Raw genomic sequence first — 54,871 nt, forward strand, 5'->3', positions numbered from 1 at the left:
GCCATTTTTCAGACCTTTGTTTTGCATGAGGAAGGAGGAAGACGTACGCCGATGGCAGAATCCGTGCTGGGAATGTTATGCCGACCTACGGTTACTTCGCGAAGGTCCTCCTCCGCGTTCAAGTGCTCCGCAATGTCTTCTGCAGTTTTCTTGGCGCGCGCTTCAGCGATAGTGTTACCGTCGTTCCTGACGATTTTTTTAGTTTCGCGTGAACTGGAAAGTCTTTCGGTTTTAGCGATTCGTCGTCGGCCCTAGCCCATCTTCCTTGTTTGCAAAGATAAATCGTGATTTTGGATTCGGTTTCAAAATCATCCTAAATTTCATGTAATTAGGACACCCGTTCTGACGAATTAGTGGATGGGCTTTGGAACCGACAGCCGATTCCTTGGCTTCATACTTAGTCCGGCACCTTTCGGACCTAGGCCACTGGGCTGACAATGTCCGTTCACAGGGGTGGAGCGGACGTCGCCAACGCGCGCACTAACTTCCGACAATGACCCTGAACGGCCAATCTCCTCGGGGCGCCAGGACGAAATTGAGGCCTTAGAGCGGGCAGGTTCCTCGAACCGCCAAGATGCCAAGACCCGCATCGAGGGCGAGCGGCATCGCGATCACCGTCGACGGCGCTACCCTAGTAAGCACAGCTGACCACAATCAACATCGCGTTGAGGTCCAGCACGCATCGGCCAAATGTGGCCTGGGAGGTTGGACCCAACAATTGCTGACTGAAGCAGTCCATGCGTGTATGCTGACGCACCCTACAGGGCCATGATGTACGTCGAACTCTGCGAGGGCCAATATGGCACAACTTCGCGAGTGGCTTGAGGCGCGAGGACTGGGGCGCTACGCGGACGCGCTACTGGCTCAGGACATCGAACTCGATATCCTGCCCGAACTGACAGATGCAGACCTGACGGCGGCCGGTCTGCCGGTTGGGGCTCGCAAGCGCCTGCTCCAGGCGATTGAGGGCAACCTCTCCGATGCGGCGATGCAGTCAATGGGGGCGCCGCCGATCGTTCCGACAACGGAGCCGGCAACTGAAGCGGAACGACGGCAACTGACCGTCCTTTTTTGCGACGTCGTCGGCTCGACCCACCTCGCTGAGACGTTAGATGCGGAAGATCTGCGAAATCTGCTGCTGTCATTTCAGAAAGTATGCGCAGAGGTGGTTCAGCGCCATGAAGGGCAAATCGGCCTTTTCATCGGGGATGGCGTGACCGCCTATTTCGGTTATCCGAGGGCCCACGAGGATTCCGCTCAGCGTGCAGTCCAGACGGGCCTCGATATCATGGCCGGATTGACGGAGCTTGGGCGAGAAGGTCTCGAAGCCCGCTGCGGTGTCAACACCGGCCCAGTCGTTGTCGGTGAACTGGGAGTTGGCGAGAAGCGCCTGTGTGACGGCATCGTTGGCGAAGCGCCAAATATTGCCGCACGTCTGCAAGGCTTGGCACTGCCGGGTAGCCTGGTCATGAGCGAGGCGACGCTGCGCCTCGTGGAGGGCCTCTTCGAGGTTGAGCCGCTCGGCCCGCAAATGCTCAAGGGCGTCAGCGCACCGATTGCAATCTATCGGGTGCTGCGCCCCAGCGCCGCCCCCAACCGCTTTGAGGCGAGAGGTGGACAATTCTTGACCCCACCGATCGGCCGCGAGACCGAACTCGGCTTTCTCACCAAGCGGTGGGAGAACGCGATGGAAGGCGAAGGCCAGGCCGTGCTGCTGCAGGGAGAGGCCGGCATCGGCAAATCCCGCTTGCTGCAGACGCTTCGCATGCAGCTCCGCGAAACGCCGCACGCCGAAATCGTCTTTTATGGCTCTCCACAACATCAGACCAGCGCGCTCTGGCCGGTGATCCAGCAATTGCATCGAGCGCTGGGCGTTGCCGGCGAAAAGGATGACGTCGCGCGGCGGGAGCGCCTCGGACACTTTCTCCTCGATCTCGGTTTGGACAGTGCCGATGTGGTCGGGCCGCTCGCCATGCTGCTGGGTCTTTCTGCGGATTCGGGGTCGGATGCCGGCCCGGCGGATCCTGGACAGGTTCGCCAAGCTGTCTTCGCCGCCCTGTCGCAGCTGACCTCTGCAGTGCAGCGGCGAAACCCAGTGCTCGTGGTCGTCGAGGATGCCCATTGGATTGATCCGTCGACAACAGAATATGTCGGTCAGATGCTCTCTGACATGGCGTCGCAACGACTTTTTGTTCTGCTGACCGCCCGACCGGAGTTTCGTGCGCCGTGGTCGAATTCGTCGCCGCTGGTGACCTTGCCACTCGCCAGGCTCAGCCGCCGCGAGACCGAAGCGATGATTCGTCGCGTCGCGGCCGATGATTTTCCGGCGGCCATGCTGGCGCAATTGGTCGCCAAGACCGACGGTGTGCCGCTATTCATCGAAGAGCTGACCAAATCGGTCGCCGAAAGTAGAAGTAACGTCGGCTTCGGCGGGGCCATCGAGATCCCTGCGACGTTGCAGGCCGCGCTTCATGCCCGTTTGGATCGTCTGGCGCCGATCCGGCACATCATTCAGGTGGCGGCGCTTTTGGGCCGGGTGTTCGATGCCGATCTTCTGATCGCGGTGAGCCAACGAGACGCTGCCGCGGTTAAACGGGCACTGCACGACCTGATCGAGGCTGAACTTATCTACCCGCGAAGAGATCCCCACTGCGAAAGCTATCAGTTCAAACACGCCTTGATCCAGGACGCGGCCATCGGCACCCTCCTTCGCAACCAACGGGCCCAATTGCACCGCCAGATCGCGGTTTCCCTGGTCGAGCTTCGTGCCGATGCGGTCGGGCGCAACCCGGAGCTCCTGGCGCACCATCTTCAGGAAGCCTGCGACTGGGGCGGCGCGCTCGATCACTGGCAAAAGGCGGGAGTGGCCGCCATGGCCAGGGCTGCCAGCCGTGAGGCGGTATCGCACTTTGCCAACGCAATTGACTGCAGCAAGAGGCTAGACGATGTGACCGGCGGCGCCGAGCGGATGACACGTCTCCACCTGGCGATGGCCAATGCCTTGACGCAGGCGGAAGGGTTTCGTTCCGAGCGCCTTAGTCAGGCGCTTGATGCTGCACGTCGTGCCGCCTCGGCCACTGCATTGGTCGAATTGCAGTGTGAAGCGGCGATATCGCTCTCTGGGTTTTTTTATGCCATCGGGCGTAATCGCGATTATCTGACGCTCGCCGATGAGCAACTGAAAAATCACGCCGATCTGCTACCTCCGGCCTGTGTGAGCGGCCTTTGGTCGTCAAAGGGGACTGCTCATTTCAACCGGGGAGAATGGCGTTTCGCGATCGACGCCCTGCGTAAGGCCCGAGATCTGATTGATCGAACTCATGCCAGCCGTCGTATTTTGCTAGGCGGCGCGGATCAATTGATCGCGACCCAGTCCTACTTTTTCCGATCACTGGTTGCGATGGGTTTCATTGATGAGGCTGTCGAAACGACAGAGTGCTTCGTTCAAACCATCGACCGCATGGAGAAGCCCTTCGACATCGCCTGGGGTCTTCTCGTGAAGTGCTATTTATACGCACTGCTCGGCCAAAACGATGTGCTACTGCGGGACTCTGCCAAGCTAATTGAGATCAGCGAACGCCATGGCTACACGACCCGGCTCAGCAATGGTCTTTCATGGCGGGGACTTGCGCGCTCGCGATTGGGTGAACTGGATGCCGGCATCGCCGATGCCCGCGAAGGAATCGTGCTTTGGCGTGGTCAGGGGATCGTATTTCATACCCCCGAGCGAATATGCTGGCTGTGTGATCTTCTGGTGCGGGCGGGCCGCCTCGACGAGGCATCTCAACTGCTGGATGAGACCGATGCCCTCGTTATCGATACTGACGAAGCAGCCGCCTTAGCTGAATGCATCCGCATTCGTGGCCAAATCGCCGCTTGCGGAAACGATCTGACCGGCGCTGTGCACCTCTTCGAGAAAGCGATTGCTATTTCCCAGCGGCAGGAAGCGCGATTATTCAAGCTCCGCGCCACCACACAACTTGCATCAGTTCTTGCACGTCAAGGGCGCGCCCAGGAGGGTGCGGCGCGCCTGCACACCATCATCGACGCATTCGACACCAAGCACGAAATCGTCGATCTTGCTGCCGCTCGAAAAGTGCTGGACACGTTGCGTCGATAGAGGAGGTTACGCCAATGAACAGGCGGTCGATTGAGATCAACGGCGCCGAGCTGACCTATCTCGAGGCGGGCGTAGGCCCTCCCGTAATCCTGATCAACGGGCTGCTAGGCGACTATCGTTCGTGGCGCCGACAAGTCGATGTGCTTCGCCCGAACTACCGGGTCCTTGCGCTCAGCCAGCGCTACTACTGGCCGAACAAATGGCCGGATGACGGCGCGGGATTCAGTGTCGCCACCCACGTCGCTGACCTTTCAACCCTGCTGCGCCAGCTTGACCTGCCGCCGGTTCATCTCATCGGCCATTCCTATGGCGGCGGGGTCTCCGCGCAATTCGCCAGCGAGCGCCCGGACCTTGTGCGCTCACTAGTGCTGGCGGAGCCAGCCGTCGCGACGATTGCGCTGGACGATCCTGCAGTGCCGGGATTGCTGGCCGAATTTGGCGAGAACACGAAGATAGTTTTCGAGGAATGGCAGAAAGGCAATCGGACCAAAGCCGTCGAGGAGCAACTCCTCTACGTGTTCGGCCACGAAATCCTCGACCGGATTCGGGGCGAGCATCTCGCCTTCATCAACGAGAATGCGGACGTAATCGGCGCAGCTTTCCGACCGCGTCCCCCGCCTCCACCGTTTGCGCTTGCGACCGCACGAAAGCTAACGATGCCGGTACTACTGATCGAGGGTGCCAACACCAAACCGATCTTTCGGATCACCTGCCAAAAGTTAGCGAGCTATCTCCCGGACGTGCAACAGGTCATCCTTCCCGACACCTCGCATGCCCTTTGTCTGGAGTCGCCCGGGCCCTTTAGCGAGGCCGCACTCCAATTCCTGAATAGCCATTGAGTCGAAACGCCAGGTACTCGCCCTCGTCACCCCGCCGTCGACCCTCGTTGGCGCCGACAGAATAGCACTGCAATGTCACAGTCTGGCACGAAACGAACTTGCCGGGGCGGCCCGACGACGTCCGATCCTGAAGGTCCAACGGACGTGCCGTGCAAGCAGGGACACTTCCGAGTTTGAAGCGAACGCCGCGACGCGGTAGCAGTGAACAAAGCCCGTCACCCCGCCGGCAATCTTAGTTTCTCTGTAATGCACCGCAGTCCTATGGGTAATGAAGGGAGCTTGGAGCGATGATTCCTTCGGAAAAATTGGCGCTCTTTGTCGACGGCCTGAACCTCCACCACACGGCGAAAGCCTTGGACTTCAGCATTGATTTCAAGAGGCTTCTCGCCGAGTTCAGGACGCGCGGCGTGCTGGTGCGTGCTTATTACTACACGATCATCGCTGAAGAGTTTCAAACGACCCGGCCCCTCATCGATTGGCTCGACTATAACGGTTTCACAGTGCGTACGAACTCGGTCAAAGAGTTCGATGATGGTCAGGGCCGGCGGAAATACAAGCGCAATATTGGAGTCGAACTCGCAGTCGATGCGGTCGAGATTGCGAAGCATGTAGACCACATATTGTTGTTTTCTGGGGACGGCGATTTTCGTCGCCTTGTGGAAGCAATCCAGCGCCTCGGTCCTCGCGTCACAGTCGTATCAAGCATGCGAACGAAACCTGCGATGGTTGCTGACGAATTGCGTCGGCAGGCGGATACGTTCCTCGAATTGGATGATCTCAAGGCTGCGATAGGGCGGACAAAGGAGGAGAGCAGAATGCGCAACCAGAGGGATGAGTTTTCGTAGGGAGGCATTCTCGACATGCCTCTACCGGCCGCTTGATGCACCAACCCACCTGGAACCCGACTATGCGCGCACGATTGTTCTTGAAAGTTGCGCGAGCAAGAGGTCTTCACAGGACTGCCGGTGCCGTTGCGGCTATCCTCTTTGTGTCTCGGTTTCGCAACACTCGATGTGTTTCGCAGCGGGAACTTCAATTTTGACTCCACACTCGTCGATACCGGGGGCAGTCTCTGGGATAACCGGGCCGGCGGATCGAGCATTTTTAAGCACTAATTTATTTGCGCCCGGCGGGTCGCAGCGCGCGAATGCCTGCGACCTTTATCTCTTGTTATCGCCGTGGAAGCATTCCGCGGTGGCCGACGACCATCCGCGCAAGAAACTGTAAACGCTGCATTCGCGAGCGGTTAGGACCCGCGGAACGGTACCAGTAAGTCGCAGAAAATGCCTGAACTGTGTCCTCAATCACATGAACAAGACGAGATCGTCTCTATAAGCCATTGAGGTGTTTGGTGGGGATCCCAGATGGACGATGATTTTTATAAGGAGCGAGCACGACAAATACGTGAACTCGCCACTCAAGCCGATCCATTCATTAAGCAACGCCTATTACGCCTTGCGGGCAATTACGACGCAATGATCACGCGGACCAAGCCAGCTGTTTTGTTCAACGGCGACGATCCAGCGCGCTGCGCCGAAAATCACAGTGTATCAGTAATACTGACCTTTGAACCGCATCAAAGTACGGCATGATTTTTGTGATATGCTTTTGAAGAGAAAGACCTTGAGCTGGCTGAAAGAGGTCTCTTATGTCCGTCGATAGCTGGACCGACGATCTCGCTTCTGTCGTTCGATATGCGCTGACGACGACGCGCGCGACAGCGATTTGCCCGTTCCATCTCAATGAAACAATCCGTGTCGGTGATGACGCTGCGGAAACCCATGCCTATGTTCGTGCCACTAAGGTCGTTAAAAGCGATGGCACAACATGGGAGCATGAAGCTCTAAACAAAGAAATTAGCCGGCAGCTCCACGAAGCAGCAGACGGGGTCTGCCCTGAGTGCGCAGCGCTCCAGCCCAGCTGCCGGCGGAGCGCTTCTTGACCTAATCCGTGCGCACCAATTTACCGACTTAGCTCGATGGCAAGCCCTCCAATGCCCACTTCACAACAAACAAAGGAGGATACCGATGAAGTACATGATCACCTGGAGCGAACGTTCGCAAGGATCGCCCATCGAGTACGAGAATGCCCAGAAGCGGATTCTGGAGGTCTTCACTCAATGGAAAGCGCCCGACAACTTCAAGATCGAGGTGTTCGTCATACGAGTGGGGGACTGGGGCGGGTATATGCTGCTGGATTGCGACAATCCGTTGGCGGTTCACAAGTTCTGCTCGATGCTGCCTGCCTTTGTATTCGAAGCGCGGCCAGTGGTTCCTGTCATGGACGCCGTCCGGGTCGAGCTTGAAGCAATTGCCTTTCGTGACGAGCTCAAAGGCAAGTAACAGCATCACACCGGAAGACTGCAGGATCGCGAGCGCTCCACTGCTCGCTCCACGTCGACGAAGCGGCCGAGCGAAGTCGCTACCAAATGTCGCCTATTGGCACATTTGAGACGTGCTGACCGTTCGCGACGATGTCCGTTTCTGGGGGAAGACTGGAAGTCCTCGCAGATCCGGTTGAACTTGCGATGATCGAAGCATCTAAGCCTTCTCAATAAGCCGTCCCAGGCGTGCGAGGCTCCGGGGCCGGCAATGCGGGATTGAAATCGCATCGGGTACCGCTACCGGTCCGACATCATGAAGGCCGGGACAGACAGCCTTGGATTGGAGGCGGCACATGACGAACATCGTGGACGAAGCCGAGGAGATCAGCGGCTGCGACAGCAATGACCCTCCGCGCGCCCGATCGCGTCAGGCACCTGCCGGAGATGTAGTTCATTTGCCAGCTTTCTTTCCAAAATTTCGGATGCCTTCCACGTTCTCTTCGATCCTCTTGCGAACCACGTCGAAGGCCTCTTTTTGAGATTGGGTGGTTATCTCGGCTAGTTCTCGCATGTTGGCCAAGGCCTTTTCAAAACCCTCTTTTGCGAGATCCGCGCGCGTTTTGGGGTCTTCCTGACCAGCATCGGCAACCACTTTCTTCATCGTTTCCTCAAGCATTCTGCTTGCCTCCGAACGAGGCGCTGCCAGCCCTCGAAAGCGATCCTATTCGCTTTGACGAGAGCTTCGATGTTCTTCCGTTCACGGTCCACAAGCGCCGTGAAGTCGACGCCCGGAAGTTGGAACTGGCTCATAAGTTTGGTGAAGTCAAAAACCGGCGTCTCGCCAGCTACGCCCTTTTCTCTCGGTTTCATGTCGTTGGAGACGGTGGCCGTTTTCATCGGCTTGCTGTCCTCGGACACGGTGGCCGTTTTCGTCGGTTTGCTGTCGTCGGAGACGGTGGCCGTCTTCATCGGCTTGCTGTCCTTGGACACGGTGCCCTTTTTCCTTGGCTTTCTCCTGGAGAGGGCAGCCGTTTTCGTCAGTTTGCTGTCCTTGGACATTCGGCGATCTCCTTTGACCGTTGGCACGAGCAGCAGCCGGGCGGTTCAACCCAGCCAGCAAGGGACAGCATCGTCAATCCTTGCTTGACATAGGTCAAAGCGGTCGCTCGCCTGCCGTCGAGAATGGTGCATGCCATTTAACCCGAGACGGGCGTTCAAAATCCAAGTTGCCGGGATCGCCACCGTCGTCCTCAGCGTGGCCGTGGTCGCCGTCGTTCTTTTTTCCCGTTGGGGCAATGGGGACACCGCCGAAGCACTGCCGTTAGTCCAACCCAGTTGACGGTCTCGTTTGCATGGCGAAATCGCTAGAGGGGGGCCTCCGGGGAGGCGGTATGTCGGTCTGAAATCGGTCAGGTGCTGCTACCGGTTATATCCACTCATGATTTCCCGTCGCTGGCCGAAGTCCTTGCTCTTTGCCAAAGCGGCCTCGGCCTCAGGACGGCCCACATCCCACAGCATAATTCAGATCAACGCTGCTGCTCGACAGCCGTCCAAGGAATTCGCCCAGTAGGTTGACGGCTGAGAAGCCGCGCTGGCGTGTGCGGTCGGCCACCGCGATCCCGACCCGGCTCTGCTGCCGTTCGGTGATCTGGAGCAATGTCACCAATGAAACGCTGTCTCGCTGCTTTCACAATCGCCGCCAGCCTGTTCGCACCAGTTGCGAACGCCAACGATGCCTTGGAAGCCAAGGTGCGGGCCTACGTTCCGGTCGTCTCCCTCGCCAAATTCTGTGACATCAGGATCAATGACGCCATCTTGCGTGAGCACCCCGCCATGCTCGCAGCGGTCAAATCCGACCCGAACGCCCAAAAACTCGCCTTCCGCCTCAATTACGAAACGCAGACGGCCTACATCAAGGCCCGCGACGCAGGTCAACGGCTCGCCTTCTGCAAGGACTTCATCGCAGCCAACAGTCAATACGGCAAGGCTCGCGTCACCGCCGTGGTCGATGAACACATGAGCGACGTCAGCAATGGTGTGCGGAACGCGATTGCCCACAACGTCTGCGGTGCGCCCCCCGCCAAGCTGTCCAAGGCCGACTGGAAATCGTACGCAGCCTTCAAACAGGTACTTCAGATCGAGCATAAGTTGGCCAAGGAAAACGCCGAGACGAATGGCTGGGACGTCGCCGCCGAAAGGGCGGCGGTCACGGAGCAGTTCTGCGCGGCGGTAAAAACCCGATCAGCATCATCGCCGCCAAGGTCCGAGCCGCACTGAGATCATCGCCGCACGGATCGAGTGGATGAAAACACTGGCAGATGCTCAACGACCTGCATGGAGCGCCGCTTGGCCTCAGCTTGGCGAGCCGCCGCTTCTCGATCAGCGGCAGATGGCGCAGGTCCGCCTCCACCCCCATAGGCGCACGATAAAGGCCCAGCAAGGCCATCGCCACTGCTCCTCGCGCTCGCGCTCATCCGCCCTTTGACACAATGCCCTCTATCCGATGGGCATGCGTGAGGGGCCTGACAGGCGACCTATCGGCATGACGAGCCATGACCGCAGCCGATCTCAGACCCTTCATAAACTATTAACTATATTGTTGTGTCCTGACGAAAGGGGTGGGTTGGGCGTTGTGTTGTGGAGTATCAGGCAATGAGTACTCACGCTCCAATTTCCTATTCGTCACGCCGTCGTCTCGCTCGGCGGCTGGTCGGCTCGACCATTAGTGTCGTAGAGCGGGACCTGATCTTAGAAACCCTCGCTCATACTCAAGGGAATAGAACCGTGTCGGCGCATCTGCTTGGCGTCTCAGTGCGGTCGCTTCGGAACAAGATTTCCGAGTATTCCGCAGAGGGTTTCTACATCCCTCGTCACGAAAGCCGTGGCAAGAGCGCGGAAACGATAGCTGCGAAGACGCATCCGCAAGATAAGGCAGCGGCCATGCCGGTTGCGCTCGCCAGAATGCGCGCGGTCGCGGCCTCGGATTGCGGCTCGTAGTTCGTTCGCATTTCGGTGGTGTGCGCTGATGTCAATAGATCGCCCCGTCTTGTCGGCAGGCACAGGTCGGTGAAGCCGGAGGACGCCGCCGCTTCATCCGAGGCCGTCAAGGAAAGGGTTGTTGAGTTGCGTTCGCGCGCGCGATCTTCTTTGTCGGCCCCGCGCGTGGCGATCCTGAGTGCATCGTGCGGCAATGGCCGTTGCAGCGCCTTGGCTTTATCACACGGTGCGCCCATCCAAACGTCGCGGCTCCTAATCGGTGAGCATCCCGTGTCGTTAACGGATCGTGAACCGGCTCAGAACACCATCGGCCCGTCCTTCTGGGGACATTAGTATTGCGTGAGCGAAGCAGAGGCCGTCACCGTCTTACCCCAGCTTCCGGTGACGGCTTGTTGCGCCGACTCCATTTCCACTACGACACACCGCCCCGTCGCCTGACGCCATCCGCACGCGCTTACCGTCACCGCGCGGCGCGGTCACTGGCGCGGTCAATTGTCGTTTGGCAGGCGTAAGTGGATCTCCGTGCTTGGAATAGTGCCCTGATCCAGGGTCATGACGGCTATGTCCACGACGTGCAGCGATCTGGGACGGTCATAGAAATATTTGAGATGCCAGACGGGTCCAAAGTCCGGTGTCACGATGAAATCGCCGGAGCTAAGCGCCCGCGTAATCAACTTGATCGCGTCGTGGTTTTTCAGCGGTGAATACAACAGGACCTCGATCAGCGCGGCCAGCGATAAGCCGTCGTTCAAACTGACCCGCGCGATGTCGTCGCCATAAACTTGCCGTAAGGCGTTGACAATCGCTGCGACGGTGTTTGGGTCGCGCATCCATGCCTCGTCGTTCGGCCTCCCTCCGGATACGATGGGCAGACCGATTTGTTCCGCATGACGTCCGGTCCCCTGCACGCCATCATGCCCTGACACACGCCTCGTTCGCCGCCGCTATATCGCCAGTGTGGCTGCTAATTTGCTCGACCGTGGCTGAGACCGGATATTGGTTACGAGGGATGGTGGTTTCCGGGGGGCGGTATGCCGGGATTGAAATTGGTCAGGTACCGGTACCGGTTACTGACCCACATTCTCGCGCTAGATCTTAGGCCTGCTAGTTTCCGAGCGACAGGCTGATCCGAGTGACGACCGAATCCCACTGACGGTCTTCCGCGGCTGGATAATTTATTAGGACGCAATTCATGTATTCGTTCACTCGGTTACAGCGGTTGTACCAGGTTCGCCCATTGCGAATGCTGGACACTGCAAAGAAACGTGGTGTCACTCGTTTGTACTGAATGTCAGCAGGAGGCCTCTGCTTTGCAAGAAAAGTGGCAGGCGAGTCGTTCTCAGGATTGGGAACTGACTGCAGAGTCAAATCTGCTCGGCGGTCGCTTGTGAAAAAGCGCCGCCCCGGGCCGCCCTCTGGCGCTCCCGCATCCTCGGTGAAAATACTCACCGGGATATCTACTTTAGCGCCGGTACTCGGGATAGCAAATTGCCGCCACTGCGTGCTGTCCGCAAAGGCTGCCATCGGGACGAGGCTGACAATCAATCCAATAATCCAGTTGCGCGCACCCATGCAGCATCTCATGTCAAGTTATTATCAAATCATCAACTTCTGCAGGTTTGTTCGGTTCCTGTATTGGGCTTTAGATGTCCGCCTCAGATTCAAGCGCGCTCGAGCGGAGGGGGTGGGGAGCCCCCGGGGGCGGTGATGCGGGATTGAATCGCATCAGGTACCGGTACCGGTTACTGCCGCAAGTTCCCGCGCTCGAGCATGCAGCCGATTCAGCCCGTCAGTCCTTGGAACGTTTCGACCATCCCAACATTGCCTGAGGGCCGCTGGGGGCTAGCGGAATGTGATGGCGCCGCGGTCGCTACGACACCTGAGGATCCCAGCATGAAACGAATCGTTGCGACCGGAATCGTTCTTCTTTCCCTTTGCTCCGTCGCTGAGGCACATCGTCTCTCCGGAGCCGCCACCTACTACGGCGGGAGCGACCGCCTGTGCGGACGTCGCACGGCTTCTGGAGCGCCATTCAACTGCGGCGCAATGACGGCTGCACACCGGACGCTGCCTTTCGGGACGGTACTGACGGTCCAGAGCGGTGGCCGGTCGATCCAGGTCACGGTGACCGATCGCGGCCCGTTCACCGGCGCGTTTCTTGATCTATCACCGGCAGCCGCAAACGCGCTCGGCTGCCGCTGTACCCATCGCAACGTGACCGCGACTGTCATGCAAATGGGATCGGGTGAGACCGGCGTCGCCGGCCGAGGCCGTCAACGCCCCGCCACTGCGGCAGCCATGCCGCTGTTCTTCCAGCCGACGAGTGCCTTTACAGACCCGTCGGGAACGTTCGGATCATCAATGGCCTTAGCTCCCGCTCCACGCTATCACCGTCGCCACGGTCGCCGCCATTAGGACCAAGCGGATTGACCCGTGTCAACATTGACAACAAATGGTTGAAGGAGATCGCTTGGGCCGCTGCTCGCTTGGCGCGGGAAGCAATTTGATCTTCGGGTGCACGGTAATACGGATTTCCCTGACGCCCTTGGTGCGACGACCCCGTACCCGGGCGCGGACCAAAGAGCTTGGGCTTAGCCTGTTCACGGCGTCCTCGAAATATTAATCGTTTGACGAATTACCTGACATTGTTTGTCGGAGGTAAGGAATGCGATGTCGGATGCGTCACGGCCGCTTCCTATCCGCACAATGCCTTCGATCGGTGCAAGCCGTGTGGGATCGATAAGCCACCAGCTATCCTCGATGTAAACTTCGAAGATGGCGTGAAAGCGGAACCCCCGCCGGTCTGGGAAGACGGCGGGGGTTATGCAGGAAAGATGGCACGAGGCTAAAGCTCGGAGTCTCTAGGTGTCGCGCCAAGGACCCGCGCATCGATCGAAACGCGGATGCTAAGTTTCAGCAAGGCGATTTGGTGAGCAAGCCGTACAGTATTTCAGCGTTGATGTGCTGGAACAAAAGACCCGTAAAGCTTTGCTTTCGATTGCACTGGCTAATAAGTCAGCACCATCAATCGCATAATCGCGGCGACGAGTACAACGAGCAACTTGAGTAGATTCGCCAGGCGTCGGGCGCGAACTTTTCAATCGCCCAAAAGCAGATCGCGCCGACGACCACGATAATCAAAATCCCGATCAAAAGTAGAAATCATGTGCCCTCGTTGCGCTGTCGGTTTTCATTTGCTCTTCACCTTCAGCCCCAACTCCACAAGCCTACGGATGGCTTCCGGGCGGGGGTCGTCGTCCTGCTTTTCCCTCCAATGGTCGATCGACCCATTTTGGGAGCGCCAATCCATTTCGCGCAACTCGGTTCCTGCGTTCACAAGTGTACAGACGTTTCTGTGATTTGAGGTCAACATGTTGACGCGGTAAGTCTGCTTCCCCGAGCTGGGGCCGTTTTTTATAAAGCACGTCAGCCAGTTCAGTCGCGGCCACATAGGAAGCAAGTTTCCTTGTGCGCGCGATTGAGCGCCTAGCCGAACGCGAGAACGAGCCAACCTGAGCACAACATCACAAGGGCGGTTACGATTAGCGCGAGGAATTAGATGCCGCAATCAAAGAACGTTGTTTGATCTAAAGACTCGGCGAATGTAACCGAGGCGGATGATCTTGAATGGCCCGACGTGCAATATGGTCGGCCATTTGTTTGCTATGCATAAGTATTCACGACTTACTTGCTGCGGCGCAAAGGCTCAATCCGACGCGATTGGCACTTTTTGGACTGGGTGCTATGTCCGCGTTGCAGTTCGTAATGCGTGGCAAAGCGGACACTCGCGGCCTATCCATCGAGATCCATAAGATACACAACGTTAGTGTCACTTGATGACTCGGTCGATTGCGTTGCTCGCCGATAAAGAGCTGCTTCTTCGGCGGTAGCCAACCTGACCTTCATCATGGCCGTGGCGTCGCACAACGGCGTCCCATGAGACGTGATTGTGCTTAACTTTGTGCGTAACCTGCCGTGTTCGCAAAGACGTTCCGCGTCCGCGTGCCTCTTAGCCTGCAACGCAAGCGTTGGCCTATCGTTGATCTCAATCGTGAATATCGAGATTGTGAAGCGGTGGTCCATTTTGATCTCCGGCATCCATTTATAGACCTACAGATCAATCCATCAGCAGATCATAGTCCCGGCGCAAAACAGTTTGGACGTGAACCGCGGCGCGCGCGGCGGTATTGGCATCTGCCGCGCCCGCTGCGAGCACACAGAGCGACCAGTTATTTTCAGCGTGACTTGCAATTCGATTGATCACTATTTCCTGGACGTTATGACAGCCGGGCTGCTTTCTCACTTCTAACAACGCTCGGCGCTGCAATTCCGCGGCATTGAAACGAGGACCTTGGGCATAGGTTGGCTCGGCTTTTGGGGACCGCTCGGCCTATACCTAACAGAACAAGAGCAATTCAGGTTCCGCTTGCGAGGGGCGTGACCCGGCGAGACATGATAGCAGGACGATCTTGCCGCCGAGCCCGCCGGCCTATCCTGGGAATGCCCGTTCTCCGGGTAGATCGGACCTCGGCATGGGCCGCGCCAAACCGACGCGAACCCAGAGCGGACATCCGGGTGGCTGACGGGGACCGGCCCGAAGGGCCCTGTTTGGGGTGGAGGAGCGCGATAGGCTTGCTCGTGAAGCGCCACTTGCAGAACGAGCCGTTTGCAAAAGAGGGCTGCTCCGCCCCGCCAGAAGGCCCTGACCAAAGCGACCTGCCGTACTCACTGCGTTAGTGTGTTGGGATCATCCTCGTCCGGCGCGCTCAACTCATCAATCAGCGTCAGGATATCGGCAGCGCGTTGCGTTAGCTCTCCCGCCTCCCGAAGGTCAGCCGTTGATTGAGCGTCTTTCAGCAGCGCTGCGACTAAGCGCAGCAAATAGTCGCGTCCGACAACCATGATGGCTCCCCCGAGCCGCCACGGCTCCGCATTCAGTCCAACGCGGCTATCATTCCGGACACAGCGGTTCTTGTGAGCTCACGCCAAACTTTTGCTGAACTCCGCCAAAAGCGACATCATCCCCGAGTAGGTTACCGCCAGTCCCATGCGACACGCGACACCGCGCATCGCATTTGTATACTGATCGTACACAAAAATTAGAACCGGGAATGCTTGGAGTGAAATAGTTGATAGGGTCCGGTCGCGCGGTCCCCGCGCTAGGTCGCGGCCTCAGGAGGACCCGGCCAACATGCGAGACTTATTGGCACGCTTTGGGCTGTGGGCTATTTTTCAGGGACAAGACCATGGGGGTTCTCCCGTGAAGGATTATCAGGCGTCCATCGAGAAGCTCCGCCGTGACGCGGCAGAGGCCGCGCTGATACGTGACCTAGCTACCGATATGACCAAACGCGAGATGTTCGACCGACTGCACCAGCATCTCAATCGACTAGCCGATGAGGTCGAACAAGCGATGAAAACCAGCAAACAATCGGGTTAGACGGGTCTGTGCCGTCAATGCCGCGCGGGCCTGAGAAGACAGAAGCCTTGAAAAAGGCAGGGTTACTGCGCAAGGCGGCGGATGCTCAAGGGATTTCGTTCGGCAAGCGTGGAAGGCCGCCGAAATAGACCAGCCGCGTCAAACCGGCCGGATGATCTTGAATGGCCCCGACGCGCAATAGCCTCGGGGCCATTTGTTTGGCTCCCGCGACCCTTATATTGCTAATGCCGCTAGTTACATTCGACTGCTGATCGCACTCTGGCGCGCAACTTTGCTGATCATCATGTCCAGCGCGTAGACAACAACAGAAATAGCGCCCGATTACCCCGATATTTGGCAGCTGGCTGGGTGCTCTCAAACCCGCCGATAATCGTGACCCCGTAGCGGTCACAGACCCGCCATTCCCACTTGGTCGAGCCCCGCTTGGTAACCAACACTTCCAACACGGCCGCGCCCCACGATCCCCCAGTTGCGTACCGTCAAGATACCAATGGGTTTTAAAGGTGTCGGTTCGCTTTGAGATTTTCAGCTGTAGTTTGATGAAAGCGATTGTTTGAAACAGCGTTTGAAATACAGCGTCTAGCGATGATTTTAGTTTGGGAGCCTTCTTCATGTGGCCGAGCGAGAGGGCAGCACGCGGCCGCCGCCTGAGGCAGCCTTCACTCACCTTGAGCAGGATTGACCACGCGGGGGCGACACAGTTGCGTGGTTTCTGGTGCGTAGATGCCCAAAATGCGAATGCGCTCACCGCGATTTCGAGTGTGTCGCCATCGATCACGCTCGCTGTCCGATCAAATCTCCTGCAATAAGCGGCGAGGCGACAATTGCTAGGTATAAGCCCAAAACGAGGTGCTTAAGACCTCGGTCTGAACTGCCGTGGAGCCGAGCTTGAAAATCCGGGCTTGATTCTAGTTTGTCTTCAACTCACTTCGCTTCCGCATGTAATAGCCCTGCCTCTGAACGGTGGACTTGATCTCGTCGCTGACGTTGGCGACCCGCCTCTTTCTCTTTTGCCATCTCCCCGACGTGTCACCGAGCGGCATCGACGATCCTTGCCTCACCACCAGCAGATCACGTTTATGGTTTAGGTACACGTCGAACATGGGCCACCTTTGATCCGAAACCAGAACCCTATCGTTTCGGATCAAACAGAAGGTTGCGTGATTGCAACAGCGTGAGCGGCATTTTGGTGATCTTCACCGCGCACCCAGCTACCGCGTTGATGATGGACGGTTCGCCGATGTTATCGTTGACCGCTGCGCCATCAGACGGCGAATCTACGCGGCGCGGTAGTCAAACGCCAAGGCGCAGCTCGGCAACAACGCTCGCCGGTCGCTATCGTTGATTCATCAATTAGAAACCATCTCAAATGATCGGAAAACTTTAATGAAACAAGTGGGCCCTCTCGGCGTAAGTTTGTCGGAGGGCGCAACTCATGACAAATCGCCAGTTGAGAGAGCAGGAAGTTCAGATCGAGCGTTATCAGTTTCTCTCGCGCGAGGTTACTGATCCGCTTGCCCTATGTTTGCTTCGGCTCATTGTCGAAGAACTTGAAGCCGACCAGCGGAGGGATCGCGACATCAGTCAGAGCTTCTGCGCACGCGAGCCGCTTTAATGCCGAATGTGAGCCGCTTCACGCCGTGCGGTTGTCACATCAATGCCCAAATTAGATGGCGCAATCAAAGAAAGTTGTTTGATCTGAAGGCTCGGCGGATGTAACCGAGGCGGACGATCTTGAATGGCCCGACGTGCAATATCGTCGGGCCATTTGTTTGCTTGCGGCGGCGCGGCACGAATCTCTTTAAGCGTAGCGCAACGCTACGCCGCCTTTCAGGATAGGTGAGTCCGCAATTGGCACTCAACGGACATCCCGGCCCGCCCGCTGGATGTCGACTTTGAGGGGTAAAGCGGAAGTCGGCCTCGACCGGTTCGACTTCCGAGTTTGACCCAATTCGGACATCCGGCAGGCTTTGCATTCTATGAATTATTATTGGCCCTCTCTATGATTGATCAACTCGGATCGCCTTGAACTGCTGGTTAGGGGAGATGGCCATGAAGCGCATTCTCGTACGACTAGTCCCATTGACCATTGTTGCGGCAACAATCGTTCCAGGTGCCGGCCACGCTCAAACCCCTCTCGCCTGCGAATCTTTGGCGGGGTTAAAGATCGACAACGTCAACTTGCTTTCGGCGACTAAAGTCACTCAGTCTACGGACCTGCCTTCACACTGCCGCGTACTGGGTGTCGTGCGCCCCGCGATTAATTTTGATATTCGCTTGCCCGCCCAGAACTGGAATGGGAAGTTCTTCATGGCAGGCTGTGGCGGCTTCTGCGGCACACTCGACAGCGACCGGGTCGGCTTCACCAATGCGATGAACTATGCGCTGCGGCGCAACTATGCCGTTTCAACGATGGATGCCGGTCACTGGGGTCTCTCAGTGCTGGACGGACGCTGGGCTTACAACAATCGTATTGCCGAGATCGACTGGGGCAGCCGCGCCGTTACAGAGACGGCGAAAGTTACAAAGGCGATTATCCGCGCCTTCTATGACGAACCGCAAAAGAAGTCCTATTTCGCCGGCTGCTCGACCGGCGGTCGAATGGCGGCGCTGGAAGCCCAACGCTATCCTGACGATTTTGACGGGATCATTAGCGGCGCTCCGGCGCTCGATTACACCGGCCTCGTTGCGACGCACTTTGCCTGGCTGGTGCAAGCCAACACAGGCCCCGACGGCAAGGATATTCTGACCAAAGCCAAGGTTCCGTTGATCCGTGACGCGGTCGCTAACCAGTGCGGCGATGCAACCGGTCTCGTCGTCGATCCTGCCGCATGCACCTTCAAACCCGCGAGTTCGATCTGCAAGGCAGGGCAGAACTCGGAATGCCTGAGCGCGGCCGAAGCGGCGGTCCTCGAGAAGTGGTACGCTGGCCCCAAGAACTCCCGAGGCGAGCAGTTGTACCCGGGCGGTCTGCCGAAGGGCTCGGAACCCTACTGGCCTTTGTGGGTGACAGGGCTTGAGCCTGCCGGGGGCAAGTTGATCTACAGCTTTGGTCTCGACTTCCTGCGCTACATGGCGTTTCAGGACGATCCAGGCGAGCGCTACCGTGCCGCCGATTTCGATTTCGAAAAGGATCCGCCGCGTCTCGCTTTCATGGCTGCGATCTACAATGCAATGAACCCTGATCTATCGAGGTTTAAGGCGCGTGGCGGCAAGCTGTTGATGTATCACGGGCTCGCCGATCCGATCGTCACGCCGCAAAACACGCTCGACTATTACGCGACCGCCGAGAAGGCCGCAGGCGGAAGCGTTGCTGACCACTTTCGCCTTTTCATGATTCCGGGCATGGATCACTGTGGTATTCCCGCGCAAGCCGGTCCGGGCATCACCGAGGCGGGGTTCGATCCGCTAAGTGCGCTTGAAAAATGGGCGGAAGACGGTGTTGCACCGGATAGCATGCTTGCAACCAAGACCGACAAGGATGGCAAGGTTTTGTGGACGCGCCCGTTATGCGCGTTTCCAAAGAAGGCAACGTACTCGGGAACGGGAGAAATCAAAGATGCCGGAAGCTTTCGTTGCGAATGACTATCTATCTTTCTTTGAGAAGTCTTCGTGTCGTTGCCTTCCCATGGCCGCTGTTGGCACTTTTCGGACCTGACAAGTCGGCTGCCCACGTCCGTTCTTGAGGGTAAAGCCGACTTCCCCCGTCGTGCACCCGGACTTCTCAGTTTGACCCGCATGAGACATGCAGCGAAACGCCGCACTCATCTGAGTGTGATCCGAACTGTTGCCAGTCGAGGTCCACGAGCCTAAGTGCGGACTCACTCCACAATTGCTTGAAACAAGCGCCACTCGCTGGGAATACCCTTCAATGCGTGTGCGCCGCGATCCGCGAACCTTAATCCGGAGCCAGCCACAAGGTCTCGAACGGTCTGGGAAACGAGCACTTCGCCAGGGGCCGCCTGTGCCGCTACGCGAGCACCGATGTGCACTGCGATGCCGGCCAGGTCTTCACCTACGACCTCGCATTCCCCGGTATGCAGTCCGCAGCGGACTTCGAGGTTGAGCGAACGCACGACCTCGCGGATCGCACCCGCGCAGCGGACGGCTCGTGCCGGGCTATCAAAAGCCGCAAGGAAACCGTCCCCCGCAGTACTAACTTCGCGTCCGCCAAAATTCCGAAGCATCTCCTGAACTCTTGCATGGAACGCGGCAAGCAACTCGCGCCACGAATGATCGCCGAGCGCGATAGCCCGTTCAGTGGATCCCACGATGTCCGCGAAAAGAACCGTAGTGAGCACCCGCTCCCGGTCCTGCCAATGGCACTTGCCCGTCAAGAACTGCTCGACGCGGTCGAGGATTGTCTCCCCATTAACCGTGTAGAGGTGGTCAATGCCCGGTAGCTCGATCAACTGGGCTCCCGCGATGCCTTGAGCCATTCTACGCGCGCTCTCTATATCTATGACCCGGTCTCCATCGCGGTGCAAAATCAGCGTCGGAGCCCTGATCGCCGGCAGAATATGCCGGACATCGATTTCGCGATTCATCTTCATGATCGCAACGGCTGCTCCGGGGCTCGCTGCCGTCCGAAAGTAAGAAGCCACGCCTTCAGCGATACTCGGATCGTGAGCAAGACTCGGGGCCCACATCTCGAGACTGATTCCTTGTGGTGTGCCCCAATTACGTTCGAGATTTTCGAAGAAACGGTCCCATCGTTCGTCGGTCCAGCCGCACGGATAGTCGACCGCCCAGCTATGCTTCGCATACGTGCCATATAAGATCAGCGCAGATGTGCGTTCGGGATATGTGGCGGCGTAAAGCAGGGACATTGGCCCTCCCTCAGACACGCCAAACAAAGCTGCTCGATCTGACCCGACTTCGTCCAGAATCGCACTCACGTCGTGCATACGCTGCTCAAGCGTAAAGATCTGCGATCCCCGATCCGACATTCCGGTGCCGCGCTTGTCGAAGAGGATAAGACGAGAGAATGATGCGAGGCGACGGAAAAAAGCGCTGCGCGCTGGCGCCTGCCACAACGCCTCGACGTGTGACACAAATCCCGGGGCGAATAGTAAGTCTTGCGGTCCATTGCCTACAACCTGATAGGCGATATGAACATCGTCGCTCTTGACGTAATGTGTAACGGGTGCAGCCATGACGGACCTCGCGACTTGGCCAGCTGTCGGTGCCGTACAATTGCCACCCAAGGTCTAGCAGCGGATTGGCACACTTCTCAAATGGTACCTGTTGGGGGCGCCTCTGCCAATGCTGAAGCCGCTAGTCAGCGCGTTAATATGCTGTAGTCCACCGGAGCGCCAATTGACAAAGCCCGAGCCGACGTCGGTTGCTGAAGGAACAGCGGCCTAAGCTCGCAAGGGTGACATTTCCGAGTTTGGCACGAACCGGCTGTCGAAGGGCGGGCAGAGCATGTCCGCTCTGCCCGGGTATTTCAGACATCCACTTGTTCCGCTATTGCCAGCGCGTCATCGACCTCAATGCCGAGATATCTCACCGTGCTTTCGATCTTGGTGTGCCCGAGCAAGAGCTGGACAGCCCTGAGATTGCCGGTCCGTCGATAGATCAGGGTCGCTTTTGTGCGTCGCAGTGAGTGCGTGCCAAACAGTCGGGGATCCAGCCCGACGCTTCCGATCCAGTCCGATACGAGCCGCGCATACTGACGGGTTGTCATACTGCGGTCAGGGCCGCGACGGCCGGTGAATAAGAACGCTCCGGGCCGTTTACCGGTGGATTTTAGATAGTCATCGACTGCTTGGCGGGTTTGCTCGCTCAATTCAAACCTGACCGGCCGCCCGGTTTTCTTCTGCCGCACCGTTGCGCGATCCGCTGTGTATCCGCCCGCGGCTACATCCTCGACGCGGATGGCGACGACATCACAGCCGCGAAGCTTGCTGTCGATTGCCAGGTTGAACATGGCGAGGTCGCGAGCGCGGCCTTCGATCTGGAGCTTCGTCCGGATCGACCAGACGTGTTTGGGTCGCAGCGGTGGCTTTGCCCCGGTGAGCTTTCCCTTGTTCCACGGCACCCGCTTTGGCTCAGGGGTGGCGTTCACTTGATCCTGCATGGCCGTACTCCTCGGCTTGGTTACAGAAGGCGAGAAGCATGTGCCACTGGATCAGGCGTCGGAATCAGGTCGGATTTCGGGTCGAAGCGGACTTCACACAGGACCTGGCCGCAGACGACCTGTAGCCTTTGACCCCAAGCCGACGTAAGCGGGAAGATTTCGCTGCCACGCACAGCTTACAGGCGAGCGCCCCGGTTAAATCAGCGTTCTGTGACCGCCGTCACATCGCGACGAGAAGGGATGACGCTAAATGTGGCCGTACCAGCGTTGGATGATCGCGCTGGGCTAAATCAAAGGAGAACTGTGATGACTGCAAATGCAATCAATGCAACGAGCGAAGCTCTGAAGCTGCACGAGTTGTCCTCCGAGGAGCTCGATGCGGTGTCTGGCGGCAACAAGGTCAGGGCCCTGGAGAACAAAAAGCAGGCGGATGCGCTCAAGGGATTTAAAGAGGCACTCCAGTCACTCTAAATCAAAGGAGAAACCCCTCCACAAAGACGGGTGGTACCTGCGTCGAAACGGCGGCGGCTCGGGAGGCCGCTGCCCTGCGGCGCATAAGTCCGAGTTTGGCACTTTAAGACATGCCGATAAACCCGGGGAATGTCCGCTTGCCGGTGAAGACCCCGAAGTAACTGACGCGCGGGGAAAGTGGCGCGATTGACCCACAACGGACGTATCACATTGGCATACGACCTCTTACCGCGTTCGCGTGCGCATTGGCTGTAACACGGCCAACCGCATCTGCCGGCAGGCGCGAGCGAACCCGCGTTTTAAGCAATTCCACATCACCGGACGGCATCGCGGCGATTACCGGGCCGATACCGCCTCCGAGCAAACAGCTCGTCCAGAAGTCGTCGAAGCTATCAAAGTCTCGTTGAACAGCGATCTCATGTGTCCCTACCGCTTCCAGACCTGCGCGCGTCCATAATTCCTGCAGAGCATCTATTCGCGCCACGTTGGCACTCGGCGGGAGCACTGGCTTGATACCCATGGCGCGCATCTCAGCTTGAATCGGTGCATTGGGAAGTCCGCCACCCGGAATGTCCCAAGCATAAGCCGAGACGATGCCGCCCGGTCGTACCACCCGCGTCATCTCAGCGACGCCTTTGGTCGGATCGGGGACGAAGAAGATCACCAGCGCCATAACGGCTGCGTCGAAACTGTCGTTGGGAAAAGGAAGAGCCATGGCATCACCCTGATGAAACCGAGCTACGTCCGCTGCGAGCCGCGTGCGGGCAAAAGCGAGTTGCCCCTCGGATGGATCGATACCGTGGACCTCAGCAGGAGCGCAGCCTGCGACAATCAACTCCGTGAAAGCACCGTTGCCACATCCAACGTCGATCCAGCTCAAGCCCGAGCGCGGAGCGAGCCAATTGAGAAAAATGCCGCCTGCGATCCGGCTCCAGATCCCCATCATTTGCTCGTAGGCAGCCCCGTCGTCGAAGCGGATTTCCCGCTCGGCCATCAATGATCTCCTTCGAATTGTCGTATCCCTGGATGACTGCCGCTTGGTCGCATCCTAACAGGGGTCCGCGGTCCGATACTGAAAAAAGCGTGCGTAGGAGAGACTTTGGGCGCAACGTCAGCTAACGCACCGCGAAGAGAACCAGCCATGACCCCAATGACGCACCGTGTATTTGTCTACGGCACCCTCAAACGAGGTTACTCAAACCATCCGATGCTTGCGACCGTCAGGGAGTTCTTCGATGACGTTGCCACGATCAGCACCTACCGAATGCTTACGATGCTTCACCCTTCCGGCATGTTTCCCGTGATCCTTGATGATCCGAACGGCCAGCCGGTCTGCGGCGAAATCTACCATGTCGATGACGAAACCCTTGCCCGGCTCGACCAACTTGAGCGCGAAGGCAGTTCTTATGACCGTAAGCTAATCGACGTCACGTTACCAATCGCCAGCGGCGAGCGCCTGCCGACCAAGGCGTTCATATACGTTGGACGCGAAGATCGCTTTGGCAAAGCATTCGCTCGCGGTCCGCTCTATGAGACCGTGAATGCGCGAGGCGAACTGGATTGGAAGGCTGGTGCATGACGAGTAGGGAATGTAGCGGTTGACCGATGGCAGCTTTTGGCACTTCTCGGCGACGTCTGCTGTCTGGGGACCAAAGGACGCACGCGGGTCGATTTCCGAAAATGACCCGTTGCGGACAGTTCAGCCTTGCGTCCGATCTGAGATATCGTGCAGCCTGTGAGGATAACTCCATCAGCCTTGTTAGAACTATAGGACATTCGCCAAATGCCAGCACCTACGCCTAACCCCCGTGGAGCAGAGTTTTGGAACAGCACCATGGGTCACGCATGGGTTTCGCAGCAAGCCGTAATCAGTGACGTCTTCACGTCCGTCACGAGCGTCAGCTTAGATGCTGCGGCAGCGAAGCTGGGCGAGCATGTGATCGATATCGGATGCGGCACCGGTGACACACTGTTGGCCTTTGCTAAAGTTGTAGGACCATCAGGCGCTGTGTTGGGCGTCGACGTCTCGGGTCCGATGCTCGACTTCGCCAAACACCGTGCTGCCGAAGCGACACTTAGCAACACAGCCTGCGCATTGGCCGACGCGACGAACTACGCCTTCGAACCGAGTTGGGCGGATCTAGTTTATTCGCGATTCGGCGTGATGTTCTTCGATGACCCTATCAGGGCCTTCACTAATATCCGTAGCGGCATGAAGGCAGGCGGTCGGCTGGTGTTCGTCTGTTTTCGGACCATGCCGGAGAGTCCGTGGTTTCGTGTGCCGATCGAGGCTGCACGGCTCCATGTGCCGCCTCAGCCGCCGGTGGACCCATTGGCACCGGGGATGTTTTCGCTGGGGCGCGAGGAGCGCCTAGGTGGCATCCTGACTGAGGCTGGGTTTCGCGAGGTGGCACTCAAGGCGACCAACGTGCCGATCCACGGCAAGGACACCACGCAAAGCATGGCATTCATCACGCAGGCTGGCCCGTTGCCTGCGCTCCTCGAAAATGCCTCGGGCGAGCAACGGATACGGGCCACAGAAGCGGTTCGCAACGCGCTCGCCGCAAATATTGGAGCAGATGGGCGCGGCCTGCATGTCGGGCTGTGGCTTGTATCGGCGTTAGCCTAGCGAAGCCAGTCCGACTCACTAGCAGCTTTGCCAAGCCCGCTCGTGGCACTAACCGGACCTCCGGGAATGTCCCTCCAATGTCTGCTTTAACGCGGCCGGGGTCTGGCTGAAGTCAGCTTTAACTCACAGCAGGGATCACCAGCCCGGGTGTGGGTCAGGAGTGCGACATCGCGCCGCGTCAGATACATCGCGGGTCGAGGTTCGGATTCGAGGCCACGTACTCGATATCGCTATAGGCAATGCCGATATCGTGCAGGTCGCGGCCGTTCAGGGCGTACAAGGCGGCCCGCACCTGCTCGCGTTTACGTCGTTCCTGAAGCGCACTCCAGCGTCGCCTTATGAAGCCGGGGACTTGCCGGGTCGACACAGAGGGCTGTCCTAATATGGTCATCGTGCTCATGGCGGTCTCTCCTCGGGTGTTGTATCGGCCCAGAGGATGCCAAGGCATGAGCTGGCGCGCTTTACTTGCTCCTTACATTTTCGTCACCGGCAGCTTAATCTTTGCCTTACCGGCGTGTTGGTGCCCCGACGTTCGGCGGCTGCTTGGGGGACGGCAGTTTGCGTTACCTCTTCGAGAACTGCGCTTTGGACACCGACCGCCGCGAGCTTCTTCGCGGCTCTGAACAGGTTGCTATCCCGCCGCAGGTCTTCGACTTGCTGGACTACCTGATCCGCAACAGGGAGCGTGTCGTCAGCAAGGATGACCTGATCGAGGCCATCTGGAACGGGCGTATTGTCTCCGAAACGGCACTCACGACCCGCCTGAATGGCGCGCGAAATGCAATCGGCGATTCCGGTGAGGAACAGCGCCTGATCAAGACACTGCCGCGCAAAGGTTTCCGGTTCGTTGGCACAGTGCAGGAAGTGCAGAAGCCCGGAGGCCCGGAAGTCGCCGAACACCCCCAAGAATCGCCCAAACCCGCTCTTGCGCTTCCCGATAAACCCTCCATTGCCGTGCTACCGTTTGAGAACATGAGCGGCGATGTGGAACAGGAATATTTCGCGGACGGCATAGTCGACGATATCACCACAGCCCTCTCGCGGTTTCGGTTGCTGTTCGTCATCGCGCGTCATTCGAGCTTCACCTACAAGGGCCAGGCGGTCGACATCAAACAGGTCGGGCGCGAGCTTGGTGTCCGCTACGTGTTAGAGGGTAGCGTGCGCAAGGCCACGGGAAAAATTCGCATCGCCTGCCAATTGATCGATGCAACGACCGGTGCGCATGTTTGGGCAGATCGATTTGATGGCAATTTGAATACATTTTTGCCTTACAGGATGAGATAACGGTGAAAGTCGTCTCAGCCATTCAGCCGAAATTGCAGCAAGCTGAAATTGATCTGGCTGCGCGGCGTCCGAACAGCTTGAGCGCCTATGATCTGTATCTTCGGGCGACAGCTCACTATTATGCGATGAATCGTGAAGAGGTGGAGGAAGCCCTTCGGCTGCTCTATCGCGCGTTGGAGATTGATCCTCGTTACAGCCGCGCGGCCTCATTGGCCACCGTCTGTCACACCATCAACCTCATGCAAAGATGGGCTATTGATCCACAGTCGGATCTCAAGGAGGCGGCACGGCTTGCCCAGTTAGTGCTTAGTATCGACGAGCATGACTCAGATACGCTGGCCTGCGTTGGACTCGCAAAAGCTTACGTGTCAGGTGATTTCGACACTGCGATAGAGATGGTCGATCGAGCCGTAGCTCTTAATGTTAACTCAGCCACGGCGTGGGGTTTTAGAGGCGTGACCTGCGTATATGTAGGACAGGCTCAAGAGGCGGTATGTAGTTTTGAACGCAGCATACGGCTGAATCCGCTCGATCCAACGCTTTTCGTAACCTATTCAATGCTAGGTGTTGCGTTCATCGATCTTCGCCGCTTCGATGAGGCGGTCGCCGTGGCCATGAAAGCCCTTCGTAAGAACAAAACATTCGGGTTGGCCAATCGATGCCTCGCGGCTGCTCTAGCGCACCTTGGGCGAGATGCAGAAGCCAAGAGAATAGTGGCTCAGATACTTGAAATTGAACCCAGTTTTCGAATATCTGATCTCCTGTCTCGTAGCGGTAAATGGCCTCAGAGTTATTTCGATGGCCTACGCAGAGCAGGACTGCCAGAGTGACGCGTCGCTTGTTCGGCCGTTCCCTTCTCGTCGCACCAGCGAATGATTGAGCAGGCCGCAACCATAATGTCCGGTCTTGGCACCTTTGAGACATGCCTGCCTATCCTGAGAATGTCCGTTCACCGGGGTAGACCGGAAGTGCCGTGGTCCGGCTAAAACCGACGCGAATGACCCATCACGGACATGGGACCATTGGCTTTGACTGCATTGTTTGTGCGACATCGTAGCCAATATGAAGGTCTTTTGGATGGGCGTGGGATCCTGTAATCTTCTTTAAAGCTGTTTTTCGAGACGGGACGGGCCGACGTCTCCGTCTTCGAGACGATTGGCACCGGGAAATGCCGTCGGCGGCATCGCACGCTCAATAAAACCGACCATCTTTTTTTTGCTGGTTTATCACCGAGCATTCGCCGTGCGCATGGGCAGGCGAAATGCTTAATTTGACCGCAACGAGGGAGGGCTGCTCATGGTTGGAAAAACTCATCCCGAACCAGGCGATCCGGCGGCGGGCAATGGAATTCTAAGCCGCCGCATCTTTCTTGAAGGCGCGCTCGTTGCCGGTGCGACCAGCGCGGGCCTGTCCCGCGGATCGGCAGAACCGCTTACGGTGCAGCCATGGATGAAGGTGCCGGGTCCGGGATTTGGGGGCTACGGCCAGCCTTCACCGTTCGAGAGCAAGGTCATCAAAGTCTTTCCGCCGCCCCCCAACCCGGCCGGTGTCGGCGCGTCACGCACGCCGCTGCATATGCTCGAAGGAATGATCACGCCATCCGGGCTGCATTTCGAGCGTAGCCATTCCGGCGTCCCAGAAATCGATCCCGATCAACACCGACTGGTGATCCATGGACTTGTGAAGCGCCCGCTTGTGTTTACGGTCGAAGCGCTGTCGCGCTATCCGATGCAATCGCGCATCGCCTTCATCGAGTGTGGCGGCAACAGCCAGGCGCTCAACGCGCCTCAGGCGCAGCCGCTCAATGTGGCGGCTATTCACGGCCTGCTGGGTTGCTCGGAATGGACCGGCGTGCGGCTCTCCACGTTGCTCGATGAAGCTGGCATCGAACCTCAGGCGCGCTGGGTGATCGCCGAGGGCGCAGATGCTGCCGCCATGAGCCGCAGCATCCCACTCGCCAAGGCGATGGATGATGCGCTGCTCTGTCTCTATCAGAACGGCGAGCGAGTGCGGCCTTCGAATGGCTATCCGGTGCGGTTGCTGCTGCCTGGGTTCGAAGGCAACATGAACGTGAAGTGGCTGCGCCGGCTCAAGTTGACTGCCGACCCCGCGATGACCAAAGACGAAACATCGAAATACACGATCCTGCTCAAGGATGAAAAGGCCTGGCAGTTCGTATTCCCGATGGAAGTGAAATCCGTTATCACGCGTCCGTCGCCGGGACTCACGCTGAGGGGACCGGGATTTTACGAGATTTCCGGGCAGGCTTGGTCGGGCAACGGCAGCATCCGACAAGTCGACGTGTCGGCCGACGGCGGACGAAGCTGGGCGCCGGCTGCTTTGCAGGGCCCGATCCTGCCAAAGGCGCCGGTGCGCTTCCGCGCAGCATGGCAATGGAACGGCGGTCCCGCCGTGCTGCAGAGTCGCGCCACCGACGACACGGGCATGATGCAGCCAACGCGCGCGCAGTTCGGCGACGAGCGCGGCTTGCGTGGGGTCTACCACTACAACGCCATCGCAAGCTGGCGCATCGACGAGAAGGGGGAGGCTAGCAATGTTTACGTCTAAATCCGTTGCAGTCTGCGTATCTGTGCTGACTAGCGGATCGGCCGCTCTGGCCCAATCCCCGCAGTTCGGGCAATCGATCGAGCCCGCCGACATCGCAGCGTGGGACATCAGCATCGGACCGGATGGCGCAGGTCTGCCGCCTGGTCGTGGCACCGCCATCGAGGGAGAAGCCATCTACGTAGCGAAATGCCAGGCTTGTCACGGCGATAGGGGAATCGGGCCTAGTGTCGTGCTCGCTGGAGCGCTCGTCGGCGGCATGGGCACACTGGCACCGGACAAAACACCGATAAAGACTGTGGGAAGTTACTGGCCCTACGCAACAACACTGTTCGACTATGTACGTCGCGCAATGCCATTCCAAGAGTCGAAATCGCTTACCGCGGACGAAGTCTACGCGGTAACGGCCTATATCCTCGATCTCAACGGGATCGTCGGGTCGAACGATGTGATCGATGCGCAGTCGCTGCCCAAGGTGAGAATGCCGAACCGGGACGGGTTTATCCCGTTCCCGCGCAATCCGAAGTAGCTTCGGGGCCGGCCGTTGGTCCGCTTGGCACTTTCCGGAAGCACTGCCTGACGATGTCCGTTTAATGGGTTTGACGCAGACTTCGCACTTGTGTGAAGCGAGGTCTGAAAATGAGGGCGGGCTCAATTGGTCAGCGCAACACTCTAATCTTTTAGCAAAGATGGAGTGTGGACATGAAACAGCGACGTCGCATTTATTACTCGGCGGCCCAGCGATCAGAAATCTGGGATCGGTGGCAGGCCGGCGAGCCGATGAGTTCGATCGGACGCCGATTTGACCGGGAATCCTCGTCGGTCTTCTCAGTGATCTCGCCGACCGACGGCATCCGTCCTCCGGATCGGCGCCGTGCCAAGCAGGCGCTCAGCCTTTCTGAACGAGAGGAGATCTCTCGATGGCTCAGCATGCGCTGCTCGTTGCGGTCGATCGCGCGCCACTTGGGACGATCTGCGTCAACCATCAGCCGTGAAGTCCAGCGCAATGGTGGGGCGGATCGCTATCGGGCTGCGGGGTCCGATCGGGCCGGGTGGGATCGGGCGCGGCGCCCCAAGCTTTGCAAGCTGGCTTGCCGTCCGTTCCTGAGGCGGACAGTATCAACCTTGCTGCAGCGGCAATGGTCACCGGAGCAAATTGCCGGCTGGCTCAAGCGCACCTATCCGGGGGAACCTCAAAAGCAGGTGTCACACGAGACGATCTATCGAAGCCTGTTCATTCAGGCCCGCGGCGTGCTGAAAAAGGAGCTTCTTGAGCACCTGAGGGCAAGGCGCACGGTCCGCCGATCCAGACATGCCAGCATGAAACGAAACGGGCTCGGGCAGATCAAGAATGCCGTGTCCATCAGCGAGAGGCCGGCATCTGTTGAAGATCGCGCCGTGCCGGGCCACTGGGAGGGCGACCTGATCGGCGGGTCCAGGAATAGCTATGTCGCAACGCTTGTCGAGCGTCATTCGCGCTACGTGATGCTGGTCAAGGTCGCGAACAAGGATACTGAAAGCGTCGTCTCGGCGCTGATCAAACAATCGCAGAGACTGCCCAGTGAACTCTACCGGTCGCTGACTTGGGACAGAGGTAAAGAGCTTGCTGATCACCAACGCCTGACACTGGCCACCGAGGTCGAGGTCTATTTTTGTGACCCTCGGTCTCCCTGGCAGCGCGGCTCAAACGAAAACACCAACAGATTGCTGCGCCAGTATCTTCCGCGTGGCACCGATCTGTCCTTGCACAGCCAGGCTAGGCTCAGTGCCATCGCAAGGCAACTCAATGAAAGGCCGAGAAAGACCTTGCTCTATCAGACGCCGGCTGAGAAGTTCGCAGAATGTGTTGCAGCGATCGGTTGAACTCGCCGCCTAAAATGGCCGTTTCGGTTTTTTGCGGAACGGGTCGGCGGCTTCATCGTGGCCGCTACGGCTGCTGAAGAACATCAGGGCCATGAGGCCGCACCCGATCACGATGGAAAGGACCGTTCCGAGGCCCATGGCGATCCAACCATGTTTGCTCATCTCAACGTCACCACTGGAGTTCCATGCGGCCACAAACCAAATTGCGGTAAGGCCGAATAGGAGGAGCAGGATGGCCAGTAGAAAGATGTTGCCTTTGCCCATGTTCCGCATGATCGGCGCCTTTCGTCCTGTATCAACAGGCTGGGCAAACCATCGTTCCTGCAATTCAAATCTGCAGCGGTAGCGGCAGCTGCACTCCGATCTTGCGGCCCAAATGATCCTCGATGAAATCCTGCAGGCCATCGGAAAGCTCGCGTACCTCCGAGGCAACGCGTCGCTCGAGCTCGCGGGCGATGTCTTCGCTGGCGTCGCGCGACCAGCCCTCTGCCGGATTGAAGGCGACGACCCGCAGGATCCGGGCATACTCGCCGCGCAGCGGGTCGGCGATCAGGGTCGTATAATCGATGCCCTCGTCAGTCTCGCGGAAGGCCGCGCCGCTACTGAAATCTTCGAGAACGATGTAGAAATCCCGGTCTAACCGGTCGTTTGGAATGACCGACGGCGAACTCATACGCAACTCCACACGTCCCGACCCAAGATAGGACAGGGTCGGAGGATTTGCGAATCACTCGGACATGAAAACGGCCTCAGCTCGGGGGACGTCGCTGAGGCCGCTGCCTTTCGGGGACGTGCCGGGAGCGGCCCGGCACGCGGCTTTAATCCGGCCGCAGCGCGAAGGTTCCTATCTCGCTAGGCCAGCGCGCCCTGTAGTGTCTCAGTTTGAAATGTTCTTGATGAACCCTATCGCTGTGTCGCGATCGTGGTCCTCATCGGCTGGGCAGGCAAAGGTCGTCCGGCTGGTCCAGCGCCCGCAACCGCCGCAGAACACGGTGCCGCAGTCATTGCATCTGAAGATTTTGAAGGAACCTTCAGGAATCTTGTCACAGGCAGGACAACACTTCATTGCTCGCATACAGGCCCATTCCTTGCGAAGCTTACCGTTAGCCCCTTCTCCACCGGGCAGATGCAGCCGCTCTGGCAATCTCGGACCGCTCTTGGGGAGAAAGGAGATGGATGATTAATATGACCCATCCCAAACTGACCGCACACGTTCAGTCTACCAACGTGCCGGGATTTTGGTTCCGTGCACCTAGCGCTGAAACGGGGGTAATCCCTTAGGCGGGAACGTCGCGACCTTCCGCGCCTCTTGCCATAGCTCTATCGCGTGCCCATCCACCAATTGTTCGGCGCAGCGCTTGGCTTCCTCGTCATCGTCGCAATGGACCTCGACGCGATTCTGGACATGACCGTCATCGCCAATGACGTAGGCGTAATATCCCCAGGCAGGCTTAGCGATCACTTCAGAGGCTGAAGACCGGGAGACCTCCGCCAGTCCTGCTGCCAGCTGATCTGGAGGAGTATCATCTTGGATACGGCATCGCTGCATGGCGCTGCTCCATTTTGAGGAAGCGGGAGCGCAGGCCGGGCGATCTCATCACCGATGGAAGCCGCGGGCGTTGCGGTGACCGTTCAATTGTCAGGCCGCCGACCGCTGAATTGCGGCGCTATATTTCGTTCCTCCAGGGGAACTACTTCAGATTAATGCCAATTGGGTTAAATGAGTAGGTGACTGTCGGGCTGGCCTCAGGCGAACAACTGACCGCCGGACGGCCAACCCGCGCTGAGTACCGCCGCTGGCAACTCTGAACCTCGCACCGATCTGTCAGAGAAAACGTTCTCGCAATCGGGTACTGGCCGAAATACGCCACTCACAAAATCAAAAATAGGCCAGCGTGATTGGAACGGTTTTTGGGGCGCTGGTTTATCCGGCTGTCGATCTTGCAAACATCGACAGTATCCCCAACGGCCTCAGCGCACGCCCCCCTCGGCGCTGGGGCCATTGCTTTGGAGCTTCCAACTAACGAAAATGCCCGGCTCGAAAGCCGGGCAATTCGAGGGTCGAAGAAATCAAAGAGCCGAGTACCATCCTAGATTGGCAACTCCCTAAGGCTATTTCCCCTGACCGACATTTGTCTGTCCGCCACCGGACTCTGTAGTCAAAATTTCGGGAACAAGTGGCAATGACCATCGCCGAGCGCATGAGGCTATCTAATGCTGCCGACGGCCGAGTGATCCTCCGTTGCTATTGTGGCCCGTAGGTGAGGAAGGGGACCAGCGCAGGCGGCCCTTAATTCCGTGGCCTGCCACGCTTCGCAAATATAATCCTCCAGCATCGGCAGCGCTCCGCAGCAGCCCCGCCCTTTTCAAGGATTCAACTTCTCAGGCCCGCGCGGCATTTGATCGCGCTGCCTCCAAAGCATCATCCGCTTCAGCTTGTAGGTCGCGGTTGCTCAGGTCGCTAGCTATCGTCGTGCTCAAGCTGTCTGTCCGCGCATCGCTCGCTCGACTTCGTCTGCGAGGCGATTGAGATGCTCGTATAGACGATTGAAGACGTCGCGCTTTGCTCCATCCATCGCCAGGTCCCGGATCAGCGCCGCCTCGGCGGCATCCTTACGCAGCTTTTCAATAGACGCCTGATAATCCTTCATGACGCTACTTCGGCGGCTGAAGGCCGGGCGAGTTCGCCCATTCGGTGAGGTGCGCCGCACGATCCGCTTGTCCCGCCTTGTGAAGGAGTTCGTCTTTCTCAGCGCCAGGTGGAAGAAGGGAAGCCTTCTCTCGCGCAGCCTTGGCATATAGCGCCAGTCGTTCTGTGAGCGATAATTTATGTTCGATGCGACGCCGTCTACTCATAGCGCGCTCCTTTCCGTTTGTGGAAGGCGGGAGCGCAATCGGCGTTCTCATCACCGATGGAAGCCACGGACGTTGCGGTGATGTTCCATTGTCCGCCCGCGGACCAGCGAATGTTAGTTTTAAATTTCGTCCCTTGCTGGGAACCACTTCAAATCAGCGCCAATTAAGCCAAATGAGTAAGTGGCCTGTCTGGCTGCCCTCAGGAATTAGGACTGGCCCAAATTCAGCTCAGGGCTTAGGCAGATTCACATTTGTTCCAGAGCCTGTTCGAGGTGCCATGCTTTCCCTACCGGGGAGGCGGGTGAACCTTTTTATTTCGAATTCTTTGAAACCCGGAAAGGCCGCTGCTCGAAAGATCAGCGGCTTTCGTTATGCAAAGAGGTCGGCGCCGGCAGGCGTGAATTTCACGAATGTCCCGCTCTCGTGCAGCTGCAGCCAGCCCTTCTCGATCGCGTATTTGAGACCGGCGCTGTATTCCGCCGGCGTGGCCTTGTCGCCGAACAGGAAGGGACCGTTGATCTTTTCGATATAGATCGGGTTGTCCTGGATGGGCTCGAAGGCCTGTGCGTGCTCCACCAGGCGACGGGATGCTGTTTCCGGGTCGGAGTATAGGCTGTCGCCGGTGAATTTCATGCGGGGGCCTGTTCTTCTTCATGTGTGCCGCGTAGATGTGACGGTCCATGGTGGCGATGTCGATCGTCACGCCGCAGTAGCATGTCGACCGGCCATCGATGGACTGTGTGGGCAGTTTGAAGCCGGTTTCCCACATTTTCTGCTTCCAGTGGTTCCAGGCGCGCTGCCGCCGGTAACTGGCAAAATCCTCTTCGGTGCATCTTGGCTGTATGGGTTGCCACGCGCGATGGAACGCGAGCCGGGCGTGTTCAAAATCCACGGCCGTACCGGCGTCAACAAGCCCGCCTTGTGACGCAGGATGAAAGCCGCAGTACCAGCCCCACCGATCGGCGTTGCCCGGCACGCCGGCGCGCTTGCCGATGATATCGACCCGTACATCGCCGTAGAAGATTTGCCGGTGATCGTCGCTGCGGTCGCGATCGCGGCGGCGGGTGAGGGAAGTCATCGCCGTTTCGCCTTTGCCGGCTCCAGATCCGGCCGGGCGTAAGTGAGACCGATAATGTGCGCCCGCTGTCGGCGACCGTAATGACGGCCCTCGCTGCATGGCAGGCAATAGAGGGCGGCCTCGAGCTTCCAGTTCGGCGTTTCGGCCGGATGCGTGAGGCCGCGCAACGTCGCAGCGATTGCACTTCGCTCCAGCAAATCGTAGCCGCCATCGACGGCGTTGCCGATCGTCGGTTCGGCTTGTGGATCGCCCGGGGAGGGCATCGCCGGTCCGCCGGCCCACATGATCGCGTTCCAGGCCTCGTATTCCAGCCGGTAAGCATCGCGGATTTTGGCTTCCGCCGCACTGCGGATCAGGACCGTTTCCCGAAACTGGCTGTTGTGTAGCGCGTGCGTGGCGGATGCTTTTCGCTTGCGCATTGCGGTCGCCGCCGGAGAGCGAAATGCGCGGTGACATGTGCGCCATTTCACGCCACTCCCTATGGGGCTGCAAATGACCCCAGCCGTTGTGGCGTGAATTGTGCCTCCCCACTAGTCGGAGTGATATCCAAGCGGCGGCAGACGCTGGCTACCAACGCATCTGCACAAGGCGTGGCACGCGTCTGTATTCTCTTTCTCGGCAGGGGACGGCGATCAATGATCGTTGGCACTTTTTGGGGAACGAAATGTTAGAAGCTGATGGAAGAACGTCCGAGCGAGTCAATCGAAGATGGCGTGCTGGATAAGCTCCGGCGTCATGTCCGCATTCTGGTCGATATTGGGCGACTGGCGGGTGAGAACGCCGATTTGTATCGCTTCTTGGATCAGACCGTCGTCCAGATTGCCCGGGCGGTGGAGATCCATCATGTAAAGGTTCTGCAATATCGTCCGAGCACTTCAGATCTCCTCCTCGCCGCCGGTGTCGGATGGAAGGAAGGTGCTGTACGCTCTTCCACCTTTACGATTGATCTGCGTTCTGCGCCGGGGCGGGCATTTCAGACGGCTGAGCCGGTCAGCATCAGGGATTTCCGCGAACAAGACGAGTACATCCCGTCGGACTTCTTGAAGGAGCATGGAATCGTCTCGGTGACGAACGTGCCGGTACTGATAGATGGCGCGGCCTGGGGTGTGTTGGAGGTCGACAGTACCACGCCAAGGGACTTCACGGAGGACACGACGGATTTCCTGACCGCTGCTGCCGCTCTCATGGCAACCGTGCTCCGCCGCAATGGACGCCCGGACCGGCCGGATGAAGAGGCGCGCTTGATGGCCGCCGCCGCCGAGGCTCAAAAGCGCGAGATCTTACTTCGCGAAATGCAACATCGGGTAAAGAATAACTTCCAGCTCGTTCTGTCCTCCATTTCCATTCAGAAACGTCGATATTCCGAAGCGGCGGCTCACCGCGCGCTGGATCACGTGGCGAGCCGCATCCATGCGATCTCTCTCGCACATGATCAGCTTTCATTTCGAAACGAAGGCCAAACCGTCAGGCTTTCCTATTATATACGCGCCCTTTGCAGCGCGATCCATCAGCAGGTCGAAGAAGTCGAAGTAGATGTCGAATGCGACGAACTCGAATTGAGTATTGAGCGGGCGTTGCCGGTTGGCCTCATCTTGAATGAGAGCGTGATGAACAGTATCAAGCATGCATTCGGCCCAGAAGGTGGAAGGATACGGGTGCGCCTGGTAGGAGGTGTCGGCTATGGTGAGGCCCGTTTGACGGTATCCGACAACGGCCGCGGCATCCAGAATCCCAACAAAAACGGATCTGGCCTCAAATTAATTGCCTCGCTTGCACGACAGATCGGCGGGGCAGTTGGTCAGGAAAGCAGCGACAAGGGGACGACGACGTCGCTCACCTTTCCATTGATGACGTGATTTTTCAGCACCGAACAAACACGGTGAGACCATTCGTTAAGGCGAATTAGGACACTTCGAAACAGCTTGCACTGGGGCGATACGGAAGTGCCCGAGGAAGCTGATGCGCCCTCTGGTTGGGGGGCGCCGCGATAGAAGTCGGAGAACGTCAGTCAGCGCATTCGTTCCAGCCATCGCTTTTTGTCGTCTATGCGGAGAAGCCGGGTGCGCGGGCCGGTCGAACGGCAGCCGATCTTTGGCACTTTTCGATAAGTGCATCGTTTGAATAGGAGGAACGCTCACGACCGCATTCGTGCCTGAGCAAGTTCAGAGCATCAATTCACAACGTCGGAGGGAGAAGAACATGGCTGAGTGGACAACACGATCGGGCACAGGCCGCCACCGCCGGTGGCGAAACATTGAGGACCTTCAGCGAGCAGGCGATAGAAGCAGGTCGCGAGTTCAATGATAAGGCTGGCGCAGGGAACAAGAACCTGAAAGACGAGGCGTCGGGCCTGGCCAATGAAGCAAAGGAAATGGCTGGACAGGGGACCGAAACTATCAAGCAAGCGGTGTCGCATAAGAAAGATGCCGGCGCCGCCTACGTGGACAGCGTGGCTGAGGCGATACGTTGCGCCGGCCGGGAGTTCGACAGCGATTTTCCCATTGTCGGAAAATTTATCCGAAACGCCGCATCCCAAGTTGAAAGCGTCGCGGGCTCGATCCGCACGGGGGGCCTCAATGATCTGGTGCTCAATGGCAATCCTTTGTAAGACGGCAGCCCACGGCTAGTCTCGGAATCGCCGCTCTGGCAGGTTTTGCTTTCGTTCGCTTTTTGAATCCGCAGACGCTCCGGCAGACGTGTCGGTGCACCAAGGGACGCGGCAGGCGCAAACCTCACAAACCCGGTATCGCGATGGGTTCTCAAAGTGAGGCTCGATCGCGCACCCTGTTAATGCCGCTAGCGCATTCATTGTTCAGATGGCGCTTGATGATCCGTCCAACGCCAAGCGTTCGGTGCAGCGTGTTCCTGCGCCTGGCGTCGCTGTCGTTCCGAAAGTCGATGGGCGTAAGGCGGTCCTGAACCAATACGGGAATGAGGAACAACGCCTGCCCCAATTGCTTGTCGTGGCAGAGAAGGAGATTGCCGATGTCGATACGCCTCCCCGGTAAACTGCTCGTTATTGCCCTTCTGCTTTCGCCCATGGCTTCTTTTGCTCAAAGTGGTGGTGGCGGAGGAGGCGGCGGTGGAAGCTCAGGCGGCGGATCCGCGGGGGGCGGCGCCTCTGGCGGTGGCGCGTCCGGAGGTTCAGTGGGGACTAGTTCCGGAACCACAGCCCCTAGCGCAGGCTCCGCTGGCGCCGGCAGTTCGGCAATCAGCGGTGCGCCGAACGGGCCCGCGAACCCAGCGGGTCTCAATAATTCGTTGAACGACCCGAGCGGGGCGGCCAACGCTGGCGCACCTCGGAATGTACCGGGCACTAATGCGGTAGGGACCGCAAACTCTGGCGGCTCCCCGGGGAATGCGAGCGGGGGAAACTCTGCACCTCGCGGCTCCATCACAACTGGGACAGCAGGTAACAGAGCCGGTGGCACAAGCACTGGCCGCATTGACGGTACGGTGACCCCGGGCGGCCCTTCCACTCCCGCTGACGCGGTAATTAGCCAAGAGAACGCCAAAGTCGATGAGAAGGTGAAAAGTATCTGCAAAGGTTGCTAGAAGCTACGGCACGCTTCGGACTTGGGTGAACGAGCTCGGCTACAAGGACGCAGTGAAGCTTCTGGATGCCACGCTCAAGGAAGAAAAGGCGACCGATGTTGCCTTGAGCAGACTTGCTGAAGCGGAAGTCAATCAACACGCAGAAGCGGCGCAAGCCGCGTAGAAGAGCGTCCCGGAACAAGTGGCAATCACCTGAGTTACAATCCCGTCTAATGGGATTTAGGCATCGTGCCTTTAGGCCTCAGCGCTCTCCCCCTTATTCGCTGAGGCCGTTTTTTTGCTAAGGCCGCGAGGACCCCGAACTAGCTCGGAAAGATCAACTAAGTTGCGGTAACTTGGCTGACGCCGCTGGCAGCCGCCATTGCCGGCGGGGGGCAACCCTTGTAGCCAATCGCGCTCGGGTCGAGTATCCAGCGGCGGCGGTCGCCAGTTATGCCGTCCTAACCTGTGGGGGCGACAGGCTCCGCCGCGTTAAGCAAAGTGGAAATTGCGGTTACAAGCTGCGCCGGCGCGAATGGTTTCCTGAGCAGGACGCTGTTGGGTACGCCGTGAGATGGCCATTGATCCGCGGCAGCGCCCGTCATGTAGATGACGGGGAAGTGCGGGTCCATTTCTCTCGCCTGCTTGGCGACTTCCCAACCATCGATCCTGCCAAGCAAATTGATGTCCGTTACCAGCGCGCGATACGGCAACTTCCTGCCCTTCAGCAAGGTAACGGCTTCCTCGCCAGATGCTGCCAAAGCAGGTTCGTAGCCTCCTTCACAAAGTGCGTCGTCCAGGATCGCTTGAACTTCTGGATCATCTTCGATGACAAGGACCAATACAGTTTGCACTCGATTTTCCTTGTCTTTGAAAGGAGTACCACGCGGTGGTACCGGACTGGTTCCACCTCTATGTATCAAAGTGGACCGAGAACCACTTTTCCGCTCCTTTCCGGCGGAAAGCAATTGCCCACTTGAGCTAGGCGAGCCATGCGCAGAAAAGCCAAGGTAAGCGCTTAGACGGCCTTAATTCCTTTGCTTCATCTTCGGGAAAAAATGGCAATGGGCTGCCCGGAGAGTGGAATGGGAACACCGAAGGAGAGCGAACGTCGGGTGAAGTTCGAGCACGGTCTGAACGCGCACATGATGGCCATTGACGGCACCTGGCGCCGGGACTGCGTGATCAATGATATATCCGACGGAGACGCGACATTGACGGTGAATGTTTCGATTGAAGGCTTACAGCTGAAGGAGTTTTTCCTTCTGCTTTCTTCCACCGGTCTCGCTTATCGGCGCTGCTCGCTCAAATGGGTAAATGGAGACCAGATGGGCGTCTCGTTCCATCGACAGAAGGGCAAAAAGGCTAACCGATCTTCGAAAGATCCTAAGTTTGTTGAATAACACATTAGATCAGTTTGACGTCTAGCAATCCGTTATTTTGTGCTTGTTGCTGGCCAATGAAAAAGGCCACAGCGTCGCGAGCTGTGGCCTTGCCGGGAAAATTGAATGTCAGTGCAATGCAGACTCCCAGTCCCGATAGCGCCGAAGCTGCCGCAAGACTATCGATCGCGGAAGTTACATTTAGCGTTCCAAGAAGCGGAACATCCTGCATGTTGCAAGGGGAGACAGTTTATCGAACCGGTGGTCCGTATGCAGGATAAGTAGGCATGCAAGAAAAGCGAGTCGACTGTGCCGGCTATGTCGGTAGGGTGTCAGCAGCCTCACTCGGGCTAAAGAAGCAATGATACCCCGACTTAGCCCCGCCCTAACCGGCGGGGTTTTTCGTCTGCGTGCCAAGCGTTGGATGAAAAAAAGGGCCAACCTGACGGCTGACCCTTTTAATCTTCATCTTAGTAAGCCGTCAGTAACGAGAAGCCGCCGCGTTGCCCCAACCGAACCGGTAGTTCAGGCCGGCCTTGATCGTATGCTCGTCGTTGCGAAATCCGACAGCGGTGACAACGCCAGCAGCGCTGGTAAAGAGAGCGTTCCGGGTACCGAAATCGTAGTACTGGTATTCGATTTTGCCCGACCAATTCTGAGTGAACAGGTATTCGAGACCGCCGCCGACGGTGTAGCCGTCGCGACCGCCGCCGCCGTTTGAAAAGGTGCCGCCGCCAAAACCGTTGGTGAGGCGGGAGTCAGCCCAGGCATAACCGCCTTTGACGTACACCAGCGCCGGACCCCACGTGTAGCCAAGGCGGCCGGTGACCGAACCTAGTCCGCGGTTGACGAAGGGATTGTTGTTCGTGTCGAGGAAGCTGTAGTTCGCTTCAAGGCCGAGTACCCAGTTCGGTGAGAACTGGTGATCGTAACCAGCCTGCACGCCGCCCATGAACACACCGTCGTTGCCGTTGGTGCCGGTGAAGCCGGGGGCAAGAATGTTGTTGTCGCCACCGAATGCCCCGCCGACGTGACCACCGATGTAAAAGCCAGTCCAGTTGTAAATCGGGGAGGCCATCATTGGGGCTTTAGTGTAGGGACGGGCGGCCATGTCAGCTGCCGATGCTGTACCTGCCAAGGCGGCAAAGGCGACAGTAGCAAGGAGGAACTTTTTCATTTTTGTTCTTTCGGGTTTCATACTCTGTCTGTGCAGCTAGCGCGCAATGCGCAAAACTTGCTGTAGCGCGGATGACACACAGCGCGCCATAAAGATCGAATCAGTGCCAGGCCCGGTCGGAACTTTAACGGCGCGGGCGACAATCTAAAATCTAAGCGGTTATCCGCTCACTGTCGCCACGTCTTCCTGTTGGAAAAGCCGATGGCATCCTTCGCCCGCGCCATCGCCGGGTGTTCTGGGTTCTTCATCTTGATCCAGTCTACCCACCGCCGTTATTACCGCACGGGTTCATAGATCTTCCCTTAGGCCCTTAAAGAAGGGGTGCCTTACCTTACCCTCCGCGGACTTCGCCCGATACTCGATCTCGGCGAGCAGTTCCGGTTCTACCCAAATCCCCCGGTGCGCTATCCGTCTCGCGTACGGTTGGGTTTTTCGGATCAAGGCGTCAATCGTTTGCGGAGTTCCGAAACTGACGTCCTGTCGAAGCCATGATCGACTTTTCCGGCGTAGACCAAGTCGTTACCCTTGCGGCGGCCAAGGTAGATCCCGTCCCAATCCTTGCCGTCGAGCGCAAACCCGGCGATCGTCAGCGTCTCGCGCTGGGCGCAGGCCTTCTTGACCCAGTTGTTGCCCCGGCGTGACGCATAGACGCTGTCGCGCACCTTTGAGACCACGCCTTCCATCCCGACTTTGCAGGCGTGCTTGTAGATCTCGCGGCCGTCGGCCTCGAAGCTTTCGCTGAACTGGATGTCGGTCGCGGCGATCAGCTTTTTAAGGTGAGTTTTGCGCTCCATCAGCGGCAGCTTTCGCAGGTCGTAACCGTTGAGATAGACCAGGTCGAAGGCGACCAGCACGATGCGGGTCGATTTGCCCTTCAGTTCGTTCTGCAGAACGGAAAAATCCGTGGTGCCGTCGGCGGCCGGCACCACGACCTCCCCGTCGATGATCGCGGATCCGGCGCTGATGTGCCAGGCGTCGTCGGCGATCTTCCTGAAGCGGTTGGTCCAGTCATTGCCGCGGCGGGTGTAGACTTTAATCGCTTCGTTGGCGAGGTGAACCTGAACGCGATAGCCGTCGAACTTGATCTCGTGAATCCATCGCTCGCCGTTGGGCACGACGCCAATCGAGGTTGCAAGCGCGGGCTCGATGAATCCGGGGAACGGCGCCTTGACGCCGGTCGCCGCCGGTTTCTTCCGCTGAAAGGCCACAACGCAACTCCGCTACGGAACCGGGATTCAAGCGAAACGCTGCTGATTCGTTCCCCACACTGGAACGGGATGCCGGCTAAGCGATTAAATTAGCAGGAGGAACCATGAGCAAAGAAACCCCGAAAGACGACCCTCGCCAACGCACCGATCAAGGCTCGCACGCACAGACGGACAAGCCATGGAAGGGCAACCCGGAGAAAGAGCAGCGCAACGACGGAGCCAAGATCGACCTTGAGAAATGGCAAAAGTCCGGAACACATTAGGAGCTGACAAAAATGGGATTGGCGTCTTACGAAATCGTTGGCGACGCGGGGGAGTGGCGAGTGAGCCATGACGGCAAGGCAGAGAATGTCTATCAAACCAAGGAATCGGCATTCGAGGCCGCGGTTGCCGCAGCTTCATTGGCGCTCCGGCAGGGTCATGAGGTGATCGTCAAAGCTCCCGGCCACGGGACGGCTACGGGTGCGGCAAACCCGGGGTGAAGCTCGCAACGCTCCGAGCGTGCTAGCGCGTCAGGGTGACGAAGTGGTCGCCCGTGAAGAAACGCTTTGGAACGTAAACGGCGGCTAATGCCGGTCAGCCATGGGTCGGTGGACCAGCGTTCAGAGAATCCCTGAGGGCTTGAGCGGCCGAGAATGCCAGCTTCACAAGCTCCTCGCCCTTAAGCTTGGCTGGTCGCTTTAATAGTCGGTCCCACACCATCCAATTTGTGCCGCTGCCGTCTTGCCTAACAAGGAAGCGGGGTAGTGAGGATTCAACCATGACAGCCTTCCGTGGCAAGGCGCGGCCCACCGGCGTCATCCGGCCGCCCAATCAATCGCCACAGGAAGAATTGGTTCCTAGCCGAATAGGTCCGCACCGGCCGGCGTGAACTTTACGAAAGTGCCGCTTTCGTGCAGCAACAGCCATCCGCGCGCGATAGCTAGATCAAGGCCGGCCTTGTATTCGGCCGGGCTGGCGCGCTCCTGGTACAGCATCGGCGCGTTTATCTTCTCGATGTAAATCTTTCCGTCTACCGGCTCGGTCGCGTTGGCGATCTCCAGCAGCTTGCGCGCGGCGGCTTCCGGATCGGAGTAGGGTCGATCAGCGCTGAACTTCATGCGTGCTGCGAATCCCTATGTGCATCCTGAACGTGACGATCGGTTACCGCCATATCGATCGCGGCGCCACAGAAACAGCGTGCCTGTCCACTGGTCGATTGCGTCGGCAACGGTAGGCCGGCTTCCTGCATCATGTATTTCCATGCGGTCCATGCTCGCTGGCGACGATGTTCGATAAAGTCGGCCTCGGTGCATCGCGGGAGATAGTCTTTCCACGCTTTTTCGAAGCCAGCCCGTGCCTCATCGAAGGTTGCAACGTAGCCCGAGCGAGACCGTCCGCGGTGTGACACCGGATAGAAGCCGCAATCCCAGCGCCATTGCCTGGCGTGCGTCGGCAAGCCCGATTGGACCCCGAGCCGACTTGAACGTCACCGTAGTAGACGTGCCAAGTGTCGGAGCGTTAGGGGTGAGGGCGGCGGGTGAGGGCGGGCATCCGCTATTGAAGCCCGGCGCAGCACCTAACGGCAAATTATCAATCCGTCGGGGCCTGGATGTCGTTGACCTACAGCTTGTCGTGGGTGGGGGTCAGCCGCCAAAAGCGGTACGTATAGCAAGTGTGATCATCCAGGCTAACAAGCCGGCTATCGTCGCGATCATGATGTCATTTTCCCGAAAGGGGCCCACGATCATGCCCTCATGCGCGGCAAGACAAGGTTCAGTTTCTTCGCCTTGGCTTGGACGCCCATAAAAGATCTGCCAAGCTGTTTGCCGATGCTGCGGGCGTCCTTTCCGGCCTGAGCCATTGACCGCAGCGCGGCCAGCTCGGCTTCCGTCCAGCGGCGCGTTTTGTATGGCGCCCGCTGCGTTATCATTTGCCCTTACCTGCCATCGAAATCAGGATGGCCAGTTGATGGGCGAGTGCTGCATTCGCCGCTTGATCATTTCTTGACGTAGCTTATCCGCCCGTTCCCGGACGCTCGGGCTAGCCGTGAAATGCTCTTTATGCTTTCGATCGGCGTCGGCTTGTTCGCGTATGCTCTCGTAATAACGTGCGATGCTAGCGTCAGACATTCTCTCGAAACTCATAATCAAGAACCTGCTTTAAGTGGGCGGCCGCCGATCGTCACGGGTAAGCGGCTGGGCAGTAGAGTTTACCACTTTCTCCCGATGTGTGAAATGCCACACAGGGTAACAGCCGACGTGATTATCTTAGCGGCAGGGGCGGCAATTTTGATCGTGCTGGCCTAGGGCTTGGCAATCGCGCCCACTTTTCCGGTTAGGCGAGTAGCTTTGCATCGGGCGCTTCACTGCAGAGACTTCGGGTCCCACTGAAAGATAACCTCGCAAACTGGGCCCTTAGCGGTTCGCACTATTATCGACAAATGTGCGATTGTCCGCTCTAAGCGCAGATCGTCGCGCGCAATTTCAGCTAACGTTCGGGAAGCCTCTTGTCGAGCCGACCCTACATCAAGAAGGAGTTCACCCTCTTCATCGACCGTTACATCATCATCTATGACGATGTCGAAGTAGTAGCGGATCATCGCGCACTCTCCGGTTCGGCGGGAGCGCTATCGGGTCGCTTGCAATCTTACACAGCTAAAACGCGCAATGAACTAATTAAGCGCGCCGGTCCTGGCCGGTCTGTTCACTTGTGAACCCTTCGAGTTTGATTCCTTTACCCTTTTCAGCGTTCGTTGGCCCAGAGGGAGCAGCGCAGCCATCAGGAAGTTAATTGCCGACGCGGTCGATCGGACCGGGGGGCGCGCTGGCCCGCTATGAGCTGCTGCTACGCGGGTGCCGTTTGCTTGATCGCGACCCCCGGGGTGATGCCAAAGAAACGGCCCCAGCGCGGGAAGCGCGCCGGGGCCGGAAAGATGTCACGAAACGCGATTGGGGGCTGGTGGCTATAGTTGCAGGGTTAGGGGCTGTATCTGTTTATTGGATGGCCTTCGCCGACGTATTAGCCGCGGAAGGTGCACGCCAACGCGGGGCCGCCAACCCAGTGGGGGTTTTCTCCCGGTTGGAGGCTGAGGGGCATACCGGGAGCACAGAATCGATTCCTCCGGCGCCTGATTGTTCCTAGCTCCAGAAAAAGCCCCGCCTGGTGAGGGCGGGGCTAAGTCAAAGGGTCATCCTTGCGTGTGGCCCGGGGATAGGGCCATCCGGAATTGTATCAGCCTGAACGGCTCAGTCTATCGCATTAGAGGCCAGCGAGCTGATCGTAATTCAGCTTCGTTAGCCGACAGCGGAAATCACAAATGAACTCCGGCGGCGTGATCCCGCCGCGCCAGCAGCCTTGCAAGGTTAGCCTTCCTCATGGTGAGCGGTAGTTTCCGGATATCGTCACCGTCCGTCACCAGCATGTCGAAGGCGTAGAACTGCACCTCGTCATTGTGATTGCGACTGTGCAGCCCGTCAAAGTCGGAGATGCCATCCACGCCAAGCAGGACCGCTTCGCCGTCGATCACGAATGAGGTGTTCGGGATCCGGAGCGCAGCCTCTGTAATCAGCGGGTAACGGTCGCTCCAGTCGAATCCGTTCCGTGTGAACAGACGTACGCGCTTGCCCTCGCGAGGAACGATCAGCGGGTAGTTGCTTGACCTCATGGATCCAGCTTATGGAGGTCGGGACCTTGGTGGCGCGGGGCGGGATGCAGGGTTCGAACGTGGCGCTACGCATCGGCCTTCAGTGAGTCTTGGCTGGATCTCGCCCTGGCCCGTACAATCCACAGACGACCTCTAATCGCAGAGGCTGAGCGTCTCATGGCCACCGCTATCGACAGATACGATCTCCCGCTGTTTCGTAATTCAAGCAGCCGGCGATCGTCTTGCTCTGTCCAAGGCCTGTTCCTACTTCCAACCATCGCAAGTTTCGCGGCGTCACGGTGATAGAGCTATTGGCACCTTACAGAGATCGTTTCCTTCATCGTCCACTACGACAAGGCAACGAGGCGTTTCGCCGACCTCAGCGGCCATCGCACCCGCAATTTGGTGCGCTTTGGCGATTGCATCCTCGTTATCTCTACAATGGAGGCCACGCGGGTCTGGAATCCGATGTCCATTCGCTAATTCAAAATGATAGTGCGGCATTGATGGGAAATGCTGATGCCACGGTATGGTTCCCCCGGGGCGAATGCGCTTGTCTGTGCCGATGTCGCGCAGGCGTACCCAAAAAGATACGCCGCCGGGCTCGAAATACGGTGTCCCGGCGGCGCCCTGTCTCAAACTGGGCATCTAATCCCCAGCCTGCTATTCACCAGCAATCGATGTGCCAACAACTCGCCGGACGCGTGATCGACATCTGCCGCCTGTGTGCCGATTGTGCGCGCGTCAGAATTGTCACCCATTTGGGTGAAGGCGCATTTTTCCGCCAGCCTGGCCGGAACTAGAGTACATTTTAGGACTTAGGTGATTCACCTTTGGCGGGGTGAGCAATGAACTACTTTAGTAGCGATAAACTATCAGGACCGGAGACGCGCGACGAGCGCATGTGCAGGTGTGGCGCGCAGCCCAAAGTGGTCCGCAAGATGATGGACTCGACTCGTGGCTTGACGGTACGAATGTTTGAATGTCAGTGCGGCGAACGCAGCTGGACCGAACATAAAGACTAAACTATTCCGATGAAGCTCCTTACGGAATATCTCGATCGGGCCGTGGCTCTAGAGCGCCTAGCAGCGGGTGAACAAGATTCGATCTTCAAAACGCAGTTGTTAGAGCAAGCGACGGCCTATCGAAAGCTAGCAGCCAAACAGGCTAAGGATTTTGGCTTGCCAGCGCCTAGTCCGCCAACCTCGCCCACATGGTGAAGGCCCCTTCAGTTTGATGGCGGCAACTAAGGCGCATCGTCGACCCACATGAAATATTTGGGATGAGGCGTGCTCGATATCAGGTGTTTCTCACCTTCGTAGTTCCCCGTGGAAAATTTTTATCCCATCGACCTCGCAGTCGGACAAGATTTGAAAGCGCACGGTAACTTTGGTGTCGGTCATCTATCTTGGTCTCCTGGTCTGGCTCTGCTTCGATCTTCAGGGACCCTCGAGCGGTTAAGATGCTTATCTCGACTTGGCCCGAACTTCACAGCGAGGCTTTTTCTCAATCGTTGGAACCGATCGGGCGACGGCTGAATCGATTCTACGCGCCCGGTAGACTCCTCCTCAAGCCCCCAGGCGGGAGAAAACCCCACTGGTTGGCGGCCTTTCGTGCAGCGTGGCGTTCTCCGCGCCGGGGGCGTTTGCCAACTGAGTTTTTCAGAATTCAAATTCGCGATGGCGAACGCCGCGTTTTTGATGCGCAAATTATCTCTGGCTCGACCTCTTGCGAGCCGGCGACTGGGAGTTGACGCTTCTCGCCTGGCCGGAGCCTGTTCCGTTTGAGTAACTGGCGTTCATCAAATAGTCAGCGGCGCGGTCGGGTCCAACTTCAATGCTTCGAATTAGTCAGACGCCTTCGATAAAGGCGTTGCAGTCGCGCATAAATGGCTTGCGGTGTCCGGTGAAGGTCTGCCGCGATCTCGGCCGCTTCTTTCCCTTTATCCATGAAGGTGCGCATTACGACATCTTCCTGGGCTGTCCAATGTCTTCTAGTCGAAAGTGATTTCGACCGATCTAAAGATTTGAGCCGAAACTCAACGGCCGAAACGCTGCGCCGTAGCTCCGCAGCAATCTCAGAGATAAAAACCCTGTCGCGGGCCATTTCGCGAAGGCGCTCATCTTCTTGCATCGTCCAATGTCGAAAGGCGGTCTGGGTCATTGGTGACGGAAACCTATATTTTGACTGGCGTAATTTTCGCGGCTAAGCCCTTTGGCGTCATACGGTATACGGCGTCGTTGCCGTCGCCGTTGCGTTCGATCCAACCTTTTCCAAGCAGCTTCGATATCAATTTTGGACTGCCAGGCAAACTGGTCGCGCGCTGCCATGCCCCGTCGCGCAAATACTGTAGAAATTGTCGTTCACGATGTGTGATTGAAGAGTGCTCATCGAGCGCAGGCTCGAACTCGACGCCAATCCGGTTCTGCTTGATCCAGACGATCCTGCAACTCCGGACGATCCGATCTCGCTCCGTCATCAGGTGGAAGCTAGTCGGAATATGCGAGGCGTCGGGAACATCCAGCGCCGCACCGTCCTCGGACATATTCGCAATCCGACAACGTGTGCTCGATCCCGAAGACGAAATGTAGGCAATCTCGTCAACGACGGTCCGCTGCGATTTTCTGCGCTCGTCGGTCATCGATTATCGGTCAGCAGAACGATACGCCGACGCGGGTTCCTTTTCGCCAGATAACGGTGCAGGAATAGCTTTTCTTTTTTCGAACAACGATCAACGTGAACTGATTTGGAACCAAACCCTGAGAGACTGCGTCCAACGCAGCACCCGCGTCCGAAAGGTTGCGGATGACGCAGGGAACGGAAAAGTCACCGAACCTAATCAGACCGGTATCAAGAACTTTGTGGCGCGCCGTCTTGCGCGCTTCCTCATTCACTGTCGCGATAGCCGCCATTGGCGCACCTTCGAACCTGTTGATCGATAACGGTCAACCCAATCAAGTAAAGCGTCCGTAAATGGGCGTAGGGATTTGCCGAACTATCTTAAATCTTAGCTAACAGTCGGCAGGCCACTCATTGGTCTAGGGCGCATTGCTTCTACATCACCGATAGCCAAATGATGGAAATACACGCCGATCAATATCCACATGGTCCTGCAGGTATTTCTACTCGCTAATCTTCCAGCACGCCAACCCTGCGGAAATGCGCAGCTGAAAGACGCATCGATGGCAAGACCTATCCACCTAGGACGTTGCCCCAGCCGTCGAAAACAAAGTCGCGCCAAGCAACAGCCCCGTCGGGCTGGATGATCGCGTTCTCACGGTAGTCCGTTGCTTGCTCACCGGTCCAAGTTTCAATTTGGTTGATGACCCGATCATGGAGTACCGCGGGTTGGGAAGGGTCAAAGGTAGCCATCGGCCTCATTTCCGGCGGTACGTTCGACATTTCCTTTTCGTGTTTTCGGAGGATGGCGAGGCGGCCGGTCACGGCCGACCCACTGCGCCGAAGCGCCGCAGCTATGGAAAGGGTGGAGCGTCCGGCCGCGCGCAGTTCGAGCAGCCGTCGGTCGTCTGAGCGGTCCAAGGCCTGTTCCTGTTTTCCACGATAGCGTGACCTCACTTGAATTCAATGTTGAAACCTTCCGCCCGCATATTCAACAGCGCAGTTCTATCACCCGCGGTCATTGAGGCCGGCGGGGTGATGATAAAGCGTCTTCCTCGATTTCGTATGATTGAAACCCGCAGTGCTTGCAGGTCGTTGAATTCGCGCCTCATGATCAGTGAGTTGGTTGCGCGCTGTTCGATGTGCAGCTCGAGTACCCAATTCGATCCGCTCACAACAAGCCTCCGTACCTAATCCGCCGTCGGCAATCGTCGCATCGTAAATTGAATTTGCCCGTCGGGAAGCTGGCGCCATCGCTCGACGATCGTCATGTAGCCGCCGGACGGATATTCGCGAAGAAACTCGCGCGCTTTAGCGCGCGCGTCTTCGACGGGGAGGGTGAAGGTTCGGCGAAGGAAGCCGTCGGGATCCAGCCGGCGGAGATCCTGCAGCTCTCGCGACCGAGTGGCGACGTCGCGCGGTTTCATACGTCCTCCCTCAGCCCTTTGAAGAACGGGTGGCGGACCTTGCCTTCGGCAGACTTGGCGCGGTATTCGATTTCCGCCATCAGCTGTGGTTCGACCCAGATGCCCTTATGGGCGATCCTTTTGGCGTAAGGCTGGGTCTTCCGGATCAGCGGCGTGAGCGCCTGTCGCAGGCGCGCTGCCGATGCCTTATCGAAACCGTGATCGACTTTGCCGGCGTATACCAGGTCATTGCCTTTGCGGCGGCCGAGATAGATGCCGTCCCAATCGTTGCCATCGAGCGCGAAGCCGGCGATAGTCAGCGTCTCGCGCTGAGCGCATGTTTTTTTCACCCAATCGTTGCCACGACCGGAATTGTATTTGCTATCCCGCACCTTTGAGACGACGCCTTCAAGGCCGATAGAGCAGGCGTGCTTGAACACTTCTGCGCCCTCGGCCTCAAGACTTTCGGAAAACTGGATTGCGCTTCTCGCGATTAGTTTTTTTAGGTGTGATTTTCGCTCGACGAGCGGCAGTTTCCGTAGATCGTAGCCATTGAGATAAAGCAGGTCGAAAGCGACCATCACAATCCTGGTCGACTTGCCCTTGAGCTCGTTTTGCGGAACCGAAAAGTCCGTCGTTCCATCTGCAGCCGGAACGACCACCTCACCATCGATGATCGCGGAAGAAGCGCTGATCAGAAAGGCATCATGCGCGATCTTGGCGAAGCGCTTTGTCCAGTCATGACCGTTGCGAGTGAAAACCTTCGCGGCTTCATTGGCTATATGCAGCTGGACCCGATAACCGTCGAACTTGATCTCGTGAAGCCATCGTTCTCCCGCCGGTACCTTCTCGATCGATGTAGCCAGCGTCGGTTCAATGAAACCTGGGTTCTGCGCCTTGATGCCTATCGCCGCCGGTTTCTTCCGCTGGAAGGCCACAGGTCACACCAGGCGTATCGGCAGCGGCAGCTGCACGTCGCGGTAGCGTTCGAAGCGGTCGGTGAAGCCTTGCAGGAAAAACGGGATGTCGCGGTCCTGCAGATCGCAGCGCCGGCGCAGCTCATGGGCGACGTCCTCTGAAACGTCCTCCGACCAGCGCTCGGCGGTGTTGAAGGCGACGACGCGGATCGGGTTGCTGTATTGCCCGGTTAGCAGGTCCTGGATGACCGTCTCGAGGTCGGTGGTTTCCCAGTCGGTCTCGCGCCAGGCGCGGCCGATTTTGCCGAAATCATCCGCCACCAGATAGACCGTCTCATCGTTGCCATCGGGCACGATCGACGGCGTCCAATTGGACTTACGCATAAAGCAACTCCACGCAACAGAACCGGGATTCAAGCTCAAGCGGGATGATTCGTTCCGGCGGCCGTGTCGGTCAAGGGGATCCCGAACGCAACCGGCCCCACAGGCCAACAAGGAAGTAGGCCAAGAGAACCAAGAAAGCCCATCGCAGCCCCAGATATTGCGCATCAGGGCGCGCCAGGGTGGAGAAGGTGCGCTCGGCTGGGAACACGCTTTCCGCGTGGCGGCCCGACCATCGCTTGACCTGTCACCGCCCTGCGCAGCGAACACGCCAAAGTCGTTCGACAGCGGGATGCACGGCGGCTGGAAATTCGAAGGTCCGCTACCAGCTACGTGCCTATAATGGCCGTTTCGGTTTTTTTCGGAAGGGGTCGGCGGCTTCATCGTGGCCGCTACGGCTGCTGTAGAACATCAGGGCCATGAGGCCGCACCCGATCACGATGGAAAAGACTGTTCCGAGGCCCATGGCGATCCAACCATGTTTTAGCAAAATCAGGCACTGAGGGGCGGCTCCTGGCAAAGTGCTTGACCGCTTAGGGGGCCGGGAACTCGCTTCTCTTTGCGCCGTTATGCTCGGTGTCTTGGAAAGTCTTTTGCCATGGTTCGTCTGCGGTCGATTATCCTCTTGGGTGTGCTCTGCATCCTTTCGGATCAAGCATCCGCCGGTGCGCTGAAGCCGCATGAAAGTTCGGTCTCCGACTTCAGCTCGCGTCAGCGGTGCGTGTGCACCACCTCGCGCCTCTCTACCCGGGGTGTTCGCTATCGACACTATCGTATCAGAAGTGCGTACTTGATCGGTTATGATCCGCTGCCATACCGCTTCGGCTCGACATTCGTATGGGAGCGGCCGTATCGGTATTATCGGCAGTAGCCCGAGAGAAGCCCGCGGACGAGAGAATAGCTATTGGCCGCCTCCACGGGGCGTCTTGGATAAAATCGCTTCTTGCGCCTTGTGAGCCGGCAAGGCCGCTTCCGCTTCGGTAAATCTGGTCGCGTTACGCTTACGGGCCTCCCTCACCGAAGGGAACGGCGCGCCCAGCATTCGGGCTCGCGTGCGAATGGAGGCTAGCGAACAGCGAAAGATGGATGCCGCGCGCGCGGCGGAAACACCGCTAGCTACCAACGACTTCAACCGCTCGCCATCTTGAACAGTCCACCTGGTCATAGTTAGGTGTCGCGATGATACCAGTTACCTGCAGCGGGCGTAAAAGCGGCCCCAGCGAGGCGTGCGCTGAGGCCGTTAAGTACGCTGTCTAAATTCCATTAGACGGGTTTCCAACTCGGAGCAGTTGCCACTTGTTCCCGACTAATCGTGCCGGAGAACTGCCAAATTTCAAATCAGGGCGACCGATCCAGATCGGGAAAAAGCGGAACGTTCTTTTCGGCGTAACGTTGGGGATGGTCCGCACTCAAGCGGATTGGAGATTCAACGATGAATAAGCTTTTAACAATTGCGGCTGCCGCGTCGCTTTTGGCCACCGCTGCGATTGCTCAGACGACCGTGACCACAACCGGCACCGGCCACGCAGCAATTCAGATCGAGCCGCAATATCGTACCAAGATCAAGACCTACGTGACCGAGAAGAAGGTTCGGCCCATTACGACGCAAGAACGACTCGTCGTGGGCGCCACGCTTCCGACCAGCGTGGAGCTGGAAGCAGTCCCCGCGGATTGGGGGCCGTCGGTCAGTAAATACCGGTATGTCTACTCTAACGATCGGGTGATGCTGGTTGATCCGGGCACCCGCACTATCGTCCACGAAATCGACTAACGATGTGCTCAAATGATGCGGCTATCCATGCCGCATCATTTCTACATAAAGCAAAAGCCCGCAGCCGATTTGGCCGCGGGCTTATTTCTTAACAGGTAGCGCTAGTGGACAGCGCGAACCAAATAGTAGCCAACTCCACCTACAACAATCACCGCGGGAACAGCCCATAACAAAAGCACTGGCATTGTTATCTCCTCAGCTTTTCCGGCCCACGGCGAACTAACGAACGTGATTGCCACTTGTTCCCGCCTGGCCGGGGCGGTTTCTTTGGAACGCCGGCTCACTCAGAGAGTCGGTTCAAGGCTCCCGGTCTCCAAGTCCCCCCACTACCTACCGGGAGAAAACCCCAATTGGGTTGGCGGCCTTGGCGCAGCCTATCTTTCTCGCGCCGGGGCCGTTTGTTTGAATTACTTCCGCGGCCTGCCACGCTTGGCGAATGAAATGCCTTGAGCGTCAGCCGCCTTCCGCAAAAGGCCCGCCTTTTTCAAAGCTTCCGTCTTTGCCGACCCGTTCGGCATGGCCCGCGCGACTTCCAAAGCTTCATCCGCCTCTTACCCATAAGGCCAACGGCGGCATTTAACTGTTGAGGTGTCGGAAGGTCGCTATCCTGCGCGTGCCTAACCACAGCTCTACATCGTGACCATCGACGAGTAGCTTTGCACGCTCTCTGGCGGCGCCTTCGGTTTCACAGCCCAGTTCAACACGCTGCTTAATGTGACCTTCGCGATCCAGCACATAGGCGCGGTATTCTGGCATCATTCGGTGCATCCCGGCGGGTAAGCACAACACGTTTAGAGCCGGTCTAAACTGGTGTCTAGGTCGATAACTCGCCCATCCCCAAGGAACCTGGGAAGGGTTAGGCACTACGAAATCAAGAGGACGCGCGAGCTTTCCGCGGCGCAGAAAGCAGCCGAAAAGGCCCATTAACAAAAAGTGCCCGGCTCGATGGCCGGGCAGAAAAAGTCGATGAGGGCGCGATGGCCGGTCAAACCACCTCGTTAAGTATCATCCTAGATTAATAATGCCCGCAGGCTAAATTCCCGTCCCGCTGCGCGTCAATTAACAAAAAATTACAGCTAGCCATGAATCGGGAATAAGTGGCAATTATAGGTAATCCGAATTAGTTCAGAAGATTAGCCGAGCTTTGGGTAACGTCTGGGCTCCGTTGGCAAACCGCCGTTGCCGACGGTTGCAATGGGCGGTCCCAGTGCACGCCAGTCCGCTGGGACCGCCTGGACCCTTACCCTTTTGGGTTGGCCCGAAGGCTTGCATGCCGGGAAAGCATCGCGGGAAATGGCTGCAATCCGCTACTGCACTGCACGAAGTAAATAGTAGCTGACGCCACCGAGCACGAGGGCGGTAGGGATGGCCCAAAGGATGAATACGGGCATCGCTTCGTACTCCTAAATGCTTCCGGCTCGCCAGACGGAGCTTGCGAGAACGGCGAAAAACTGGGGAAGTGGTAGAGCAGCCGGGTTATAGCGAGCTGGCGATAGTCTTGGCTGGTACTTTGAGATTGACGAGCTGCTTAGTTGATTTGAACTCAATGAAAAGGTGCGAGGCGACCAGCAGAACGGCAGCAAATGCCACGACCAAACCAGCGGTCGCTAATTCTTCAACTTGATTCATTTTACCACCCCTCTTTGTTAGTGTGCAAACGCCCAACAAAAGGCGGAGTTCCGCAAGAGGCGGGAAAAAGTGGCAATACGCGGCGGGCCGCTAAGACGGCCGTCGCGCTTGCGCAGCGGAAAAATCATTTCCGGAACGCTGTTAGGACCGGACCCGGCCATTTCAGGGATCGGATTGAATGCTTAACGACGCGGACGGACATGGCGCAGCCGGTGACGGCGCGCGCGGAGCGGTTGAAGATGCGGATGCGGTCTTTTCCAAGCTCAAGCGGTGGGTAAAGACCGATCGCAACAGCAAGGGGCAAGTCAACTGGCGCCGCGAGGCCCGCGAAGATTCGACTTTGAGGCCGGCGAACAGCTCAACGGCGGCGCTCCCTGTCGCGCTCTTCAGCGTCGGGTTTCACGGCATACGCTAGTTCGACCACCACAACGCCGAAAATGGTCAACCTTCGGATCGCCCTCCGGCGAACGCCATGATGGGTGCGCCCCGCGGGGTGTCGTTGTTTACGTTGCTGCCGAGCCTCTCAGGCGCTGTCGTGCGTTTACGGTTACATCGGCCTTTGCGCAGACAGCGACCGAGTTTTACGTGGTGAGGGATGCGAGCACCAAGAAGTGCACCATCGTCGACAAGAAGCCCACCACCACTACAACGACTGTCGTTGACAACGGCGTGTTC

General features: G+C 58.0%; 60 protein-coding genes and 4 pseudogenes (1 of these 64 cut by a window edge). 30 read left to right on the forward strand and 34 right to left on the reverse strand.

Features of this window, described 5'->3' with window-relative positions:
* Positions 1-799: 799 nt before the first annotated feature.
* The 5 genes from JQ611_RS35445 to JQ611_RS35465 all read left to right on the forward strand — a co-directional run bounded on the left by JQ611_RS35445 (position 800) and on the right by JQ611_RS35465 (position 7,301).
* Positions 800-4,120: an AAA family ATPase gene (locus JQ611_RS35445; protein ID WP_212468064.1), complete on the forward strand. Its 3,321-nt coding sequence runs from the start codon at positions 800-802 to the stop codon at positions 4,118-4,120.
* Positions 4,121-4,134: 14 nt separating this feature from the next.
* Positions 4,135-4,959 carry an alpha/beta fold hydrolase gene (locus tag JQ611_RS35450; RefSeq protein ID WP_212468065.1) on the forward strand — a complete coding sequence of 275 codons (825 nt, stop codon included), beginning with the start codon at positions 4,135-4,137 and terminating at the stop codon, positions 4,957-4,959.
* Positions 4,960-5,246: 287 nt separating this feature from the next.
* Positions 5,247-5,804: an NYN domain-containing protein gene (locus JQ611_RS35455; protein WP_212270221.1), complete on the forward strand. Its 558-nt coding sequence runs from the start codon at positions 5,247-5,249 to the stop codon at positions 5,802-5,804.
* A 519-nt stretch (positions 5,805-6,323) separates the two neighbouring features.
* Entirely contained in the window at positions 6,324-6,551 is a 228-nt protein-coding gene (locus JQ611_RS35460; RefSeq protein ID WP_212270220.1) for a hypothetical protein, read from the forward strand.
* Positions 6,552-6,986: 435 nt separating this feature from the next.
* Positions 6,987-7,301 carry a DUF3303 domain-containing protein gene (locus tag JQ611_RS35465; RefSeq protein ID WP_212468066.1) on the forward strand — a complete coding sequence of 105 codons (315 nt, stop codon included), beginning with the start codon at positions 6,987-6,989 and terminating at the stop codon, positions 7,299-7,301.
* 432 nt (positions 7,302-7,733) lie between these two features.
* Here the strand turns inward: JQ611_RS35465 and phaP are convergent, their stop codons facing one another.
* Together phaP and JQ611_RS35475 are read right to left on the reverse strand one after the other, a co-directional pair.
* A complete protein-coding gene (gene phaP, locus JQ611_RS35470) occupies positions 7,734-7,958 on the reverse strand; it encodes a TIGR01841 family phasin (RefSeq protein ID WP_212270218.1) in 225 nt (74 codons plus the stop codon).
* Entirely contained in the window at positions 7,940-8,341 is a 402-nt protein-coding gene (locus JQ611_RS35475; protein ID WP_212468067.1) for a phasin family protein, read from the reverse strand. The genes phaP and JQ611_RS35475 overlap by 19 nt, the downstream gene beginning before the upstream one ends.
* A 606-nt stretch (positions 8,342-8,947) precedes the next feature.
* On the opposite strand from JQ611_RS35475, the gene JQ611_RS35480 reads away from it, so the two are divergent.
* Positions 8,948-9,559, forward strand: coding sequence for a hypothetical protein (locus tag JQ611_RS35480; RefSeq protein WP_212270216.1), 612 nt, complete (start codon positions 8,948-8,950; stop codon positions 9,557-9,559).
* A gap of 375 nt (positions 9,560-9,934) precedes the next feature.
* Positions 9,935-10,114: pseudogene (locus tag JQ611_RS42130) on the forward strand (helix-turn-helix domain-containing protein); the annotation flags it as partial.
* A gap of 38 nt (positions 10,115-10,152) precedes the next feature.
* Here the strand turns inward: JQ611_RS42130 and JQ611_RS42135 are convergent.
* From JQ611_RS42135 to JQ611_RS35495, 3 genes are all read right to left on the reverse strand, one after another.
* The gene (locus tag JQ611_RS42135) at positions 10,153-10,515 is read right to left on the reverse strand and encodes a hypothetical protein (RefSeq protein WP_249133718.1); all 363 of its coding nucleotides are present in this window, start codon (positions 10,513-10,515) and stop codon (positions 10,153-10,155) included.
* A gap of 252 nt (positions 10,516-10,767) precedes the next feature.
* The gene (locus JQ611_RS35490) at positions 10,768-11,109 is read right to left on the reverse strand and encodes a hypothetical protein (protein ID WP_212032596.1); all 342 of its coding nucleotides are present in this window, start codon (positions 11,107-11,109) and stop codon (positions 10,768-10,770) included.
* Between the two features lie 274 nt (positions 11,110-11,383).
* Positions 11,384-11,851, reverse strand: a complete 468-nt coding sequence (locus JQ611_RS35495; protein ID WP_211997607.1) for a hypothetical protein — start codon at positions 11,849-11,851, stop codon at positions 11,384-11,386.
* 321 nt (positions 11,852-12,172) lie between these two features.
* Here JQ611_RS35495 and JQ611_RS43165 point away from each other — a divergent pair, with 321 nt between their 5' ends.
* Positions 12,173-12,694 carry a septal ring lytic transglycosylase RlpA family protein gene (locus JQ611_RS43165; protein WP_212038959.1) on the forward strand — a complete coding sequence of 174 codons (522 nt, stop codon included), beginning with the start codon at positions 12,173-12,175 and terminating at the stop codon, positions 12,692-12,694.
* Between the two features lie 1,702 nt (positions 12,695-14,396).
* Here JQ611_RS43165 and JQ611_RS35505 read toward each other — a convergent pair.
* On the reverse strand, positions 14,397-14,582 hold the full coding sequence (locus tag JQ611_RS35505) for a hypothetical protein (protein WP_212468068.1): 186 nt from the start codon (positions 14,580-14,582) through the stop codon (positions 14,397-14,399).
* A gap of 422 nt (positions 14,583-15,004) precedes the next feature.
* Positions 15,005-15,181 carry a hypothetical protein gene (locus JQ611_RS35510; protein WP_212270213.1) on the reverse strand — a complete coding sequence of 59 codons (177 nt, stop codon included), beginning with the start codon at positions 15,179-15,181 and terminating at the stop codon, positions 15,005-15,007.
* 358 nt (positions 15,182-15,539) lie between these two features.
* Here JQ611_RS35510 and JQ611_RS35515 point away from each other — a divergent pair, with 358 nt between their 5' ends.
* The 3 genes from JQ611_RS35515 (at position 15,540) to JQ611_RS35525 (ending at position 19,304) form a co-directional block, all read left to right on the forward strand.
* Positions 15,540-15,719: a hypothetical protein gene (locus JQ611_RS35515; RefSeq protein ID WP_212270212.1), complete on the forward strand. Its 180-nt coding sequence runs from the start codon at positions 15,540-15,542 to the stop codon at positions 15,717-15,719.
* Positions 15,720-17,154: 1,435 nt separating this feature from the next.
* Positions 17,155-17,334, forward strand: a complete 180-nt coding sequence (locus JQ611_RS35520) for a hypothetical protein (protein ID WP_212270211.1) — start codon at positions 17,155-17,157, stop codon at positions 17,332-17,334.
* Between the two features lie 437 nt (positions 17,335-17,771).
* Positions 17,772-19,304, forward strand: a complete 1,533-nt coding sequence (locus JQ611_RS35525) for a tannase/feruloyl esterase family alpha/beta hydrolase (protein ID WP_212468069.1) — start codon at positions 17,772-17,774, stop codon at positions 19,302-19,304.
* Between the two features lie 236 nt (positions 19,305-19,540).
* Here JQ611_RS35525 and JQ611_RS35530 read toward each other — a convergent pair whose 3' ends face one another.
* Together JQ611_RS35530 and JQ611_RS35535 are read right to left on the reverse strand one after the other, a co-directional pair.
* Positions 19,541-20,875 carry an adenylate/guanylate cyclase domain-containing protein gene (locus JQ611_RS35530; RefSeq protein ID WP_212270209.1) on the reverse strand — a complete coding sequence of 445 codons (1,335 nt, stop codon included), beginning with the start codon at positions 20,873-20,875 and terminating at the stop codon, positions 19,541-19,543.
* Positions 20,876-21,168: 293 nt separating this feature from the next.
* Positions 21,169-21,801, reverse strand: a complete 633-nt coding sequence (locus JQ611_RS35535) for a tyrosine-type recombinase/integrase (protein ID WP_212270208.1) — start codon at positions 21,799-21,801, stop codon at positions 21,169-21,171.
* A gap of 306 nt (positions 21,802-22,107) precedes the next feature.
* On the opposite strand from JQ611_RS35535, the gene JQ611_RS35540 reads away from it, so the two are divergent.
* Positions 22,108-22,272, forward strand: a complete 165-nt coding sequence (locus tag JQ611_RS35540) for a hypothetical protein (protein ID WP_212468070.1) — start codon at positions 22,108-22,110, stop codon at positions 22,270-22,272.
* A gap of 205 nt (positions 22,273-22,477) precedes the next feature.
* Here JQ611_RS35540 and JQ611_RS35545 read toward each other — a convergent pair whose 3' ends face one another.
* Positions 22,478-23,266 carry a class I SAM-dependent methyltransferase gene (locus JQ611_RS35545; protein WP_212468071.1) on the reverse strand — a complete coding sequence of 263 codons (789 nt, stop codon included), beginning with the start codon at positions 23,264-23,266 and terminating at the stop codon, positions 22,478-22,480.
* Between the two features lie 147 nt (positions 23,267-23,413).
* On the opposite strand from JQ611_RS35545, the gene JQ611_RS35550 reads away from it, so the two are divergent.
* The gene (locus JQ611_RS35550; RefSeq protein ID WP_212392303.1) at positions 23,414-23,851 is read left to right on the forward strand and encodes a gamma-glutamylcyclotransferase; all 438 of its coding nucleotides are present in this window, start codon (positions 23,414-23,416) and stop codon (positions 23,849-23,851) included.
* A 255-nt stretch (positions 23,852-24,106) separates the two neighbouring features.
* Positions 24,107-24,901, forward strand: a complete 795-nt coding sequence (locus JQ611_RS35555; RefSeq protein ID WP_212270204.1) for a class I SAM-dependent methyltransferase — start codon at positions 24,107-24,109, stop codon at positions 24,899-24,901.
* 178 nt (positions 24,902-25,079) lie between these two features.
* Here the strand turns inward: JQ611_RS35555 and JQ611_RS35560 are convergent, their stop codons facing one another.
* Positions 25,080-25,301 carry a DUF1127 domain-containing protein gene (locus JQ611_RS35560; RefSeq protein WP_212468072.1) on the reverse strand — a complete coding sequence of 74 codons (222 nt, stop codon included), beginning with the start codon at positions 25,299-25,301 and terminating at the stop codon, positions 25,080-25,082.
* A 158-nt stretch (positions 25,302-25,459) separates the two neighbouring features.
* Between JQ611_RS35560 and JQ611_RS42150 the strand changes: the two genes are divergently transcribed.
* From JQ611_RS42150 to JQ611_RS35580, 5 genes are all read left to right on the forward strand, one after another.
* On the forward strand, positions 25,460-26,185 hold the full coding sequence (locus JQ611_RS42150) for a winged helix-turn-helix domain-containing protein (protein WP_249133707.1): 726 nt from the start codon (positions 25,460-25,462) through the stop codon (positions 26,183-26,185).
* A 2-nt stretch (positions 26,186-26,187) separates the two neighbouring features.
* Complete coding sequence (locus JQ611_RS42865; protein WP_312012342.1) at positions 26,188-27,015, forward strand: tetratricopeptide repeat protein; 828 nt, start codon at positions 26,188-26,190, stop codon at positions 27,013-27,015.
* Between the two features lie 466 nt (positions 27,016-27,481).
* Positions 27,482-28,753, forward strand: a complete 1,272-nt coding sequence (gene soxC, locus JQ611_RS35570) for a sulfite dehydrogenase (protein ID WP_212000720.1) — start codon at positions 27,482-27,484, stop codon at positions 28,751-28,753.
* On the forward strand, positions 28,740-29,279 hold the full coding sequence (locus JQ611_RS35575) for a c-type cytochrome (protein ID WP_212270201.1): 540 nt from the start codon (positions 28,740-28,742) through the stop codon (positions 29,277-29,279). The genes soxC and JQ611_RS35575 overlap by 14 nt, the downstream gene beginning before the upstream one ends.
* Positions 29,280-29,452: 173 nt before the next feature.
* On the forward strand, positions 29,453-30,613 hold the full coding sequence (locus tag JQ611_RS35580; RefSeq protein WP_212468073.1) for an IS30 family transposase: 1,161 nt from the start codon (positions 29,453-29,455) through the stop codon (positions 30,611-30,613).
* Positions 30,614-30,622: 9 nt separating this feature from the next.
* On the opposite strand, the gene JQ611_RS35585 is transcribed toward JQ611_RS35580, so the two are convergent.
* From JQ611_RS35585 to JQ611_RS35600, 4 genes are all read right to left on the reverse strand, one after another.
* Positions 30,623-30,886: a hypothetical protein gene (locus tag JQ611_RS35585; protein WP_212468074.1), complete on the reverse strand. Its 264-nt coding sequence runs from the start codon at positions 30,884-30,886 to the stop codon at positions 30,623-30,625.
* Between the two features lie 55 nt (positions 30,887-30,941).
* The gene (locus JQ611_RS35590; protein WP_212468075.1) at positions 30,942-31,286 is read right to left on the reverse strand and encodes a hypothetical protein; all 345 of its coding nucleotides are present in this window, start codon (positions 31,284-31,286) and stop codon (positions 30,942-30,944) included.
* A 1,804-nt stretch (positions 31,287-33,090) separates the two neighbouring features.
* Positions 33,091-33,264, reverse strand: a complete 174-nt coding sequence (locus JQ611_RS35595; RefSeq protein WP_212468076.1) for a hypothetical protein — start codon at positions 33,262-33,264, stop codon at positions 33,091-33,093.
* Between the two features lie 574 nt (positions 33,265-33,838).
* Entirely contained in the window at positions 33,839-34,102 is a 264-nt protein-coding gene (locus JQ611_RS35600; protein WP_212468077.1) for a hypothetical protein, read from the reverse strand.
* On the opposite strand from JQ611_RS35600, the gene JQ611_RS35605 reads away from it, so the two are divergent.
* Positions 34,092-34,394 (forward strand): hypothetical protein, encoded by a 303-nt coding sequence (locus tag JQ611_RS35605; protein WP_212468078.1) that lies wholly within the window; start codon positions 34,092-34,094, stop codon positions 34,392-34,394. The genes JQ611_RS35600 and JQ611_RS35605 overlap by 11 nt on opposite strands.
* A 149-nt stretch (positions 34,395-34,543) precedes the next feature.
* Here the strand turns inward: JQ611_RS35605 and JQ611_RS35610 are convergent, their stop codons facing one another.
* A complete protein-coding gene (locus JQ611_RS35610) occupies positions 34,544-34,966 on the reverse strand; it encodes a hypothetical protein (protein ID WP_212468079.1) in 423 nt (140 codons plus the stop codon).
* A 258-nt stretch (positions 34,967-35,224) separates the two neighbouring features.
* Between JQ611_RS35610 and JQ611_RS35615 the strand changes: the two genes are divergently transcribed.
* The 4 genes and pseudogenes from JQ611_RS35615 to JQ611_RS35630 all read left to right on the forward strand — a co-directional run.
* On the forward strand, positions 35,225-36,403 hold the full coding sequence (locus tag JQ611_RS35615) for a sensor histidine kinase (RefSeq protein ID WP_212468080.1): 1,179 nt from the start codon (positions 35,225-35,227) through the stop codon (positions 36,401-36,403).
* A 398-nt stretch (positions 36,404-36,801) separates the two neighbouring features.
* The gene (locus JQ611_RS35620) at positions 36,802-37,155 is read left to right on the forward strand and encodes a hypothetical protein (RefSeq protein ID WP_212468081.1); all 354 of its coding nucleotides are present in this window, start codon (positions 36,802-36,804) and stop codon (positions 37,153-37,155) included.
* Positions 37,156-37,363: 208 nt separating this feature from the next.
* Positions 37,364-37,555: a hypothetical protein gene (locus tag JQ611_RS35625; RefSeq protein WP_212468082.1), complete on the forward strand. Its 192-nt coding sequence runs from the start codon at positions 37,364-37,366 to the stop codon at positions 37,553-37,555.
* Between the two features lie 560 nt (positions 37,556-38,115).
* Positions 38,116-38,265: pseudogene (locus tag JQ611_RS35630) on the forward strand (DUF892 family protein); the annotation flags it as partial.
* A gap of 277 nt (positions 38,266-38,542) precedes the next feature.
* On the opposite strand, the gene JQ611_RS35635 reads toward JQ611_RS35630, so the two are convergent.
* Entirely contained in the window at positions 38,543-38,935 is a 393-nt protein-coding gene (locus JQ611_RS35635) for a response regulator (RefSeq protein ID WP_212468084.1), read from the reverse strand.
* Between the two features lie 231 nt (positions 38,936-39,166).
* Between JQ611_RS35635 and JQ611_RS35640 the strand changes: the two genes are divergently transcribed.
* Positions 39,167-39,484 carry a PilZ domain-containing protein gene (locus JQ611_RS35640; protein WP_212468085.1) on the forward strand — a complete coding sequence of 106 codons (318 nt, stop codon included), beginning with the start codon at positions 39,167-39,169 and terminating at the stop codon, positions 39,482-39,484.
* A 460-nt stretch (positions 39,485-39,944) separates the two neighbouring features.
* On the opposite strand, the gene JQ611_RS35645 is transcribed toward JQ611_RS35640, so the two are convergent.
* The 3 genes and pseudogenes from JQ611_RS35645 to JQ611_RS35650 all read right to left on the reverse strand — a co-directional run bounded on the left by JQ611_RS35645 (position 39,945) and on the right by JQ611_RS35650 (position 41,848).
* Entirely contained in the window at positions 39,945-40,640 is a 696-nt protein-coding gene (locus JQ611_RS35645; protein WP_212468086.1) for an outer membrane protein, read from the reverse strand.
* A 288-nt stretch (positions 40,641-40,928) separates the two neighbouring features.
* A pseudogene (locus JQ611_RS43170) lies at positions 40,929-41,093 on the reverse strand (DNA ligase); the annotation flags it as partial.
* Positions 41,078-41,848, reverse strand: a complete 771-nt coding sequence (locus tag JQ611_RS35650; RefSeq protein ID WP_409411321.1) for an RNA ligase family protein — start codon at positions 41,846-41,848, stop codon at positions 41,078-41,080. The gene JQ611_RS35650 and the pseudogene JQ611_RS43170, both read right to left, overlap by 16 nt.
* Positions 41,849-41,952: 104 nt before the next feature.
* Here JQ611_RS35650 and JQ611_RS35655 point away from each other — a divergent pair, with 104 nt between their 5' ends.
* Together JQ611_RS35655 and JQ611_RS35660 are read left to right on the forward strand one after the other, a co-directional pair.
* Positions 41,953-42,111: a hypothetical protein gene (locus JQ611_RS35655; protein WP_212039284.1), complete on the forward strand. Its 159-nt coding sequence runs from the start codon at positions 41,953-41,955 to the stop codon at positions 42,109-42,111.
* A gap of 12 nt (positions 42,112-42,123) precedes the next feature.
* Positions 42,124-42,330: a DUF2188 domain-containing protein gene (locus JQ611_RS35660; protein ID WP_212039285.1), complete on the forward strand. Its 207-nt coding sequence runs from the start codon at positions 42,124-42,126 to the stop codon at positions 42,328-42,330.
* A 357-nt stretch (positions 42,331-42,687) separates the two neighbouring features.
* On the opposite strand, the gene JQ611_RS35665 is transcribed toward JQ611_RS35660, so the two are convergent.
* From JQ611_RS35665 to JQ611_RS35715, 12 genes are all read right to left on the reverse strand, one after another.
* Positions 42,688-42,948, reverse strand: coding sequence for a hypothetical protein (locus JQ611_RS35665; protein ID WP_212468087.1), 261 nt, complete (start codon positions 42,946-42,948; stop codon positions 42,688-42,690).
* 1,244 nt (positions 42,949-44,192) lie between these two features.
* Positions 44,193-44,429 (reverse strand): DUF6894 family protein, encoded by a 237-nt coding sequence (locus JQ611_RS35670; protein ID WP_212468088.1) that lies wholly within the window; start codon positions 44,427-44,429, stop codon positions 44,193-44,195.
* Positions 44,430-45,140: 711 nt separating this feature from the next.
* Positions 45,141-45,494 (reverse strand): hypothetical protein, encoded by a 354-nt coding sequence (locus JQ611_RS35675; RefSeq protein ID WP_249133709.1) that lies wholly within the window; start codon positions 45,492-45,494, stop codon positions 45,141-45,143.
* 273 nt (positions 45,495-45,767) lie between these two features.
* Entirely contained in the window at positions 45,768-46,121 is a 354-nt protein-coding gene (locus JQ611_RS43175; protein ID WP_409411322.1) for a DUF6894 family protein, read from the reverse strand.
* Positions 46,122-47,306: 1,185 nt separating this feature from the next.
* On the reverse strand, positions 47,307-47,636 hold the full coding sequence (locus JQ611_RS35680; protein ID WP_212468089.1) for a hypothetical protein: 330 nt from the start codon (positions 47,634-47,636) through the stop codon (positions 47,307-47,309).
* Positions 47,637-47,649: 13 nt separating this feature from the next.
* On the reverse strand, positions 47,650-48,114 hold the full coding sequence (locus JQ611_RS35685; RefSeq protein WP_212468090.1) for a PilZ domain-containing protein: 465 nt from the start codon (positions 48,112-48,114) through the stop codon (positions 47,650-47,652).
* 10 nt (positions 48,115-48,124) lie between these two features.
* Positions 48,125-48,385 carry a PilZ domain-containing protein gene (locus JQ611_RS35690; protein WP_212468091.1) on the reverse strand — a complete coding sequence of 87 codons (261 nt, stop codon included), beginning with the start codon at positions 48,383-48,385 and terminating at the stop codon, positions 48,125-48,127.
* 280 nt (positions 48,386-48,665) lie between these two features.
* Positions 48,666-49,013, reverse strand: coding sequence for a hypothetical protein (locus JQ611_RS42165; RefSeq protein ID WP_249133710.1), 348 nt, complete (start codon positions 49,011-49,013; stop codon positions 48,666-48,668).
* 32 nt (positions 49,014-49,045) lie between these two features.
* Positions 49,046-49,267 carry a hypothetical protein gene (locus tag JQ611_RS35700; RefSeq protein ID WP_212468092.1) on the reverse strand — a complete coding sequence of 74 codons (222 nt, stop codon included), beginning with the start codon at positions 49,265-49,267 and terminating at the stop codon, positions 49,046-49,048.
* A 15-nt stretch (positions 49,268-49,282) separates the two neighbouring features.
* Positions 49,283-49,519: a hypothetical protein gene (locus tag JQ611_RS35705; RefSeq protein ID WP_212468093.1), complete on the reverse strand. Its 237-nt coding sequence runs from the start codon at positions 49,517-49,519 to the stop codon at positions 49,283-49,285.
* Entirely contained in the window at positions 49,516-50,436 is a 921-nt protein-coding gene (gene ligD, locus JQ611_RS35710; RefSeq protein WP_212468094.1) for a non-homologous end-joining DNA ligase, read from the reverse strand. The genes JQ611_RS35705 and ligD overlap by 4 nt, the downstream gene beginning before the upstream one ends.
* A gap of 3 nt (positions 50,437-50,439) precedes the next feature.
* Positions 50,440-50,799 carry a hypothetical protein gene (locus JQ611_RS35715; RefSeq protein ID WP_212468095.1) on the reverse strand — a complete coding sequence of 120 codons (360 nt, stop codon included), beginning with the start codon at positions 50,797-50,799 and terminating at the stop codon, positions 50,440-50,442.
* Between the two features lie 1,429 nt (positions 50,800-52,228).
* Between JQ611_RS35715 and JQ611_RS35720 the strand changes: the two genes are divergently transcribed.
* Positions 52,229-52,567, forward strand: a complete 339-nt coding sequence (locus JQ611_RS35720) for a DUF1236 domain-containing protein (protein WP_212468096.1) — start codon at positions 52,229-52,231, stop codon at positions 52,565-52,567.
* A gap of 576 nt (positions 52,568-53,143) precedes the next feature.
* Here JQ611_RS35720 and JQ611_RS35725 read toward each other — a convergent pair.
* Together JQ611_RS35725 and JQ611_RS35730 are read right to left on the reverse strand one after the other, a co-directional pair.
* Positions 53,144-53,326, reverse strand: coding sequence for a hypothetical protein (locus JQ611_RS35725; RefSeq protein WP_249133711.1), 183 nt, complete (start codon positions 53,324-53,326; stop codon positions 53,144-53,146).
* Positions 53,327-54,043: 717 nt separating this feature from the next.
* A complete protein-coding gene (locus tag JQ611_RS35730) occupies positions 54,044-54,196 on the reverse strand; it encodes a hypothetical protein (protein WP_212468097.1) in 153 nt (50 codons plus the stop codon).
* Between the two features lie 178 nt (positions 54,197-54,374).
* Between JQ611_RS35730 and JQ611_RS35735 the strand changes: the two genes are divergently transcribed.
* Both JQ611_RS35735 and JQ611_RS42170 read left to right on the forward strand, forming a co-directional pair.
* Positions 54,375-54,611, forward strand: a complete 237-nt coding sequence (locus JQ611_RS35735) for a hypothetical protein (RefSeq protein ID WP_212468098.1) — start codon at positions 54,375-54,377, stop codon at positions 54,609-54,611.
* Between the two features lie 131 nt (positions 54,612-54,742).
* Positions 54,743-54,871 (forward strand): annotated as a pseudogene (locus JQ611_RS42170) (hypothetical protein); its annotated part runs 60 nt beyond the window's last position; the annotation flags it as partial.

It is taken from the genome of Bradyrhizobium sp. AUGA SZCCT0182 (assembly GCF_018130185.1).
In the GTDB taxonomy this organism is placed as follows: Bacteria; Pseudomonadota; Alphaproteobacteria; order Rhizobiales; family Xanthobacteraceae; genus Bradyrhizobium.

What these genes read in the sequence shown, in the direction of transcription:
- JQ611_RS35480 (WP_212270216.1), top strand. Translation starts at nt 8,948, where the DNA reads ATGAAACGCTGTCTCGCTGCTTTCACAATCGCCGCCAGCCTGTTCGCA.
- JQ611_RS35690 (WP_212468091.1), bottom strand. Translation starts at nt 48,385, where the DNA reads ATGGCGGCTATCGCGACAGTGAATGAGGAAGCGCGCAAGACGGCGCGC.
- JQ611_RS43175 (WP_409411322.1), bottom strand. Translation starts at nt 46,121, where the DNA reads ATGCCCAGTTTGAGACAGGGCGCCGCCGGGACACCGTATTTCGAGCCC.
- JQ611_RS35520 (WP_212270211.1), top strand. Translation starts at nt 17,155, where the DNA reads ATGACAAATCGCCAGTTGAGAGAGCAGGAAGTTCAGATCGAGCGTTAT.
- JQ611_RS35550 (WP_212392303.1), top strand. Translation starts at nt 23,414, where the DNA reads ATGACCCCAATGACGCACCGTGTATTTGTCTACGGCACCCTCAAACGA.
- JQ611_RS35545 (WP_212468071.1), bottom strand. Translation starts at nt 23,266, where the DNA reads ATGGCCGAGCGGGAAATCCGCTTCGACGACGGGGCTGCCTACGAGCAA.
- JQ611_RS35660 (WP_212039285.1), top strand. Translation starts at nt 42,124, where the DNA reads ATGGGATTGGCGTCTTACGAAATCGTTGGCGACGCGGGGGAGTGGCGA.
- JQ611_RS35625 (WP_212468082.1), top strand. Translation starts at nt 37,364, where the DNA reads ATGGCGCTTGATGATCCGTCCAACGCCAAGCGTTCGGTGCAGCGTGTT.
- JQ611_RS35725 (WP_249133711.1), bottom strand. Translation starts at nt 53,326, where the DNA reads ATGATGCCAGAATACCGCGCCTATGTGCTGGATCGCGAAGGTCACATT.
- JQ611_RS35610 (WP_212468079.1), bottom strand. Translation starts at nt 34,966, where the DNA reads ATGCGCAAGCGAAAAGCATCCGCCACGCACGCGCTACACAACAGCCAG.
- JQ611_RS35655 (WP_212039284.1), top strand. Translation starts at nt 41,953, where the DNA reads ATGAGCAAAGAAACCCCGAAAGACGACCCTCGCCAACGCACCGATCAA.
- phaP (WP_212270218.1), bottom strand. Translation starts at nt 7,958, where the DNA reads ATGCTTGAGGAAACGATGAAGAAAGTGGTTGCCGATGCTGGTCAGGAA.
- JQ611_RS35555 (WP_212270204.1), top strand. Translation starts at nt 24,107, where the DNA reads ATGGGTCACGCATGGGTTTCGCAGCAAGCCGTAATCAGTGACGTCTTC.
- JQ611_RS35540 (WP_212468070.1), top strand. Translation starts at nt 22,108, where the DNA reads ATGACTGCAAATGCAATCAATGCAACGAGCGAAGCTCTGAAGCTGCAC.
- JQ611_RS35675 (WP_249133709.1), bottom strand. Translation starts at nt 45,494, where the DNA reads ATGAGGTCAAGCAACTACCCGCTGATCGTTCCTCGCGAGGGCAAGCGC.
- JQ611_RS35705 (WP_212468093.1), bottom strand. Translation starts at nt 49,519, where the DNA reads ATGAAACCGCGCGACGTCGCCACTCGGTCGCGAGAGCTGCAGGATCTC.
- JQ611_RS35590 (WP_212468075.1), bottom strand. Translation starts at nt 31,286, where the DNA reads ATGAGTTCGCCGTCGGTCATTCCAAACGACCGGTTAGACCGGGATTTC.
- JQ611_RS35475 (WP_212468067.1), bottom strand. Translation starts at nt 8,341, where the DNA reads ATGTCCAAGGACAGCAAACTGACGAAAACGGCTGCCCTCTCCAGGAGA.
- JQ611_RS35680 (WP_212468089.1), bottom strand. Translation starts at nt 47,636, where the DNA reads ATGACCCAGACCGCCTTTCGACATTGGACGATGCAAGAAGATGAGCGC.
- JQ611_RS35735 (WP_212468098.1), top strand. Translation starts at nt 54,375, where the DNA reads ATGCTTAACGACGCGGACGGACATGGCGCAGCCGGTGACGGCGCGCGC.
- JQ611_RS35465 (WP_212468066.1), top strand. Translation starts at nt 6,987, where the DNA reads ATGAAGTACATGATCACCTGGAGCGAACGTTCGCAAGGATCGCCCATC.
- JQ611_RS35585 (WP_212468074.1), bottom strand. Translation starts at nt 30,886, where the DNA reads ATGCGGAACATGGGCAAAGGCAACATCTTTCTACTGGCCATCCTGCTC.
- JQ611_RS35665 (WP_212468087.1), bottom strand. Translation starts at nt 42,948, where the DNA reads ATGAAGTTCAGCGCTGATCGACCCTACTCCGATCCGGAAGCCGCCGCG.
- JQ611_RS35615 (WP_212468080.1), top strand. Translation starts at nt 35,225, where the DNA reads ATGGAAGAACGTCCGAGCGAGTCAATCGAAGATGGCGTGCTGGATAAG.
- JQ611_RS35510 (WP_212270213.1), bottom strand. Translation starts at nt 15,181, where the DNA reads ATGGTTGTCGGACGCGACTATTTGCTGCGCTTAGTCGCAGCGCTGCTG.
- JQ611_RS35685 (WP_212468090.1), bottom strand. Translation starts at nt 48,114, where the DNA reads ATGACCGACGAGCGCAGAAAATCGCAGCGGACCGTCGTTGACGAGATT.
- JQ611_RS35535 (WP_212270208.1), bottom strand. Translation starts at nt 21,801, where the DNA reads ATGCAGGATCAAGTGAACGCCACCCCTGAGCCAAAGCGGGTGCCGTGG.
- JQ611_RS35600 (WP_212468077.1), bottom strand. Translation starts at nt 34,102, where the DNA reads ATGAAATTCACCGGCGACAGCCTATACTCCGACCCGGAAACAGCATCC.
- JQ611_RS35640 (WP_212468085.1), top strand. Translation starts at nt 39,167, where the DNA reads ATGGGAACACCGAAGGAGAGCGAACGTCGGGTGAAGTTCGAGCACGGT.
- JQ611_RS35595 (WP_212468076.1), bottom strand. Translation starts at nt 33,264, where the DNA reads ATGAAGGATTATCAGGCGTCTATTGAAAAGCTGCGTAAGGATGCCGCC.
- JQ611_RS35525 (WP_212468069.1), top strand. Translation starts at nt 17,772, where the DNA reads ATGAAGCGCATTCTCGTACGACTAGTCCCATTGACCATTGTTGCGGCA.
- JQ611_RS35450 (WP_212468065.1), top strand. Translation starts at nt 4,135, where the DNA reads ATGAACAGGCGGTCGATTGAGATCAACGGCGCCGAGCTGACCTATCTC.
- JQ611_RS35490 (WP_212032596.1), bottom strand. Translation starts at nt 11,109, where the DNA reads ATGCGCGACCCAAACACCGTCGCAGCGATTGTCAACGCCTTACGGCAA.
- soxC (WP_212000720.1), top strand. Translation starts at nt 27,482, where the DNA reads ATGGTTGGAAAAACTCATCCCGAACCAGGCGATCCGGCGGCGGGCAAT.
- JQ611_RS35455 (WP_212270221.1), top strand. Translation starts at nt 5,247, where the DNA reads ATGATTCCTTCGGAAAAATTGGCGCTCTTTGTCGACGGCCTGAACCTC.
- JQ611_RS35670 (WP_212468088.1), bottom strand. Translation starts at nt 44,429, where the DNA reads ATGATCCGCTACTACTTCGACATCGTCATAGATGATGATGTAACGGTC.
- JQ611_RS35720 (WP_212468096.1), top strand. Translation starts at nt 52,229, where the DNA reads ATGAATAAGCTTTTAACAATTGCGGCTGCCGCGTCGCTTTTGGCCACC.
- JQ611_RS43165 (WP_212038959.1), top strand. Translation starts at nt 12,173, where the DNA reads ATGAAACGAATCGTTGCGACCGGAATCGTTCTTCTTTCCCTTTGCTCC.
- JQ611_RS35460 (WP_212270220.1), top strand. Translation starts at nt 6,324, where the DNA reads ATGGACGATGATTTTTATAAGGAGCGAGCACGACAAATACGTGAACTC.
- JQ611_RS35530 (WP_212270209.1), bottom strand. Translation starts at nt 20,875, where the DNA reads ATGGCTGCACCCGTTACACATTACGTCAAGAGCGACGATGTTCATATC.
- JQ611_RS35715 (WP_212468095.1), bottom strand. Translation starts at nt 50,799, where the DNA reads ATGCGTAAGTCCAATTGGACGCCGTCGATCGTGCCCGATGGCAACGAT.
- JQ611_RS35560 (WP_212468072.1), bottom strand. Translation starts at nt 25,301, where the DNA reads ATGAGCACGATGACCATATTAGGACAGCCCTCTGTGTCGACCCGGCAA.
- JQ611_RS35730 (WP_212468097.1), bottom strand. Translation starts at nt 54,196, where the DNA reads ATGAATCAAGTTGAAGAATTAGCGACCGCTGGTTTGGTCGTGGCATTT.
- JQ611_RS35495 (WP_211997607.1), bottom strand. Translation starts at nt 11,851, where the DNA reads ATGGGTGCGCGCAACTGGATTATTGGATTGATTGTCAGCCTCGTCCCG.
- JQ611_RS42135 (WP_249133718.1), bottom strand. Translation starts at nt 10,515, where the DNA reads ATGGGCGCACCGTGTGATAAAGCCAAGGCGCTGCAACGGCCATTGCCG.
- JQ611_RS35575 (WP_212270201.1), top strand. Translation starts at nt 28,740, where the DNA reads ATGTTTACGTCTAAATCCGTTGCAGTCTGCGTATCTGTGCTGACTAGC.
- JQ611_RS35580 (WP_212468073.1), top strand. Translation starts at nt 29,453, where the DNA reads ATGAAACAGCGACGTCGCATTTATTACTCGGCGGCCCAGCGATCAGAA.
- JQ611_RS35645 (WP_212468086.1), bottom strand. Translation starts at nt 40,640, where the DNA reads ATGAAAAAGTTCCTCCTTGCTACTGTCGCCTTTGCCGCCTTGGCAGGT.
- JQ611_RS35445 (WP_212468064.1), top strand. Translation starts at nt 800, where the DNA reads ATGGCACAACTTCGCGAGTGGCTTGAGGCGCGAGGACTGGGGCGCTAC.